This is a genomic window from Xanthomonas hortorum, from assembly GCF_040279205.1.
GTDB classification, from domain to species: Bacteria; Pseudomonadota; Gammaproteobacteria; order Xanthomonadales; family Xanthomonadaceae; genus Xanthomonas; species Xanthomonas hortorum_F.
On record NZ_JBEOLS010000042.1, the window covers coordinates 1 to 45,463 of the forward strand.

The 45,463-nt window shown below is 64.9% G+C and carries 41 protein-coding genes; 27 read left to right on the forward strand and 14 right to left on the reverse strand.

Features of this window, described 5'->3' with window-relative positions; translation table 11 throughout:
* Positions 1–157 (reverse strand): transposase (locus ABS769_RS15465; protein ID WP_233368074.1); only part of this gene is annotated, 157 nt, incomplete at its 3' end.
* A 148-nt stretch (positions 158–305) separates the two neighbouring features.
* On the opposite strand from ABS769_RS15465, the gene ABS769_RS15470 reads away from it, so the two are divergent.
* Positions 306–1,868 carry an alginate export family protein gene (locus ABS769_RS15470; protein WP_317062699.1) on the forward strand — a complete coding sequence of 521 codons (1,563 nt, stop codon included), beginning with the start codon at positions 306–308 and terminating at the stop codon, positions 1,866–1,868.
* Positions 1,869–2,377: 509 nt separating this feature from the next.
* Here ABS769_RS15470 and ABS769_RS15475 read toward each other — a convergent pair.
* Positions 2,378–3,745: a hypothetical protein gene (locus ABS769_RS15475; RefSeq protein ID WP_317062698.1), complete on the reverse strand. Its 1,368-nt coding sequence runs from the start codon at positions 3,743–3,745 to the stop codon at positions 2,378–2,380.
* Between the two features lie 155 nt (positions 3,746–3,900).
* Here ABS769_RS15475 and ABS769_RS15480 point away from each other — a divergent pair, with 155 nt between their 5' ends.
* The 3 genes from ABS769_RS15480 (at position 3,901) to ABS769_RS15490 (ending at position 6,179) form a co-directional block, all read left to right on the forward strand.
* Positions 3,901–4,575 (forward strand): DUF502 domain-containing protein, encoded by a 675-nt coding sequence (locus tag ABS769_RS15480; protein WP_205391966.1) that lies wholly within the window; start codon positions 3,901–3,903, stop codon positions 4,573–4,575.
* A 4-nt stretch (positions 4,576–4,579) separates the two neighbouring features.
* Positions 4,580–5,356 (forward strand): queuosine precursor transporter, encoded by a 777-nt coding sequence (locus ABS769_RS15485; protein WP_115038507.1) that lies wholly within the window; start codon positions 4,580–4,582, stop codon positions 5,354–5,356.
* A gap of 232 nt (positions 5,357–5,588) precedes the next feature.
* Entirely contained in the window at positions 5,589–6,179 is a 591-nt protein-coding gene (locus tag ABS769_RS15490; RefSeq protein ID WP_317062697.1) for a LysE family translocator, read from the forward strand.
* Here ABS769_RS15490 and ABS769_RS15495 read toward each other — a convergent pair.
* Positions 6,145–7,041 carry an AraC family transcriptional regulator gene (locus ABS769_RS15495; RefSeq protein WP_317062696.1) on the reverse strand — a complete coding sequence of 299 codons (897 nt, stop codon included), beginning with the start codon at positions 7,039–7,041 and terminating at the stop codon, positions 6,145–6,147. The two genes, ABS769_RS15490 and ABS769_RS15495, sit on opposite strands and share 35 nt — an antisense overlap.
* 151 nt (positions 7,042–7,192) lie before the next feature.
* Between ABS769_RS15495 and ABS769_RS15500 the strand changes: the two genes are divergently transcribed.
* The gene (locus ABS769_RS15500; protein ID WP_317062695.1) at positions 7,193–9,133 is read left to right on the forward strand and encodes a DUF885 domain-containing protein; all 1,941 of its coding nucleotides are present in this window, start codon (positions 7,193–7,195) and stop codon (positions 9,131–9,133) included.
* Positions 9,134–9,139: 6 nt separating this feature from the next.
* Here ABS769_RS15500 and mmuM read toward each other — a convergent pair whose 3' ends face one another.
* On the reverse strand, positions 9,140–10,102 hold the full coding sequence (mmuM, locus tag ABS769_RS15505) for a homocysteine S-methyltransferase (protein WP_317062694.1): 963 nt from the start codon (positions 10,100–10,102) through the stop codon (positions 9,140–9,142).
* The gene (gene mmuP / locus ABS769_RS15510) at positions 10,099–11,496 is read right to left on the reverse strand and encodes an S-methylmethionine permease (protein ID WP_043908470.1); all 1,398 of its coding nucleotides are present in this window, start codon (positions 11,494–11,496) and stop codon (positions 10,099–10,101) included. The genes mmuM and mmuP overlap by 4 nt, the downstream gene beginning before the upstream one ends.
* A gap of 411 nt (positions 11,497–11,907) precedes the next feature.
* Here mmuP and gloA2 point away from each other — a divergent pair, with 411 nt between their 5' ends.
* The 18 genes from gloA2 to ABS769_RS15600 all read left to right on the forward strand — a co-directional run bounded on the left by gloA2 (position 11,908) and on the right by ABS769_RS15600 (position 31,305).
* On the forward strand, positions 11,908–12,297 hold the full coding sequence (gene gloA2, locus ABS769_RS15515) for an SMU1112c/YaeR family gloxylase I-like metalloprotein (protein WP_115038497.1): 390 nt from the start codon (positions 11,908–11,910) through the stop codon (positions 12,295–12,297).
* Between the two features lie 206 nt (positions 12,298–12,503).
* Positions 12,504–13,397, forward strand: a complete 894-nt coding sequence (locus ABS769_RS15520) for an ABC transporter ATP-binding protein (RefSeq protein WP_317062701.1) — start codon at positions 12,504–12,506, stop codon at positions 13,395–13,397.
* Positions 13,398–13,409: 12 nt separating this feature from the next.
* Complete coding sequence (locus ABS769_RS15525; protein ID WP_317062692.1) at positions 13,410–17,000, forward strand: ABC transporter permease/M1 family aminopeptidase; 3,591 nt, start codon at positions 13,410–13,412, stop codon at positions 16,998–17,000.
* A 105-nt stretch (positions 17,001–17,105) separates the two neighbouring features.
* Positions 17,106–17,555 (forward strand): DUF2147 domain-containing protein, encoded by a 450-nt coding sequence (locus ABS769_RS15530; RefSeq protein WP_006450214.1) that lies wholly within the window; start codon positions 17,106–17,108, stop codon positions 17,553–17,555.
* Between the two features lie 255 nt (positions 17,556–17,810).
* Positions 17,811–19,901, forward strand: a complete 2,091-nt coding sequence (metG, locus tag ABS769_RS15535) for a methionine--tRNA ligase (RefSeq protein WP_317062690.1) — start codon at positions 17,811–17,813, stop codon at positions 19,899–19,901.
* 523 nt (positions 19,902–20,424) lie between these two features.
* On the forward strand, positions 20,425–21,015 hold the full coding sequence (locus tag ABS769_RS15540) for an HAD family hydrolase (RefSeq protein WP_317062689.1): 591 nt from the start codon (positions 20,425–20,427) through the stop codon (positions 21,013–21,015).
* A 1-nt stretch (position 21,016) separates the two neighbouring features.
* Positions 21,017–21,448, forward strand: coding sequence for an Rnf electron transport complex subunit RnfB (rnfB, locus tag ABS769_RS15545; protein ID WP_317062688.1), 432 nt, complete (start codon positions 21,017–21,019; stop codon positions 21,446–21,448).
* 117 nt (positions 21,449–21,565) lie between these two features.
* Positions 21,566–22,351 carry a hypothetical protein gene (locus ABS769_RS15550; RefSeq protein WP_317062687.1) on the forward strand — a complete coding sequence of 262 codons (786 nt, stop codon included), beginning with the start codon at positions 21,566–21,568 and terminating at the stop codon, positions 22,349–22,351.
* Between the two features lie 85 nt (positions 22,352–22,436).
* Positions 22,437–22,805 (forward strand): hypothetical protein, encoded by a 369-nt coding sequence (locus ABS769_RS15555; RefSeq protein ID WP_023903316.1) that lies wholly within the window; start codon positions 22,437–22,439, stop codon positions 22,803–22,805.
* 58 nt (positions 22,806–22,863) lie between these two features.
* The gene (locus ABS769_RS15560; RefSeq protein WP_317062686.1) at positions 22,864–23,427 is read left to right on the forward strand and encodes a sigma-70 family RNA polymerase sigma factor; all 564 of its coding nucleotides are present in this window, start codon (positions 22,864–22,866) and stop codon (positions 23,425–23,427) included.
* On the forward strand, positions 23,424–24,257 hold the full coding sequence (locus tag ABS769_RS15565) for an anti-sigma factor (RefSeq protein ID WP_317062685.1): 834 nt from the start codon (positions 23,424–23,426) through the stop codon (positions 24,255–24,257). Before ABS769_RS15560 ends, ABS769_RS15565 begins: the two co-directional genes overlap by 4 nt.
* Before the next feature lie 223 nt (positions 24,258–24,480).
* Complete coding sequence (locus ABS769_RS15570) at positions 24,481–25,479, forward strand: acyl-CoA desaturase (protein WP_317062684.1); 999 nt, start codon at positions 24,481–24,483, stop codon at positions 25,477–25,479.
* On the forward strand, positions 25,476–26,726 hold the full coding sequence (locus ABS769_RS15575; protein ID WP_115038443.1) for an FAD-dependent oxidoreductase: 1,251 nt from the start codon (positions 25,476–25,478) through the stop codon (positions 26,724–26,726). The genes ABS769_RS15570 and ABS769_RS15575 overlap by 4 nt, the downstream gene beginning before the upstream one ends.
* Positions 26,726–27,604, forward strand: a complete 879-nt coding sequence (locus tag ABS769_RS15580; RefSeq protein WP_317062700.1) for a DUF1365 domain-containing protein — start codon at positions 26,726–26,728, stop codon at positions 27,602–27,604. Before ABS769_RS15575 ends, ABS769_RS15580 begins: the two co-directional genes overlap by 1 nt.
* Positions 27,601–28,896, forward strand: a complete 1,296-nt coding sequence (locus ABS769_RS15585) for a cyclopropane-fatty-acyl-phospholipid synthase family protein (protein WP_317062682.1) — start codon at positions 27,601–27,603, stop codon at positions 28,894–28,896. The genes ABS769_RS15580 and ABS769_RS15585 overlap by 4 nt, the downstream gene beginning before the upstream one ends.
* On the forward strand, positions 28,893–29,438 hold the full coding sequence (locus tag ABS769_RS15590; protein WP_023903309.1) for a DUF2878 domain-containing protein: 546 nt from the start codon (positions 28,893–28,895) through the stop codon (positions 29,436–29,438). The genes ABS769_RS15585 and ABS769_RS15590 overlap by 4 nt, the downstream gene beginning before the upstream one ends.
* Entirely contained in the window at positions 29,435–30,217 is a 783-nt protein-coding gene (locus ABS769_RS15595) for a DUF1295 domain-containing protein (protein ID WP_006451780.1), read from the forward strand. Before ABS769_RS15590 ends, ABS769_RS15595 begins: the two co-directional genes overlap by 4 nt.
* A 17-nt stretch (positions 30,218–30,234) precedes the next feature.
* On the forward strand, positions 30,235–31,305 hold the full coding sequence (locus ABS769_RS15600) for an SAM-dependent methyltransferase (protein ID WP_317062681.1): 1,071 nt from the start codon (positions 30,235–30,237) through the stop codon (positions 31,303–31,305).
* Between the two features lie 245 nt (positions 31,306–31,550).
* On the opposite strand, the gene ABS769_RS15605 is transcribed toward ABS769_RS15600, so the two are convergent.
* The gene (locus tag ABS769_RS15605) at positions 31,551–31,898 is read right to left on the reverse strand and encodes a RidA family protein (protein ID WP_317062679.1); all 348 of its coding nucleotides are present in this window, start codon (positions 31,896–31,898) and stop codon (positions 31,551–31,553) included.
* 10 nt (positions 31,899–31,908) lie between these two features.
* Complete coding sequence (locus ABS769_RS15610; RefSeq protein ID WP_317062678.1) at positions 31,909–32,616, reverse strand: DUF998 domain-containing protein; 708 nt, start codon at positions 32,614–32,616, stop codon at positions 31,909–31,911.
* A gap of 258 nt (positions 32,617–32,874) precedes the next feature.
* Here ABS769_RS15610 and mprF point away from each other — a divergent pair, with 258 nt between their 5' ends.
* Positions 32,875–35,439, forward strand: coding sequence for a bifunctional lysylphosphatidylglycerol flippase/synthetase MprF (gene mprF, locus ABS769_RS15615; RefSeq protein ID WP_317062677.1), 2,565 nt, complete (start codon positions 32,875–32,877; stop codon positions 35,437–35,439).
* 753 nt (positions 35,440–36,192) lie between these two features.
* Here the strand turns inward: mprF and ABS769_RS15620 are convergent.
* The 7 genes from ABS769_RS15620 to ABS769_RS15650 form a co-directional block, all read right to left on the reverse strand.
* On the reverse strand, positions 36,193–37,566 hold the full coding sequence (locus ABS769_RS15620) for a virulence factor (protein ID WP_317063250.1): 1,374 nt from the start codon (positions 37,564–37,566) through the stop codon (positions 36,193–36,195).
* A gap of 69 nt (positions 37,567–37,635) precedes the next feature.
* Entirely contained in the window at positions 37,636–37,818 is a 183-nt protein-coding gene (locus ABS769_RS15625) for an oxidoreductase-like domain-containing protein (protein ID WP_205391991.1), read from the reverse strand.
* A gap of 62 nt (positions 37,819–37,880) precedes the next feature.
* Positions 37,881–38,486 carry an HD domain-containing protein gene (locus ABS769_RS15630; protein ID WP_317063249.1) on the reverse strand — a complete coding sequence of 202 codons (606 nt, stop codon included), beginning with the start codon at positions 38,484–38,486 and terminating at the stop codon, positions 37,881–37,883.
* Positions 38,487–38,521: 35 nt separating this feature from the next.
* On the reverse strand, positions 38,522–39,124 hold the full coding sequence (gene thpR / locus ABS769_RS15635; RefSeq protein WP_317063248.1) for an RNA 2',3'-cyclic phosphodiesterase: 603 nt from the start codon (positions 39,122–39,124) through the stop codon (positions 38,522–38,524).
* A 268-nt stretch (positions 39,125–39,392) separates the two neighbouring features.
* Positions 39,393–39,848, reverse strand: coding sequence for a PA2169 family four-helix-bundle protein (locus ABS769_RS15640; protein WP_043908767.1), 456 nt, complete (start codon positions 39,846–39,848; stop codon positions 39,393–39,395).
* A gap of 226 nt (positions 39,849–40,074) precedes the next feature.
* Positions 40,075–40,245, reverse strand: a complete 171-nt coding sequence (locus tag ABS769_RS15645) for a hypothetical protein (protein WP_104549902.1) — start codon at positions 40,243–40,245, stop codon at positions 40,075–40,077.
* Positions 40,246–40,395: 150 nt separating this feature from the next.
* Positions 40,396–41,601 (reverse strand): MFS transporter, encoded by a 1,206-nt coding sequence (locus ABS769_RS15650; protein ID WP_317063247.1) that lies wholly within the window; start codon positions 41,599–41,601, stop codon positions 40,396–40,398.
* A 246-nt stretch (positions 41,602–41,847) separates the two neighbouring features.
* Here ABS769_RS15650 and ABS769_RS15655 point away from each other — a divergent pair, with 246 nt between their 5' ends.
* From ABS769_RS15655 to ABS769_RS15665, 3 genes are all read left to right on the forward strand, one after another.
* Complete coding sequence (locus tag ABS769_RS15655) at positions 41,848–42,942, forward strand: alkene reductase (RefSeq protein ID WP_317063246.1); 1,095 nt, start codon at positions 41,848–41,850, stop codon at positions 42,940–42,942.
* Positions 42,943–43,314: 372 nt separating this feature from the next.
* Positions 43,315–44,370 carry a L,D-transpeptidase gene (locus tag ABS769_RS15660; protein WP_317063245.1) on the forward strand — a complete coding sequence of 352 codons (1,056 nt, stop codon included), beginning with the start codon at positions 43,315–43,317 and terminating at the stop codon, positions 44,368–44,370.
* Positions 44,371–44,606: 236 nt separating this feature from the next.
* Entirely contained in the window at positions 44,607–45,398 is a 792-nt protein-coding gene (locus ABS769_RS15665; RefSeq protein WP_317063244.1) for a hypothetical protein, read from the forward strand.
* The last annotated feature ends 65 nt before the right edge of the window (positions 45,399–45,463 follow it).

The window sequence follows — 45,463 nt, forward strand, 5'->3', positions numbered from 1 at the left end:
AGTTGCCAAAGCGCTTGGGTAGGCCGCGCCATTTGCAGCCATGCTCGGCAACGTAAAGGATGGCGTTGACCACTTGCAGGTTGGTCATGCTGACATTGCCGCGCTGCGCCGGCAGGCAGTGTTCGATCAGAGAAAATTGTGCTGGCGTGATCTCCATGCACGATAGTTTAATCGCTCGGGCCATTAGTGTTAACAGGCCCTAGAACCATTGGGTTACTCCCTTTGCGGCAGCGCTCCACTACAGTCATGGCCCACTGAGCCGATACAGCTCGCTCAGGCGACTCACTTTTAGATAGGGCGACACGATGCGACTTGCGCGTTTGGCACGGCCGGCCATGGCCGACACTTCCTTTGGGACCACCCGGTGCCTGTGCCTTGCGATCGGGTTATCGCTGCCGGGACTGGGGTTTGCGCAGGCGCAGACGGCGCCGGTCAATGCCGAACAGACCCAGCCCGAGCCGGCCAAGGCGCCAGCACCTGCCAAACCGGCAGCGCCTGCTGCCGCCAAGGGTTACCCGCTCGAAGCGCAGGGTTGGGGTGCCAAACAGGGCGGCAATATGTGGCAGGTGCGCTGGGTCGAAGACTGGTCGTATCTGAAAGATCCGTCCAAGCGCAAGAGCCCGTTCGATCCGCTCAAGTACATCCCGCTCAGCGAATCCGGCGATGTGTATGTGTCGCTCAGCAACGAGCTGCGCGTACGCAGCAACACCATCACCAATCCCGGCCTGATTCCGGGCAGCCATTCGCAGCAGCAGTATCTGTTCCGTGCGTTCTTCGGTGCCGACTTCCATGTGGGCGAGCACTTCCGTCTGTACACGGAACTGGCGCACGGCAGCCTGGATGGGCGCAACGAAGGCGCCAAGACCGGTACCCAGGAAAACAACGCGATCCTGCAGCAGGTGTTCTTCGACGTGAAGGGCAACATCGGCGGCGCCGACACCGGTCTGCGTGTGGGCCGTCAGGTGTTCGTCGACGGCCCGACCACATTGATGGCGCTGCGCGACAACACCGATATCTTCGTGACCTTCAACGGTGTGCGCGCCTGGGCGATCGGCGAAAAGACCCGTGTGGACGTGTTCGATTTCAACTTCAATCTGGATGGCACCGAAGGGTTGGGCGACGATCGCATCGACCGCTCGCGGCATTTCCGTGGCGTGGTTGGCGGGTATCGCCTGCCGACCGCCAAGCCGATGTATCTGGAACCGTTTTTCTACCAGTTCCGCAACGACAATCAGTTGTGGGGCCGGCAGACCGCCGAAGAAAACCGCAATTACTACGGCCTGCGCCTGTGGGGCAATGTGGGCAAGCTGCGCACCGATTCGTTCGTGACCGTGCAGCGCGGCAGTTTTGGCGGACGCGATCTGCGTGCCTACATGGCCAGCACCTCCAACGCCTGGACGTTGAGCGACAGCGGCTGGAAGCCGCGTGTGGGGTTTCATAGCGAAATCGCCTCCGGTGGCGGCGGTACCTCCGGCACCGGCACCTTGCGCAACAACAATTTTCTCTACGGCAACACGATCTACTTCAGCTGGGCGACGTTCTTCGGCCCGGTCAATCTGGTCACTGCCGCACCGACGCTGATCTTCTCGCCCACGCCCAAGCTCACCGTGAACCTGGAGTGGGAAACCTTGTGGCGCCAGACCACCAGCGATGCGATCTACAACAACCAGGCGCGCGCCTATGCACGCACGCAAAGCACCGGCGAGCGCCGCATCGGCACCATGCCGCGCATCAACGCGACCTGGAACATCGACCCGAACTGGTCGGTGACCTTCCGCGCCGAACACCTGATCGCCGGCCCTGCGCTGACCAAGGCCGGTTACGGCGATTCGACTTTCGTGATGGGGTGGTTGAATTTCCGGTTCTGAGTAAGCGGTACGCTCCGATCGTTGTTCTGCACTGATCTGCGGCACTAGGATCGGACGCGATGAATGTGTTGGTTGCATAGCGGCTGATCTGTGGCTTGGCTGCGGCTTGGCTGCAGGGCCCTTGCCCGCCCACCATCGCGGGACACGCCGCAAGTACGTCCGTGTAGGCTCTTACGCGGCATCCATGCCGCGTAAGGTCCCGCGACGGTGGGCGAGCAAGGACCAGTCGATATGGTCGGTGTGCGTGGTGCAAGCAATGCATTAGGTAAGAGGTAAGTTGTTTGGATGACGGCGTGTCCTACAGCTCCCAAATGCAACGTGATTAACAGGCAGGCTTTCAACAAAGCAACCGACTCACTTTCTGGTGCGGTGTCCTCGCCGATTGCGGGACCGTGTGGCGGCATGGATGCCGCCACCGAGCCTACATGGACGTACTTGCGGCGTGTCCCGCGAGCGGTGAGGGCACCGCGCACTCGACCGACTCAGTTTTTGACTGCATCTAAACGCCACTAACTCCGTTTGATCGATATTGCCGCCGGCTCAGGCGGCCGCTTGCTGCCGGCCAGCGGCCACTGATCTTCCACCACCTTCTCCTCGGGCCTGGCGTATTGACGCAGTTGCACGCTCCGGCCATCGGCACCGGGCTGGAGTGGTCGCGCTTGTCCGCGCAGCGCTGGCGGCAAGCCGGCAAGGCGCTGCTCAAGTATCTGCGCATCGCTGGAATGATCGCGTAACCACAGCACTGCCGACAGCGCGCGCAATGCAGCCGCGGTGTCCTGGAGCTTGTGCTGATAATGCGCATAGTCAGGGCGTGCCACACCCGCCAACAGACACCCAACCGCATTGGCAATACACCCCATCGACATAGTGTCCGGTACTGGAATCATTGCCTGCGGCACCGCTTGATCCTGCGCCAGCAAGGTCCGCACCGGCGCGCTACACGCCCAGGTATAGGTCGGCGCCATCAACGCACGGGTACGCTCGTGGTCGAGCAGACGCAGCGACAACCGCTCGTCCCAGGACAGATCGGTTGCCGGGTCCTTGCGAACCTCTGTTTCGAGCATCGACAGCACCATCTGCGATTCACCGTGCAATGCGTTGCACAGCGAGACCTCATCGACCGCAAGCGGCGCGAATGCAGCGAGGCATTGCGCGGGTAATGGATGCTGCGCCGGCAGCTCGGCCAGCATTTCAGCAAACAGATGCGCATTGGTACGCAGCATCGCCGCGCCAACCATCGGCATGATGAGGTTGTCGCCGCTGCGCAGCAGTACCCGCGCAACCCGTGCATCGGCGCAGACGCCCGCCAGCGCCTGCTCGGTGCGTCCTTGGACGAAGTCCAGCGCGTTGCCGGTCATCGACAGCTTGAACTGCGGCAGTGTCGTTAGCGGGGCGGTGGCGCTGGGCGGGAACGGGCTGCGGTAATCTGCATAGCCGGCAAGATCGCGCAACTTGATCAACTGCGGCCTCTGCGCGGCTAGCGCGCCGGCATAGGCTTGCGGCCGTTGGCGGATTCGATCCAGGCACCCGTCATAGCGCGTACACAGTTCCGGGGCCGACGCAGGCCAATTCGGCCGGCGTGGATAGCGTGTGGCGGCGCTTTGCAACAGCATGCCGGCGGGCAAGCCTTCGAACCGCTGCACATCCTGCGCAAGCAGCGCCTCACGCTGTGCATCCGGCACCGCGTACGGCAACGACCATAGCGCGACAAACATGTTGGGCCCACGCAGCGGCAGCGGCGGTTCACGCAGTTGCGCCAACGCCTGGCGTTGTGCCTCAGGAATCGGCCAGCGCGCGGAGATCGCGTACAGGGCAACCAGTAGGGCAACCAGAATGCAGAGCCCCAGCAGGGCCGACTTGAGGAATCTGGCGAGCATGCGTTTGCAACCTTCCGTGGATGAAGTGCGCCATCTTAGAGCGGCCGACACCGGCTCACGCGTGCCATAACGCGTATGCGCACTTGCCGTCTCCCGGGCGAACAAGCACCGCCTCGGGTCTGCACCGGACCCGGCCGAGTGCCTACAATGCGCGGATGTCCGAATCCCCCACTCCGCATCCCCGCCCTTCCCTGCAACGGGTCTTTCTGACCGGTTTGCTCACCCTGCTGCCGGTCTGGTTGACCTGGGTGGTGGTGAAGTTCGTGTTCTCGCTGCTCTCTGGCATCAGCAGCCCGTGGGTGGTGCCGTTGTCCGAACGCATCGCCGCCTCGTTCCCCGACTATCTGGGCTGGATCAAGGCGCTGTGGGTGCAGAACACCATCGCGCTGATCGCCACCGTGGGCGTGATCCTGTTCGTCGGCATCCTGAGCCGGCGCGTGATCGGCCAGCGCCTGTTGCGCTGGTTCGAGGCGATCATGCGGCGCATCCCGCTGGCCAGCGTGGTCTACGACAGCGCGCGCAAGTTGCTCGACATCCTGCAGACCCAGCCCGGCAGCACCCAACGCGTGGTGCTGATCGACTTCCCGCACCGGGACATGAAGTCGGTGGGCCTGGTCACGCGGGTGATCAAGGAACAGGGCACCGGCCGCGAGCTGGCGGCGGTGTACGTGCCGACCACGCCCAACCCGACCTCCGGCTATCTGGAAATCGTGCCGGTGGAGCTGCTCACGCCGACCGACTGGAGCGTTGACCAGGCCATGAGCTTCATCATCTCCGGCGGCGCAGTGGCGCCCGAATCGGTTCCCTTTACCCGTACTGCGGATCGCTAAAGCCATGACACAGGTGCGTACCCTCGACGATCGTGCGGTTCGCCTGTTCATTGCGCTGGCCGCGTTCTTCTGCGTCAACGCGGCGTTGGCCGAGTTCATCGGCGTCAAGATCTTTGCGCTGGAAGACACGCTCGGCATCGCGCCGTTGAACTGGAACCTGTTCGGCCAGACCGGCTCGCTCAGCTTCACCGCCGGCACCTTGCTGTGGCCGGTGGTGTTCATCATGACCGACACCATCAACGAGTTCTTCGGCAGCCGCGGGGTGCGTTTCATCTCGTGGGTGGCGGTGGCGCTGATCGGCTACGGCTTTGTGTTTGCGTTCGCCGCGATCGCGCTGGCGCCGGCCGGTTGGTGGGTCACTGCGGCGCAGAGCCAGGGCGTGCCCGATTATCAGGCGGCGTTCGCGGCGGTGTTCGGGCAAGGGTTGTGGACGATCGGTGGGTCGCTGGTGGCGTTTCTGTTCGGCCAATTGATCGATGTCTCGGTGTTCCACCGCATCCGCCGCGCCACCGGCGAAAAGCACGTGTGGCTGCGCGCCACCGGCTCCACGGCGGTGTCGCAGTTGGTGGACAGCTTTGTGGTGATCTACATCGCCTTCGTGCTTGGCCCGCAGCATTGGTCCACCGACCAGTTTCTGGCGGTGAGCACGCTCAACTACGTCTACAAGATGGGCTTTGCGATCGCGCTGATCCCGCTGCTGTATCTGGCCCGGCGCGCCATCGGCGCGTATCTGGGCGCTGCGCGCGCCGAGCAGTTGCGTGAGGAAGCCGCTGCCGACTGAGCGTGGCCGGCAAGACGAACGCGCTCACCGCCGGGTACGCGCAGTTGGCGCCCGCAACGGCGTGTCGCACTCGACCGCCGTGTTTCCGAGAACACGCACCCGTGCACATCACGATTGCCAGCTACGATTTGTCAGCCACTTCTAGCGGACCAAAGTCGCCCGTCGAAATTTTGTTCAATCCGTCATCGCCCTCGCTGGCCATGCTGTTGCGCCCCGCTATGGACGTCGCGCAATGGATCATCTTGTGGCAATGGCGAGCTTCGCGCTTGTGTGCTCGATTTCGCCCGGCCCGGTCAACCTGGTCGCGCTGAGCACCGGCGCCAGCGCCGGCGCGCGTGCCGGGCATACCCATGTGATCGGGGCCACCGTCGGCTTCGTGGCGCTGCTGTTGTTGGTCGGCATGGGGCTGCAGCAGGTATTGGTGCGCTGGCCGCTGCTCGGACGCGCATTGCATCTGGCCGGGGTGGCGTTTCTGCTCTACATGGCGTGGCGCCTGCTGCGCGACGATGGCGTCATCGATGCTGCCAGGCCGCGCCCGGCCGCCTCGTTCTGGAACGGCGCAGCGATGCAATGGCTCAACCCCAAAGCCTGGCTGGCGGCGACCTCCGGCGTGGCCCTGTATGCAACGGCAGGCAGCACGCAACTGGCCGGCTTTGCGGCGGTGTATGCGCTGATCTGCTATCCCTCGCTGGCGTGCTGGTTGCTGGCCGGTGCAGTGCTGCGGCGGCATGTGCAGGTACCAAAACAGCTGCGCCGGTTGAACCGGGTATTGGCCGCGCTGCTGGTGCTTAGCGCCGTCTATCTGCTGAGGGACCTCTGCTGAGGACATGGGGTCCGGCACTGCGATAGTGCCCGGGTGTCACCGCCCAGGCGCGTTTGAAGCTGCGCTGCAGATGCGCCTGGTCGGCGTACCCGTGCGCATAGGCGACCTCGGCAATGCCGCCACCGCGACGCAGGGCCTCACGCGCACGCTGAAACCGGCAGTCCAGCAGATACGCGTGCGGGGTCAGACCATGGGCCTGACGAAAACCGCGAATCAGGCGCGGCGCGGGCATCCCGGCCAGCGTGCACAGTTCGCGCAGCGACACCGCGCGCGCGTGATGGGTTTGCAGATACTCGGCCACCTGCCGCATCGGCCCGGTATCGACCGCAACCGCACGGCGCATCGGCTCCACATGCAGATGCAGCCGCGCCACGAACGCGATCAACGCGCTCTCGCGTGCAAGCGCATCGGCGTTGTCGTCGATCAGCAGCGCATGCATGCGGTCGAAAGCGGCGTAGGCTGCCGGCGTCTGGCACAACGGCGCTGCCAGCATGTGCACATCCGCATTGCCGGCCAAACCGAGTGCGCGTTGTTGTTCGCGCAGCCACGCCACGTCCAGATACAGCATGCGGAACGACCAGTCCTGCTGCGGATCCGGATTGCAGGCATGCACATCGCCGGGGTTGATCAAGGTCAGTGACTGCGCGCCCACCTGCGCCCGCATGCGTCCATTGCGGTAACGCGCAAGCCCGCGATCCACCGCACCCACCGACCATTGCTCGTGCGTATGCGCCGCATAACAGAGCGTGCGGCTGTTGATCACCTGGCGCAGTTCGACGAAGGGCAATGCCGCATCGCGCCAGAACCCCTGCCCGCCTTGCAGGGGCAACTGCGTCCCGCGTGTCGATTCATCCTGTTGCATGCGCGCAAGACTATCGCACTGCAACATGCGTGTGCGTCACCCATCTTCAGCGCGGGCTTCATGAATTCCAGGCGCGCCCCATGGGCTGGGTGGGTGGCTTGAACGGTGCGGATCGGGCAAGCTCCCCGCTCGCTTGTTCCCGGAGCCGGTAATGCCCCTCAGCTTTTCCCGCCTGCTGTCCCTGGCCATGGCCGCCATCATGAGCCTGTCGCTGGCAGCGCCCGCCGATGCGGCCAAGAAGAAAATCGGCAAGGCACAGACCTCGCAAACGCGCGCGAAGGCGAGCAAAGGCAAGAAAACCGCCAAGCCGGCGGCCAGGACCACCAAGGCTGCCAAAGGGGGCAAAGCCGCCAGGGCCAAGCCGCGCGTCGTCGCCCCGCCCGTGGTGCTGACCAAGGCGCAACAGCTCAACCTGCTTTACGACCAGTACTGGGATGCCTCGCTCAAGCTCAACCCGCTGCAGGCCACCTTCCAGGGCGAAACCCGCTACAACGACCAGTTGCCCAACTTCCTGTCGCCGGCGTTCCGCCAGCAGTCGCACGACTTCACCGTGCTGTGGCTGGGCAAGGCCGAAGCGTTGGGGCCGGACGGTTTGAGCGGGCAGGACCTGCTCAGCTACCAGATCTTCGTGCGCGACGCGCGCAGCGCGCTGGCGGCCGAGCAGTTCCCCAGCTGGATGCTGCCGATCAACCAGTTCTACAACATCGCCAGCATCGCGGTGGTGCTGGGCTCGGGCACCGGCGCGCAGCCGTTCAAGACGGTCAAGGACTACGACAACTGGTCGCGGCGTGCGGTCGGCATCCCCGAGTTGTTCGACCAGGCGATCAGCAATATGCGCGCCGGCATGCAGGCCGGCGTGGTGCAGCCGAAGGTGCTGATGCAAAAAGTGCTGCCGCAGCTGGACGCAATCATCGCGCGCAATGCCGAAGACAGCCTGTTCTGGGGCCCGGTGCGCAACCTGCCGGCAGACATGGCCGAGGCCGACAAGCAGCGCATCACCGCCGAATACAAGCGCTTGATCGAAGTACGCATCATGCCGGCCTACCGGGAGCTGCGCGGTTTTATCGCCACCGAATACCTGCCGGCCTGCCGCGACACCGACGGCCTGGCCGCGCTGCCCAATGGCGCAGCCTGGTACGCCTACGACGTGCGCCAGAGCACCACCTCGGAGCTGACCCCGGCGCAGATCCATCAGATCGGGCTGGACGAGGTGGCGCGCCTGCAGGGCGAGATCACCGCGCTGGCCAAGCAGGTCAAGTTCCGCGGCAACCTGCCCAAGTTCTACAAGTTCATGCAGACCGACAGGCGCTTCGCCTTCCGCAGCGACACCGAATTGCTGGGTTATTACCGTGGGCTGCAAGGCCGCGTACAGCTGGCGGTGCCGCGCCTGTTCAATGTCCAGGGCATGCCGGCGCTGGAAGTGCGTGTGGTGGAAGCCCAGCGCGCGCAAGCGGCCGCCAGTGGCTCGTACATGCGCCCCAACGGCGACGGCAGCACCCCGGGCATCTTCTACGTGAACACCTCCGACCTGCCCTCGCGCAAGACCTGGGAAGCGGAGAGCCTGTACCTGCACGAAGCGATTCCCGGCCATCACTACCAGCTCGGGCTGCAGCAGCAACTGACCGATCTGCCCAAGTTCCGCCGCCTCGGAGGCGAGACCGCCTACATCGAGGGCTGGGGGCTGTACGCCGAATCGCTGGGGCGCGAGCTGGGGCTGTATCAGGATCCGTACAACACCTACGGCTATCTACAGAATGCGCTGTGGCGCTCGATCCGCCTGGTGACCGATACCGGCCTGCACAGCAAGGGCTGGAGCCGCACCCAGGCGATTGATTACATGCTCGATAACTCCGGCATGAGCCGCACCGATGCGGAGGCCGAGGTGGACCGCTACCTGGCCATCCCCGGCCAGGCACTGGCCTACAAGGTCGGCGAGATGAAGATCGCGCAGCTGCGGGAGCAGGCGCAACGCGAGTTGGGGCCGCGCTTCGATGTGCGCGCCTTCCACACCGAAGTGCTCAAGGACGGCTCGGTGCCGCTGGAAATTTTGCAAGACAAGATCCAGCGCTGGATCGCCACGCAAAAGGGCTGAGGCAGCTCAACCCGCCACGCGTGCCGCCGCCAGCGCGGCGATATCGCGCGGCGTGGTGCGGCAGCAACCGCCGATCAACCGCGCACCGGCCGCCAGCCAGTGCGCGTGCTGATCGGCCAGGGTGCATGCGGTCGCGCTGCCGGCGTGCCATTGTTTTTCTCCTGCATCGTAGTGCTCGCCCGAATTGGGATACACCACCAGCGGCAGCGACGTCATTGCGGACAGCGTCTGCAATGCGGCAGTGACCTGTTCCAGCGCGATGCAGTTGATGCCCACTGCGATCACCTGCTTGCAGGCATCCAGCGCCGGGATGACCTGTGCCAACGGCGTGCCGTCGCTCAGATGCGCGGCATCGCGCAAAGTGAAGGAAAACCATGCATGCAGCTGTGGAAATTCTTCCAGCAGCAGGCGCAGCGCGACGATCTCGTTGGCCGATGGCAGCGTTTCGCACGCCAGTAGATCCCCCCCGGCGTCGGCCAACGCGGCGATGCGCGGACGATGGAAGTCCATAAGTTGCGCCAGCGGCAGAGCGTAGTCGCCGCGATATTCCGAGCCATCTGCCAGATACGCGCCATACGGCCCGACCGAGCCGGCCACCCATAACGGCGCGTCCTGTGGATGGGCAAGCAGATGATCGGTGCGCGCCTGCGCCGCCAACGCCACGCTGCGTGCGATCAGCGCTTGCGACTGTGCCAGGTCCAGCCCGCGCGCGGCAAAGCCCAACGGTGTGGCCTGGTAGCTGGCGGTGATGGCGCACTGCGCGCCGGCGGCGAAGTAGTCGCGATGCACCTGGTAGATCAGCTCCGGCTGCTCCATCAGCACGCGCGCCGACCACAGCGCATCGTTGAGATCGCAGCCACGTTGTTCCAGTTCGGTAGCGAGCGCGCCATCGAGCAGCACATAGCCGTCGTGCTGCAAGGCCTGGCTGAAAGGCGCGTCGGCACGCGGCCGGCGGGGAAGAATCGTCATGCGTGTTGTCTCCGGGTCGCAAGCCATTGGGTGAGTGCGTAGGCGCCGTAGCACAGCGCCACAAACGGGATGCCGCACCACAGCGCGATGCGTTGCTGCGGATCGAATGCCAGCCCGATACAGGCCAGCAGACACAGCGAAAACCCCAGGATCGGCGTCCACGGATACCACGGCGCGCGATACGCCAGGCTCTCCGGCGCGATGCCGTCGCGCAGCAACTGGCGCCGAAAAAAGTAGTGCGAGGCGCAGATGCTCAGCCACACCACTACCACCGCAAAACCCGATACTGCCGAGATCGCAACGAACACGGTGTCGGCCGCGTATACGCCGGTGAGCAGCGCCAACAGGCCGCCGAGCATGCTCAACGCCAATGCCGGCAACGGGATGCCGCGCCGGGTCAGGCGCGCAAGCCGCGCCGGCAGCGTGCCTTCGTTGGCCAGCGACCACAGCATGCGCGCGGCTGCGTACAGGCCGGAATTGGCCGCCGACAGGATCGCGGTGAGGATCACCGCATTCAAGATGTCGGCCGCATACGGAATGCCCAGCAACTCGAAGGCGCGCACGAACGGGCTGGTCTCCACTGCTGCCTGCTCGGCCGGTAACAGTGCGGCCAGCACCAGCACGGTGCCGACGAACAACACCACCAACCGGACCAGCGTGGTGCGGATCGCCAGCGGAATCGCACGCGCCGGCTGCGCGGTTTCGCCGGCGGCAACACCGATCAACTCGGTGCCGGAGAAGGCGAAATTCACCGCCACCATCGTCATCAAAATCGGCAAGGTGCCCTGTGCAAACCAGCCATCGGCGCGCAGGTGGCGCAGCCCGGGGGCCGGCGAACCATCTGCCAACGGCAACACGCCGACCACCGCAGCACCACCGAGCACGATGAACACCAGGATAGTGATCACCTTGATCAACGAAAACCAGAATTCGCCCTCGGCAAACCAGCGCGCCGACACCGTGTTCAAGCCGAAGATCAGTGCGCAGAACAACAGACACCACGGCCATGCCGGCGTGTGCGGGAACCAGTACTGCATGCAGAACGCAGCAGCGGTCAAGCTCGATCCCAACGCCACGGTCCAGGTCAGCCAGTACAACCACGCCACCACGTAGCCGGTGGCCGGCCCGAGATAGCGCGCGGCATACACGTGAAAGGCGCCGGTCTGCGGCATCGCCACCGCCAGCTCGCCCAGGCACTGCATCACCAGATACACCACCAATGCGCCGATCAGATACGCGATCACCGTGCCCAACGCACCGGTGCTGGCGATGATGTAACCGGTGTTGAAGAACAACCCGGTGCCGATCACACCGCCCAGCGACAGCATCACCAGATGGCGCACCTGCATGCTGCGCTGGAATTGCGGTGCGGCGTTGGAGGTGGGTTCGGGCATCGGCAGGACGGGTCGGTGGCCCAGCATCCTGCCATGCGCGCGCAGGCGAGCACAGCCACGCGTTGGCCAGCCGTGACGTGGCACCAACAATCCGGGATGCCGTGCGGCGATGCCGCGCGGCGCGTTTTACCTCGATGCGCTCCAGCGCGCGTCGCGCCCGGCCTGGTCTGGTCTGAACGACACGCTCCGGGCACCCCGGGGGGTATCCTCGCCACTGCTCATCCGGACCGCTGACATGCCACACGACTTGCACACACGCACCTACGCGCAGACGCAGCGCTGGAGTGCATCCTCGCTGCCTGCAGGTATCGCAGATGCCATCGCTCTCGCTGTTGCCGCATGTCGCGCATCCATGCTGGCCGCTAGCGACGCGGGGCAGCGCCAGCTCCCCCATCGCGTGCGAGGCGCAGCATGATGCTCGCCGGCATCCACCACGTGGCGATCATCGCCGGCGACTATGCGCGCTCCAAGCAGTTCTATTGCGACGTCCTGGGCCTGCGCGTACTCGCTGAGCATTACCGGCAGCCGCGCGATTCCTGGAAGCTGGATCTGGCGCTGCCCGACGGCGGCCAGATCGAGCTGTTTTCGTTTCCCGACGCACCGCTGCGCCCCAGCCGCCCGGAAGCGCGCGGGCTGCGTCATCTTGCCTTCCGGGTCGAAGCGCTGGACGCGGCCGTCGCGCATCTCAACGCGCACGGCGTGGTCACCGAAGATATCCGCATCGACGAGTACACCGGCCGCCGCTTCACCTTCTTCGCCGATCCGGACGACTTGCCGCTGGAGCTGTACGAAATCGGTTGAACAGCAGACCCGGCAGGTTCGGTCACATCTGCCACGGAGGCACGTCGAAGCGTCAGAGCGATCAACAAAGCTACTGCGCGGCCGCCAGGCGGGCGCTCGGTATGTTTTGTTAGCCGCTGGTAGTCGATGGTCGCTGTGACTTTCGGCGGATGCGGCGATGCGGTAACGCCATGAAGATCGAACCATACCAGGACACAGGAACCGTCATGCTGCAGATCCGTGCGTTGTCCAAGACCTATGCCAATGGCGTGCATGCGCTGCAAGGCGTCACCCTCGACATTCCTCGCGGCATGTTCGGATTGCTCGGCCCAAACGGCGCCGGCAAGTCGTCGTTGATGCGCACGCTGGCCACGCTGCAGGAGCCCGATTCGGGTAGCGTCAGCCTGACCGGCGCCGACGGCAGCAGCATCGATGTGCTCACCGACAAGGACGCCTTACGCCGCCGGCTGGGCTATCTGCCGCAGGATTTCGGCGTGTACCCGAAGGTCAGCGCGCTGGACATGCTCGATCACTTCGCCGTGCTCAAGGGGCTGAGCCATCGCGGCCAGCGCAAGGAGGTGGTCGAGCGGCTGTTGCAGCAAGTGAATCTGTGGGACGCACGCAAGCGCAAGCTCGGCACCTATTCCGGCGGCATGCGCCAACGTTTCGGCATTGCGCAGGCGCTGCTGGGCAACCCGCAATTGGTCATCGTCGACGAGCCAACCGCCGGGCTGGATCCGGAAGAGCGCAATCGGTTTCTCAATCTGCTGGCCGAAATCGGCGAGAACGTGGTGGTGATCCTGTCCACCCATATCGTCGAAGACGTCACCGACCTGTGCCCGACGATGGCCATCATGAACAAGGGCCAGGTGTTGCTGACCGGGCGCCCCGCCGATGCGATCGAGATGCTGCAGCAGCAGGTCTGGCGCAAACAGGTCGCCAAGCAGGCGTTGCCCGATTACGAGGCACGCTTCACCGTGCTGTCCACGCGCCTGATTGCCGGGCATCCGGTGATCCACGTGTTCAGTGCCGACTGCCCGGAGCCGGGTTTCGAACAGGTCGCTCCCGATCTTGAGGATGTCTATTTCCAGCGCCTGCGCAAGCAAGCGCTGGCTGCCTGACGGAGCGCTGCGATGATCCTGGCGTTCCTGCGCTTCGAGCTGCGCGAACAACTGCGCTCGCCCTTCCTGTGGCTGCTGGCTGCGCTGTATGCGTTGCTGGCGTTTGCCGCACTGTCCAGCGATGCGGTGCAGATCGGTGGCGGCATCGGCAACGTGCTGCGCAATGCGCCGACCGTGATCGCTACGCTGCTGGGGCTTTTCAGCCTGCTCGGTCTGCTGGTGATCACCCTGTTCGTCAGCAATGCCTTGCTGCGGGACTTCGACCTGGGCACTGCCGAGCTGGTGTTTTCCACACCGGTGCGGCGGCGCGACTATCTGCTTGGCCGCATCGGCGCGGCGCTGATCGCCGGTATGGTGATGTACGTGGTGATCGCGCTGGGCATGTTCGCGGCGCAATTCATGCCGTGGATCGATCAGGCACGGCTCGGCCCGGTCACAGTGCTGCCCTATCTGTGGTCGTTGCTGGTGCTGGTGCTGCCCAATCTGCTGTTCACCACCGCGCTGCTGTCGGTGCTGGCGGTGACCACGCGCAGCATCCTGTGGGTCTATATCGGGGTGATCGTGTTTTTCGTGCTGTATGGCGTGAGCCGTGCGCTGATGGCCGACCTGGACAATGTGTGGATCGCCACGCTGTCCGACCCGCTCGGCATCCGCGCGTTGTCGCAAACGCTGCGCTACTGGTCGGTGGACCAGCGCAATCACCAGTTGCCGCCACTGACCGGTTATCTGCTCGCCAATCGCGCGGTGTGGTTGGGCATGAGCGGTGTGCTGTTCGCCGCCACCTTCGCGCTGTTTCGCACCGAGCGCAGCGGCACGCGTCGGCGCCGTGGCGCTGGCGCGATTGCGCCTGCCGATACGGCGCCCACCAGCACACGCGTCACCACGCCGCGCCTGACGGTCACGCCGAGCTTCGGCGCGGCAACCGCCTGGAAGCAGCTGCTGCGGCAGATCCGCTTCGACACGCTCGGCGTGCTGCGCAGTGCGCCGTTCGTGGTGCTGCTGCTGCTGGGCTTGGCCAACTTCATCCCGACCGCCTTGTTCAATTCGCGCAATTACGGCACCGCCGTGCTGCCGGTGACCTCGTTGATGCTGGAGGCGCTGCAGAACAGCTACAGCTTTCTGCTGATCATCGTGGTGCTGTTCTATGCCGGCGAGCTGGTGTGGAAGGAGCGCAGCAACCGCATCGACGGCATCACCGACGCGATGCCGGTACCAGATTGGGTGCCGTTGCTCGGCAAGTTCGTCGCCTTGCTGGCGGTGATCGCCAGCTTCCAGCTCGCCGGTGCGCTGACCTCGATCGCGCTGCAGCTTGGCCGTGGCTACACCAGCATCGAACCGCTGCTGTATCTCAAGACCCTGGCACTGGGCTCGGTGCTGTACGTGCTGATGGGCGGCATGGCCTTGGCGCTGCAGGTGCTGAGCAACAACAAGTTCGTCGGCTATGCGCTGCTGATGCTGGTGTTGATCGGGCAATCGGTGCTGTCGATGCTCGACTACACCCAGAACCTCTACACCTTCGGCGGCTGGCCCAACGCACCGTATTCGGACATGAACGGCTACGGGCACTTCTTGCCCGGGCAGTTGTGGTTTCAGGGCTACTGGGGCGTGTTCCTGCTGGCCTTGCTGTTGCTGTCCTCGGCATTCTGGCCGCGCGGCGTGGGCCATGGGTTGCGACAGCGTGTGCGGCTGGCGTTGCGGCGCCTGCGCAGCCCGACCGGTGCGGCATTGGCGGCCACCCTGCTCGGCTTCGCGGCGGTCGGCGGCTGGCTGTACTGGAACACCAACGTCTACAACAGCTTCCTGTCGCCGGAACAGCGGCTGGATCTGCAGGCGCGCTACGAGCGCGATTACCGCAAGTACAAGGATCTCCCGCAGCCGCGTATCGTCGCGATCGACAACCATGTCGATCTGCATCCAGAAACCCAGTCGGTCGTCATCGATGCCACCTGGACAGTGCGCAACACCCACACCGCGCCGATCAGCGAGGTGCACATCGGCATGCAAGGCCGCACTGGCGACCGCAGCCTGGTAAAGGTGGATCTGGGCGGGCAGACCCTGACCACGCACGACGTCCCGGCCGGCTACCGCATCTATCGCCTGCAAAAGCCGCTGCAACCTGGCGAAGAGCGCGTGTTCCGCTTCCGCGTGGACCAGCATCCGCACGGCCTCACCGCCGAACAGGCGCAAACCGAACTGGTCGCCAACGGCAGCTTTTTCAACAATACCCTGCTGCCCTGGTTCGGCTACAACACGCAGACCGAGATCACCGACCGCAACGACCGCCGCAAGCGCGGCCTGGGCGAACCCACGCGCATGCCCAAGCTGGAAGATCAGGCCGCGCGTGCCAACAGCTACGTCAGCAACGATGCCGACTGGCTCGGTTTTGCCAGCACCGTCTGCACCGCACCGGATCAGATCGCCCTGGCACCGGGCTATCTGCAGAAAGAATTCCAACGCGATGGCAGGCGCTGCTTCCGCTACGTGATGGACCGCCCGATGCTCAACTTCTACGCCTACCTGTCGGCACGCTGGGAAGTGCGCAAGGCGCGTTACAAGAACATCCCGATCGAAATCTATTACGACCCCAAGCACCCATACAACGTGCAACGCATGATCGAGAGCGTGCAGAAATCGCTGGCCTATTACGAGGCCAATTTCAGCCCGTATCAGCACCATCAGGTGCGCATCATCGAGTTCCCCGGCTACGCGCGATTTGCACAGTCGTTCGCCAACACCATTCCCTACTCCGAATCGATCGGCTTCATTGCCGATCTGCGCGACAAGAACGATATCGACTACGTGTTCTATGTCACCGCCCACGAAGTGGCGCATCAATGGTGGGCGCATCAGGTGATCGGCGCGAACGTGCAAGGCGCCACCATGCTGTCGGAATCGCTGGCGCAGTATTCGGCGCTGATGGTGATGGAACGCGAGTACGGACGCGCCCACATGCGCCGCTTTCTCAAGTACGAACTGGACCGCTATCTGGAAGGCCGTGGCGGCGAAACCATCGAGGAATTGCCGCTGTATCGCGTGGAAGACCAGCAATACATCCACTACCGCAAGGGCTCGCTGGCGTTTTACCGGCTGCGCGAAGAGATCGGTGAGCAGGCGCTCAACCGCGCGTTGCAGCGCTTCCTGGCCGCCAAGGCGTTCGAACAACCGCCTTACACCACCTCGGCCGAGCTGCTGCAGACCATTCGGGCCGAGGCGCGCCCGGATCAGCAGGGGCTGATCACCGACCTGTTCGAGAAGATCACCTTCTACGACAACCGCGTGGTGAGCGCGCAGGCACGCAAGCGCCCCGATGGGCGCTATGAGGTCACCGTGCAGACGCATGCGGCCAAGTTGCAAGCCGACGGCAAGGGCAAGGAGCACGCAGTGCCGTTGGACGACTGGATCGAGGTAGCGATCTACGGAAAGGCCGCTGGCAAGGACGCGCAAGCACCGGTGCTGTACCTGCAGCGTCAGCACATCACCAGCGCCGCGCCGAGTTTCACGGCTACGGTCGACGGCCTGCCTGCGGAAGCCGGCTTCGACCCCGACAACAAACTGATCTACCGCGTGCCGGCGGACAACCGCAAGCAGGTGACGCTGCAATAGCCGAATGAACGCATGCCGCAGCGCGTCTTTCCGCCACCATACTCCACGGTATACATTGCGATCAGGTCGCCGACGGCGGCCACAGCAATCCCTGGGAGGGGACACATGCGCAAGACCTTCAAGACCCTGATGCTGGCCCTGCCGCTGGCTGCGGCCTCGCTGCTGGCCCAGGCCGCCGACTCGCCGGTGGGCCGCTGGAAGACCATCGACGACGAGACCGGCAAGCCCAAGTCGGTGGTGCAGATCGAACAAACCGGCAACGGCACGCTGAGCGGCAAGGTGGTGGACATCCTGCAATCGGACAAGGGCCCGAACCCGCTCTGCGACAAATGCGATGGCGCCCAGAAAGGCAAGCCGATCAAGGGCATGACCATCCTGTGGGGCCTCAAGCCCGACGGCACCGCGGTGTGGAGCGGCGGCTCGGTGCTCGACCCGGCCAAGGGCAAGACCTATAAGGCCAAGGTCACCCTGACCGACGGCGGCAAGAAGTTGCAGATGCGCGGTTACGTCGGCATCGAGGCGCTGGGCCGGACCCAGACCTGGATTCGCGAGTAAATCGGGAATCGGGATTGGGGAATCGGTAAGAGCAGGCGCCCGCAAGGGCGCCTTTTTTGTGCGTGTCCATCCGCGCGTATCTGTGCGGCGAGACCTGGCAGGCGACGATCGCCAGCCAATGACGCCCAATGGACAGCCAAATGCCTGCGCGCCTCAACAACACGGCCGCCTGACCCTGCTTTGACCGATTCCCGATTCCCGAATCCCCATTCCCGACTAATGCGATAATCGCCCGTCCCCCGCATTACGCCTGCCATGACCCGCACCGCACTCGTCACCACCGCCCTGCCCTACGCCAACGGGCCGCTGCATCTTGGCCATCTGGTCGGCTATATCCAGGCCGACATCTGGGTGCGCGCGCGCCGCCTGCGCGGCGACAAGACCTGGTTCGTCTGTGCCGACGACACCCACGGCACGCCGATCATGCTCGCCGCCGAAAAGGCCGGGGTGACCCCGGAGGCCTTCATCGCCAACATCCAGGCCAGCCATGAGCGCGATTTCGCCGCGTTCGGGGTGACCTTCGATCATTACGATTCGACCAATTCGCCGGTCAATCGCGAGCTCACCGAGGCCTTCTACAGCAAGCTGGAAGCGGCCGGTCACATCAGCCGGCGCTCGGTGGCGCAGTTCTACGACCCGGCCAAGGGCATGTTTCTGCCGGATCGCTATATCAAGGGCATCTGCCCCAACTGCGGCAGCGCCGACCAATACGGCGACAACTGCGAGGTCTGTGGCGCCACTTATGCCCCGACCGAGCTGAAGGAGCCCAAATCGGTGATCTCCGGCGCCACGCCCGAGCTGCGCGATTCGGAGCATTTCTTCTTCGAAGTGGGCCATTTCGACGGCTTTTTGCGTGAGTGGCTGGCTGGCGATGTCGCACTGCCGGGCGTCAAGGCCAAGCTCAAGGAATGGCTGGATACCGAAGGCGGCCTGCGCGCGTGGGACATCTCGCGCGATGCGCCGTACTTCGGCTTCCAGATTCCCGGCCAGCCGGGCAAGTATTTCTACGTGTGGCTGGACGCGCCGATCGGCTATCTGTGCAGCTTCAAGACGCTCTGCGCGCAGATGGGCGAAGACTTCGACGCGCATCTGGTCGCCGGCACGCAGACCGAGCTGCATCACTTCATCGGCAAGGACATCGTCAATTTCCACGGCCTGTTCTGGCCGGCGGTGCTGCACGGCACCGGCCATCGCGCGCCGACCCGTCTGCACGTCAACGGCTATCTGATGGTGGACGGCGCCAAGATGTCCAAGTCGCGCGGCACCTTTGTGATGGCGCGGACCTTTCTGGATGTGGGCCTGGAGCCGGAGGCGCTGCGCTATTACTTCGCGGCCAAGTCCTCTGGCGGTGTGGATGATCTGGATCTGAATCTGGGCGATTTCGTCACGCGCGTGAACTCCGATCTGGTCGGCAAGTTCGTCAACCTGGCCAGCCGCTGCGCCGGCTTCATCGGCAAGCGCTTCGACGGCAAGCTGGCCGAGACCCTGCCCGACCTGGCGCAATACGAGCGCTTCGTCGCCGCGTTGGCGCCGATCCGCGAGGCCTATGAGCGCAACGACGCGGCCAGCGCGATCCGCCAGACCATGGCGCTGGCCGACGAGGCCAACAAGTACATCGACGACACCAAGCCATGGGTGATCGCCAAGCAGGACGGTGCCGATGCGCAGCTGCAATCGGTATGCACGCAGGGTTTGAATCTGTTCCGCATTCTGGTCGCCGCACTCAAGCCGATCCTGCCGCGCACCTGCGCCGAGGCCGAGGCTTTCCTGTCGGCACCGATGACCAGCTGGGAAGACGTCGCGCGCCCGCTGACCGCGCACGTGATCCAGCCCTACACCGCCCTGTTCACCCGTATCGACCCCAAACTGATCGACGCCATGACCGACGCTTCAAAAGACACACTAGCCGCACCCGCAGCAGCACCCGCCGCAACCACCGCCAAACCCGCGCCGTCCAAGGCCGAGGCAAAGCCGGCAGCGCCTGCGAATCCCGAATCCCCAATCCCCAATCCCAGCCTCATCGGCATCGACGATTTCGCCAAGCTCGACCTGCGCATCGGCAAGGTGCTGGTGTGCGAATTCGTGGAAGGCTCCGACAAGCTGCTGCGCTTCGAGCTGGACGCCGGCGAGCTGGGCAAGCGCCAGATCTTCTCGGGCATCCGCGCCAGCTACGGCGAACCGGAAACGCTGGTCGGCCGCAGCGTGGTGTTCATCGCCAACCTGGCGCCGCGCAAGATGCGCTTTGGCATCAGCGAAGGCATGATTTTGTCGGCCGGCTTCGATGGCGGCGCGTTGGCGTTGCTGGATGCCGATGGTGGCGCGCAGCCGGGGATGCCGGTTCGGTGAGGCGGGATTGGGGATTTGGGAATCGGGAATCGGGAATCGGGAATCGGGAATCGGGATTCGTAAAAGCAAGACCTGATTGTTGAGGGAGACCTGACACGAGTGCTTCGCCCGTACCCTCATCCGCCCCTACGGGGCACCTTCTCCCGGTGGGAGAAGGAAGAGGCTAAGCCCCTCTCCTGCGGGAGAGGGGTTGGGGTGAGGATACGGTGCGAAGCCACGTGCTGTTCCAACTGCATGTGGCTTCGTCCGTACCCTCATCCGCCCCTGCGGGGCACCTTCTCCCGGTGGGAGAAGCGAAGAGGCTAAGCCCCTCTCCTGCGGGAGAGGGGTTGGGGTGAGGGTACGGAGGCGAAGCCCTGGTGTGGCTCCAACTGCACGTGGCTTCGCCCGTACCCTCATCCGCCCCTGCGGGGCACCTTCTCCCGGTGGGAGAAGGAAAAACACCGCGCCTTTAACCAATCTCTAATCCCAAATCCCAAATCCCCAATCCCCAATCCCAGTTCCCATCCCCACTCCCAGCCCCATGCAACTCGCCCTGTTCGACTTCGATCACACCATCACTACCTGCGACACCTATGCGCGCTTCCTGCGCAAGGTGGCAACGCCGGCGCAGTTGGCGGCGGCGAAGTTGCAGGTGGGTCCGTGGGTGTTGGGCTATCGGGTTGGGTTGATCTCTGCGCAGGCCTTGCGCGCACGCGTCACGCGCATGGTCTTCAGCGCTCGTTCGCTGGAAGAAATGACCATGCACGGGGCAGCGTACGCACGCAACGATCTGCCTGGCATGTTGCGCACGAACGTGATGCAGCGCATCGACTGGCACCAGGCGCAGGGGCATGAAGTGGTGCTGGTGTCGGCGTCGCTGGATCTGTATCTGCAGCCTTGGTGTGCGCTGCATGACCTGTCGTTGATCTGCAATCGGCTGGAACACGATGCCGGCGTGTTGAGCGGGCGCTACGCCAATGGCGATTGCGGGCCGCACAAGGCCACGCAGATCCGCCTGCGCTACGACCTGTCGCAGTACGAGTGCGTGCATGCCTATGGCGATAGCCGCGAAGACACACCGATGCTGGCACTGGCGCAGCAGCGCTGGTATCGCGGCAATCTGTTGCACTGACATGCCCATTGCAACGCCCGCCCCCACGACTGATCTGGTCGAACGCCTCGACCGCCTGCTGCCGCAGACCCAATGCGGCCAGTGCGGTTACGACGGCTGTCGCCCTTACGCGCAAGCGATGGCCGATGGGCACGCCGACGTCGATCATTGTCCGCCCGGTGGCGACGCCGGTGCCCGCGCGCTGGCGCACGCACTGCAGGTTCCTGCACGCCCGTACGACCGCACCCGTGGCACCCACACGCCGCCGCAAGTGGCGTGGATCGTGGAGGCCGACTGCATCGGTTGCACCAAATGCATCCAGGCCTGCCCGGTGGATGCCATCGTCGGCGGCGCCAAACACATGCACACGGTGATCGCGCCGCTGTGCACCGGCTGCGAGCTCTGCCTGCCAGCCTGCCCGGTGGATTGCATCGAGCTGCGCACAATCGGCTAGACGGCTCGCAAAAGGCCTCCAACTCCTACCTTCCGTCAGGAACGTCCTGACGCATCCGGCGCATCCGTGCTGCGGACGCGCTCGTATTGGTGTGTACTCCCTTCGAGGAATCCGCCGATGCGCCCATTCGCCGCCCTTGCCACACTAGCCGCACGCTGCCGGCCGATCCCGCCATTGTTGTTGCTGGTGCTGGGCTGTTCGCCGCTCAGCGCCGCAGCCGTCACACGTGTAGACGGCGATGCCTTCGATGGCGACAGCGGCGCGCTGCGTTACCGCGAGTCGCACTGGCTGCTCGACGACGGCGGCCGGGTGGTGCTGTATCGCTGCACGGACGGGCGCCCGTTCGCGCGCAAACTGGTCGATGGCGGCGGCCCCTCGCCCAACTTCAGCCTGCTCGATGGACGCGACGGCTACCGCGAAGGCGTGCGCCAACGCGATGGCGTGCGCGAGATGTTCCAGCAGGAACCCGGCAAGGCCGAACGCCGCACCGCGCTGCCGGCCAGCGAAGGCGCGCGCGTGATCGATGCCGGTTTCGATGACTATCTGCGCACCCAATGGGACGCACTCGCCAGCGCAACGCAGCGCGTCGACTTCGTGCTGCCGAGTCTGCAGCGCCAGCTGGCCTTCAAGGTCGAACGGATCGGCGACAGCGCCGGCCAGCGTCGCTATCGGCTCAGCCTGGATGCCTGGTACGGCGCCGCAGTGCCGTCGCTGGAGGTGCGCTATTCCATCGCCGACAGGCGCCTGCTCGAATTCCGCGGCGTCGGCAATCTGCGCGACGAGCGCGGCCGCTATCCGCACGTGCGCATCGTTTTCCCGGACACTGCTGCGCGCGCGGCCAGTGCAGACGAGTTGCGCCAGGCGCGCGAGCAGCCGCTGGCCAAGCGCTGCAGCGCCCCGTGAACCAGACACGCGCCGTCTTCACGTTCGACCACGCGCCATTGCGTAAAACGGCCCGGGCACCCATTCCCCACGCAGGAACATCCTCATGGCCAAGGCCTATCTCTGGATCAACGCAGTGCTCTATGTCGTCCTGGCGATCTGGTGCACGCTCTCGCCGGCCAAGACCGCAAATGCGGTCGGTTACACCCAGCTTTCGCCGGCCGGGCAGTCGGAATACCTGGTCATCTACGGCGGCCTGCAGTTGGGCATGGCGTTTTTGTTCGGTTACTTCGCCTGGATCGATCAACCCCGCACCGGGCTGTTGGTGGCACTCGCCTTCTACGTCCCGATCGTGCTGTTCCGCACTGTCGCGCTCTCGCGGCTGTGGCCGGTCTCTGCACCGACGGTTGCGCTGGCAGGCGTGGAAATCCTGTTGCTGCTCGCCGCTGTGTTGCTGTGGTTCCGGCACAAGTGAAAGACACCGTGTAGCCAGTCCGGTAGGATCGGCGCCACCTTACTCAACGCCCGACCGCATGAGTGCCATTCCTGGCCACGACGACGATGAAACCGGACGCCTGCTCACCGCAACTGCGGGTGGCGACCGGCATGCTTTCGAAGCGCTGTATCGGCAGACCTCGGCCAAGCTGTTCGGGGTGTGCTTGCGCATGATTCCGCAACGCGCCGAAGCCGAAGAAGTGCTGCAGGACGTGTTCACGCTGATCTGGCACAAGGCCGGGCAGTTCGATCCGGCGCGTGCACGCGGGCTGACGTGGCTGGCGATGATTGCGCGCAACAAGGCGATCGACCATCTGCGCGCCAATGCACCGCAGCGCCGCAACGTGACCCTGGACGATGCCGGCGACCTGCGTGCCAGCGATGCCTCACCGCTGGAGCGCACCGAGCGCGCCAGCACGCGCCACCGCATCGACCACTGTCTGGCCGAACTCGAACCGCCACGCAGCGAATTGATCCGCACCGCGTTCTTCGATGGCATCACCTACGAAGAACTGGCGTCGCGCACCGACACGCCGATCGGCACGGTCAAGAGCTGGATCCGTCGTGGCCTGGCCAAACTCAAGGCATGTCTGGAACGATGAGCACGCCATTCCCCATCGACCAGGAACCGCCGCGCGACGTGCTGGCCGGCGAATACGTGCTGGGCCTGCTGAGCGCCGACGAGCGCCTGGCGGCCGAACAACGCATCGCCACCGACAGCCAGTTCGATCAGGCCGTCCTGCAATGGCAGCAACATCTGATGCCGCTGCTGGACGAAATCGCGGCGGTGAATCCGTCCGATCAGCTCTGGCCGCGCATTCGCCAGACGCTGGGCTTTGACACGCCGCTACGCGCAGTGCCGGCAGCATCGACCACCACCACATCGGCCACGCCACTGTGGAACAGCGTGCGCTTCTGGCGTTGGGCCAGTGCCGGTGGCTTGGCGACTGCCGCAGTGTGCGTGCTGGCCTTGTTGAACGTGAACACGCCGCCCGCACCGGTGCAGCCGCCAGCCACTGGCCCGGTGGTACAGGCACCGCCGGTCACGACTCCAGCAACCCCGGCCACACCGCCTGCCACCGGCATCGCGATGACCGCCACGCTGGCGACCGAAGACGGTCGGCCGGGCTACGTGGCCTTGATGGATGCCGACAAGCACACCATCACGGTGACGCCGCTGGATCGCACCGCCACCGCCGACAAGGTGCCCGAACTGTGGTTGATCACCGCAGACGGCAAGCCGCATTCGATGGGCACCTTCGACGATCAACGCGCACGCCGCGCGCAGATCCCCGATCAGCTGATGCCCATGCTCAGCAACGAGGCTCTGTTGGCCGTCACCCTGGAACCGCTGGGCGGTGCGCCGGGTGGCATCCCGACCGGTACCGTGGTGGCCAAGGGCGGCATCAGCACGCTGGCAATGGCGCCCTGACCCGGCGGTGAGCTTGCCTGCGAGGCTCTCGCAGGCAAGCTCGTTTCACGAACGACCTCATGCGCGCCAGCGATACGGCGTATGGTCAATTGTGTGCGCGATTGCGCGAATTATCAGCGTGATCAGACGAACCTCACACACGCATGCGACGATCATGCGCGCTGGTGCATCTGTTTGCCGGCAGCGTTCGTAAAGGGTCACGACCAACGACGGAGAACCACGCGTGCCGAGTACCGGAGTCGACCCCAACGCTGCAACGCCTCAGCCCACCAGCCCACATCCCCGTGGCTGGTTGGCAATGCGTATCGGCAGCCTGCGCCGCTGGGTGGATTCGCAGACCGACGAACCGCTGGACGAAGCGCGCGCAGACCGCATCGACTGGTTGCGCGCCATCCCTTTCATCGCCCTGCACCTGGCCTGCCTGTCGGTTGTCTGGGTGGGCGCGTCCTGGTTTGCGGTGGGCATGGCGGTGGCGCTGTATGCGCTGCGCATGTTTGCGCTGACCGGTTTCTATCATCGCTATTTCTCGCACCGCGCTTTCAAGACCTCGCGCGTGTTGCAGTTCGTGTTCGCCGCGATCGGCGCTACCTGCGTGCAACGCGGGCCGCTGTGGTGGGCCGCGCATCATCGCAACCACCATCGGCATACCGACACCGGCCGCGACCCGCACTCGCCGGCACAACACGGCTTCTGGTGGAGCCATACCGGCTGGTTCCTGACCCCGCGTAATTTCCGCACCGATTGGGAGGTCATCCCGGATCTGCGCCGCTTTGCCGAGCTGCGCTTCCTGGACCGCTTCGACATCGTGATGCCGGTGCTGCTGGCGCTGGGCCTGTACCTGCTCGGCGACTGGCTGGCCACCGCCGCGCCCGCGCTGGAGACCAATGGCGCGCAGTTGCTGGTATGGGGCTTTGTGATCTCCACGGTGACCTTGTTCCATGCCACCTTCACCATCAACTCGTTGGCGCATCGCTTCGGCAGCCGGCGCTTCGATACCCGCGACGACAGCCGCAACAACTGGCTGCTGGCGCTGCTCACCTTTGGCGAAGGCTGGCACAACAACCATCATTTCTTCCCCGGCTCGGCGCGCCAGGGCTTGCGCTGGTGGGAGTACGACATGACCTGGTACGGCCTCACGGCGATGTCGTGGGTGGGCCTGGTGTGGGACCTCAAACCGATGCCGAAGATGCTCACGCAGCGCGCCGAGCGGGTGCGCCGATGAGCGAGGGCAGGATTGCCGTGGTCGGCAGTGGCATCGCCGGCCTGGGCGCGGCGTGGCTGTTGTCGCGGCGTTATGAAGTCACTCTGTTCGAGGCCGCCGATTATCTCGGCGGGCATACGCACACGCACGACATCCAGCTGGAAGGCCAGCGCTACGCGGTGGACAGCGGCTTCATCGTGTTCAACCCGCAGCACTATCCGTTGCTCACGCGCATGTTCGCCGAGCTCGACGTGGCCGCGCAGCCGACCACGATGAGCTTCTCGGTGCACGATGCGCGCAGTGGGCTCGAATACAACGCCGGCAGCCTGGGCGGGCTGTTCTGCCAGCGCCGCAATCTGCTCAGCCCGCGCTTCTGGGGCATGTTGTCCGACCTGCGCCGCTTCTATCGTCAGGCACCGGCGGTGCTGCACAGCGACGAGCAGTTCAGCACGCTGGGCGAATATCTGCAGCGGCATGGCTACTCGGCGGCGTTTCGCGACCAGCATCTGGTGCCGATGGCCTCGGCGCTGTGGTCATCGCCCTCGCAGCGCATCCTGGAATTTCCGATGGGCCAGCTGATCGGCTTCATGGCCAATCACCACATGCTGCAACTCAGCGGGCGGCCGCAGTGGCAGGTGGTGCGTGGCGGATCCAACAGCTATGTGCGCGCGCTGCGGCGACGCTGGCAGGTGCTGGAGCGGCTGTCCACCCCGGTGCATGCGATCCGGCGCGTCGGCAATGGCGTGGTGCTCAGCTCGCTGCGCGGCGAAGAACATTTCAACGACGTGGTGCTGGCTTGTCACGCCGACGATGCCTTGGCATTGCTCAGCGATTCCACACCGGCCGAGCAACAGATCCTGGGCGGCATCACCTACCAGAACAACGACACCGTGCTGCATACCGATGCGCGCGTGTTGCCGCGCGATCGCCGCGCCTGGGCGGCATGGAACGCGCATGTGCCGGCCGATCCGCAGGCGCCGTGCACGGTGAGTTACTGGATGAACGCGCTGCAGTCGATCGAAGCGCCGCAGCCGTTCATCGTCAGCCTCAATCGCGACCACGACATCGACCCGGACAAGGTGTTGCGGCGCATGCGCTATCGCCACCCGGTGCAGAACGCGGCCGCACTCGCTGCACAGACGCGCAAGGCCGATATCCAAGGCGTCCAGCACACCTGGTTTGCCGGCGCGGCATGGGGCTTCGGCTTCCATGAGGACGGCCTGCGCAGCGGTGTGGATGTGGCGCACGGCCTGGGAGTGCCGTGGTGATGCAGCTGCTGCGCGAAGCCAGCACCGATGCGGTGCCGTTGCCCCCGACCGAGGGCAGCGGCGCCGGCAGCGTGACCGCACCGTTGCGCAGCGCGATCTATATCGGTTGGGTGCGGCACCGCCGGTTTGCGCCAAAACCGCTGGATTTTCGCTACAAGCTGTTTTTGATGTATCTGGATCTGTCCGAACTGGATCGGGTCTTTGCGCAGCGTTGGCTGTGGTCGGTGGGGCGCGCCAACCTGGCGCAGTTCCGTCGCAGCGATTATCTCGGCGACCCAACTATTCCACTGGATGAGGCGGTGCGCGATTGCGTGCAGACCCACACCGGCGAGCGCCCGGACGGCGCGATCCGTCTGCTCACGCATCTGCGCTACTTCGGCCATGTGTTCAATCCGGTCAGCTTCTACTACTGTTTCGATCGTCACGACGGCCTGCGCTGGATCGTTGCGGAAATCACCAACACGCCCTGGCGGCAGCGCCACACCTACGTGCTGCCGGTGGCGCAGGCGCGCACGCATCGCGACGTGCATGCCTGGCGCTTCGACAAGCGCTTCCACGTCTCGCCCTTCATGGGCATGCAGCACCAGTACGACTGGCGTTTCAGCGTGCCGGACGCGCAATTGCGCGTGCATATGGACGTGCTGGATGCGCCCGATGTGGACACCGCAGGCAACGACAGCGGCGCTCGCCGTTTCGACGCCACCCTGGTGCTGCAGCGCCAGCCGCTGACTGCGCGCACCCTGGCGCGCACGCTGCTGGCCTACCCCTTGATGACCGTGCAGGTGGTGGTCGCCATCCACTGGCAGGCCTTGCGCCTGTGGCTGCGCGGCAACCCTGTGCACGACACCCCCCATCCGCCTGTGCGAGAACGCCGATGAACGCCACGTCCCTGCCCGACACCACTGCCCCGCGCGCGGCTTCCTGGACGGATCGCCTGTTGCGCAAGCGCCTGCTGGCAACGCTCGGCGACCTGCGCGATGGGCAATTGCAGCTGCACGAGGCCGATGGCATCACCACCCTCGGCAACGCCAGCGGCGCGGATGCCTTGCAACTGCAGTTGCGCGTCACCGATCCGGGCTTCTATCGGCAGGCCGCGCTCAATGGCAGCGTCGGTGCCGGCGAGTCGTACATGGATGGGCAATGGCAGTGCGACGACCTGGTCGGCCTGATGCGCCTGCTGTTGCGCAATCGCGACCGCCTGGATGCGATGGAAACCGGCACCGCACGGCTGGGTGGCTGGGCGATGCGCAGCCTGCACACCTTTGCGCGCAATACCCGCAGCGGCAGCCGGCGCAATATCGCCGCGCATTACGATCTGGGCAATCCGTTATTCAGCCTGTTTCTCGATGAAAACCTGATGTACTCGTCGGCGATCTTCGTCGACGGCGAAGAGGCGCAAGGCGAAGCGGCACTGGAGCGCGCCGCCACGCGCAAGCTTGAACGCATCTGCCAGAAACTGCGGCTCGGCCCGCAACACCATGTGGTGGAAATCGGCACCGGCTGGGGCGGCTTTGCGCTGCATGCCGCACGCGAGCATGGCTGCCGCGTGACCACCACCACCATCTCGCGCGAGCAGTTCGAACTTGCGACCCAGCGCATCGCCGCGGCCGGCCTGAGCGACCGGGTCACGGTGTTGCTGCGCGACTATCGCGATCTGGACGGCCGCTACGACCGGGTGGTGTCGATCGAGATGATCGAGGCGATCGGCCATCAGTATCTGGACACCTACTTCGCCAAGGTCGGCAGCCTGCTCGCCGACGATGGCGAGGCGCTGATCCAGGCCATCACCATCGAAGACCATCGCTATGCGCAGGCATTGCACTCGGTGGACTTCATCAAGCGGCATATCTTTCCCGGCAGCTTCATTCCCTCGGTGGCGGCGATGACCGGTGCCATCGCGCGCGCCAGCGATCTGCGCCTGTTCAATCTCGAAGACATCGGGCCGAGCTATGCGTTGACGCTGCGCGCCTGGCGGCAGCGCTTCATGGTGCAGCTGCCGCAGGTGCGCGCGCTGGGCTACGACGAGCGCTTCATCCGCATGTGGGAGTTCTATCTGGCCTATTGCGAAGCGGGTTTCTTGGAGCGCTCGATTGGCGATGTGCATCTGTGGCTGAGCAAGCCGGGCGCGCGTCCGCCGCAGTTCGTGCCTGGCCTGCCTGCCGACGCATGAAGCAGCTCGGCAACTATCTCGGTTTGCAGGTGCTATGGGTGGTGGCGGTCAGCGCCGCCGCGCAGGCGCGCATCTGGCCGACACTGCTGGTGTTGGCGCTATTTGCGCTGTATCAGCTGTGGCCGTCGCGGCGCGCGCCGGGCGATCTGCAATTGTTGATCGCCGCGTTGTCGCTGGGCTTGCTGCTGGATACCACGCTGGCTGCAGGCGGTTGGGTGCGTTACGCCGCACCGTGGCCGGGCACGCCGTTGGCACCGCCGTGGATTCTGGCGTTGTGGCTGGGCTTTGCGCTCACCCTCAATCATTCCTTGGCCACGGTGATGCAACGTCCATGGCTGGCGGTACTGCTGGGCGCCATCTTCGGGCCGTTCTCGTATTGGTTGGCGCAGCGCAGCTGGCAGGCGGTGGAATTCCAGCCGCCACAGCTGCACGCAGTGGTTGCGGTCGGCATCGGCTGGGGCGTGGCCTGCGGCGTGTTGTCGCTGTATGCACGCCGCCTGGCGCGACCATCGCCTGAGCACATCACTGGAGAACTGCAATGACTGTCTGGCCACTGCTGCATGTAGGCGTGTTTGCGAGCGTGGTGATGGTGATCGGCTGGCTGTGGCAACGCCGCAGCGGCAATGCCGGCCCGGTGGATGTGCTGTGGGCCGCGTGCCTGGCGGTCGCTGCACCTTATTGTGCGTGGATGTCCGATGGCGCGCTGCTACCGCGCGTGCTGGTGGCCGTGCTCGGCGGCGTGTGGGGTGCGCGCCTGGCGCTGCATCTGGGCGTGCGCGTGTTCGGCGACCCGCACGAAGATGGCCGCTATCGCGCACTGCGCGAACACTGGAATGGCGATCAGCGCAAATTCCTGGGCTTTTTCCTGGCGCAAGCGGTGGTGGTGGTGCTGTTTTCGGTGCCGTTTCTGGCCGCTGCCAGCAACCCGAATCCGGCCTGGAGCGTGTGGAGCAGCCTGGCAATTGCCGTGTGGTTGATCGCGGTCGGCGGCGAAGCGCTGGCGGACCGGCAGCTGTCTGCGCACAAGGCCAATCCGGCCAATCGCGGCGTCACCTGCCGCAGCGGGCTGTGGCGGTATTCGCGCCATCCCAATTATTTTTTCGAGTTCGTGCATTGGTTTGCCTATCTGGCGCTGGCTGTCGGCGCCGGGCCGTGGCCGGTCGCGCTGTGCGCGCTTGGGCCGGTGGTGATGTTCGTGTTTCTGTATCGCTTCACCGGCATTCCCTACACCGAGCAGCAGGCGCTGCGCTCGCGTGGTGAGGACTATGCGCAGTACCAACGCAGCACCAGCGCATTTTTTCCGTTCCCCCCTTCGTCCTGAGTCGCCTGGAGAGTCGTATGTCCACCGTTACCATCCCGCCCTCCTCGCTGCCCGAAGAATCCTTCGCCACCCGGCTGGCCGAATCCGGCCTGCTGCCCGATGCAGCGCTGCGCTACGGCATCCGCCGACTGTGCGCACAGCGCCTGCGCGATGAGCGCGGCGACGGCGCCGATGCCAGCGGCGAACGTCAACGCGCGTTTATCGACAGCCTGCGCGCCAGCGCGATCGCGATCGAAACCGATGCCGCCAATCGCCAGCACTACGAGTTGCCGCCGCAGTTCTTCACCCTGTGCCTGGGGCGCCGGCTCAAATACAGCAGCTGCTATTGGGACGCCACCACGCCGGATCTGGATGCCGCCGAAGAACGCATGCTGGCGCTGTACGGCGAGCGTGCCGAGCTGGCCGACGGCCAGCGCATTCTGGAACTGGGCTGCGGCTGGGGCTCGTTGACCCTGTGGATGGCCGAACGCTATCCCGGCGCCACCATCACTGCGGTGTCCAACTCACGCCCGCAGCGCGCGCATATTCTGGAACAGTGCCGCGTGCGCGGCTTGAGCAACGTGCAGGTGATCACTGCCGACGTCAATGCGCTGGCGCTGCCGCCGGGCAATTTCGACCGTGTGGTGTCGGTGGAAATGTTCGAGCACATGCGCAATTACCGCGAGCTGCTGGCGCGCGTCGGCAGCTGGCTGGCGCCGGGCGGCAAGCTGTTCGTGCATGTCTTCTGTCATCGCGATCTGGCCTACCCGTTCGAAGTGGCCGGCGAAGACAACTGGATGGGGCGGCACTTTTTCACCGGCGGGCTGATGCCGGCCACCGATACCTTGCTGCATTTCCAGCAGGACGTGGTGATCGAGCAGCGTTGGGTGCTATCGGGCGAGCATTACGAAAAAACCGCCAATGCCTGGCTGGAGAATCAGGACCGCCACCGCGAGCAGATCATGCCGCTGCTGAAGCAGACCTACGGCGACGATGCGCAGCGCTGGTGGCAGCGCTGGCGGATGTTCTGGCTGGCGTGTGCGGAGCTGTTCGGTTACGACCAGGGCCGCGAATGGGGCGTGGCGCACTATCGCTTCGTCAAGCGTTGATCGAAGCCAGGCTGATCGACGCAGGAGCCCGCGTCAAAACGACATCGCGGCCAGCAGATGGCCGCGATGTGTCGGCTTCCACTCGGCTCTTCAACAACGCTGGTACGCAGATCAGTGCGTTGGCTGCAATGCCAGCTCGGCACGCAAGCAGGTTTTCGTAACCGGCTGCTGAGGCAGCTGTAGTGTCTTGCAGATCGCATGGCTGCAGCGCGCGATCGCTCGGCGATCCGCGCGCCGCCAGGCGATCAGCCCGCCGCAGCGGTGATCACGATTTCCACCTTCCACTCCGGCCGCGCCAGTTTGGCTTCGACGGTGGCGCGCGCGGGCGTAAAGCCATGCGGCACCCACTCGTCCCAGGCCTTGTTCATGCCGTCGAAATCGGCGATGTCGGCCAGGAAGATTTCCGCACGCAGGATCTTGGTCTTGTCGCTGGCCGCCTGCGCCAGCAATTTGTCGATTTCGCTCAGCACCTGGCGGGTCTGCCCGGTGATGTCTTCGCTGGTGTCCTCGGCAATCTGGCCGGCCAGATAGCACACGCCGCCATGCACGGCCATTTCGGACATCCGCGGACCTGTATCGAATCGCTGCACCATTTCAGACTTCCTACGGTTGGTTGACCCGGGCATTGTCCCGCGAATGCGGCAAACATGCAGCCTGCGCACGTACGTCGCGCGCCAGCCACCGCCCAACCAGCACCATCCAGGACACGATCGCCACGATGGCACTCTTCTGGCTGATGCCCGGCGGCGCGCTGGTCACGCTGACGTGGAACAACAACAGCGCAAATGCCACCAAGCCCAGACCGAATGCCGGCACGAAATGCTGGCGCCACCAACGATCACGACGGAAATACCAGGATTGCAGCAATATCGCTGCAATTACGCACAGAAATGCGGTATTCGCCGATAACAGATGCACCATCGTCGCCGCGTCGGGTGCGAGCACCGGCATCCAGCTGTCGCCGATCGCCACCGCGCTCAGGCCTACTGCCGCCATGCAAAACAAGCCCACCACCGTGCGACTGCATGCGACCGGCGCCAGCGCCGCGTACAGGCCCAGCGCCAGCCACGCCATGGCTGCGGCCAGCAGGCAATAGGCGGTGCGCAGCAGCAAGCCGTAAGCGCCGTGCAGGTAGGCACTCAGTTGTGCATCGATCCAGTCCAGATCGCCGCGCAGCCATTGCAGCAACACCACCAGGGCGATGAAGGCCACGCCCGTCCCTGCGGTGATCGCACCGGCGTAACCGCTCCAGCGTGGCGGACATGGCTGCCGGGTTTGCGCAGCAGCGCGGTGATCGCATGCATTCCCCATCAACAGCCTGTCTCCCCTGCAACTGTCATCTGATCCATCCGGCTCCCCGACGGCACCTACGCGTGGCTTTGCCCTATGATGCGCGCGGCCGCCATGCGTGGACAAATATCGGCATGGCCGAACCTTAGCGTTCACTTCATTTCTGCATTGACGCGATCACGCTGCACGCACTTCAATCGACCGGCCCATGCAGACCCTCCGCGCGCGGCACATTCCGTGCATGCACCTTCTTTCCCTCAAGCAGATCCCGTTGCCCTCATGACGGATACCCCCGTGTCTTCCGAAACGCCCGCCAGCGGTTGGCGTCGCGCCCTGCCGGTGATCATCAGCCTGGCGATCCTGGCGATGGCGCTGCACGCGCTGTCCTCTCAGTTCACTGACCACGGCTATCGGCAGATCCGCCAGGCGTTCCGTGAACTGGGGGTCGGCCAGATCGCGCTCACCCTGCTGCTGGGCTTGAGCAGCTACGCCTGCCTGGTGGGCTTTGACTGGGTGGGGCTCAAGCGCACCGGCAAGCGCTTGCACCCGGCGCGGGTGGGCATCACCGCGTTCATGGCGCACGCGGTCGGGCAGACATTGGGCTTTGCCGCACTGACCGGCGGCGCGGTGCGCTTGCGCGGTTATGGCAGCGTGGGACTGACCCTGGCCGAGATCGGCCAGGTAGTGCTGATGAGCACGCTGGGCTTCATCTTCGGCGCCTGGGTGCTGCTTGGCCTGGCCTTGATGCTGGAACCGGAAGCGGCCGCACGCGCCCTGCCGATCGCTGCCGAAGGCATCCGCATTGCCGGCATCGCCTTGCTGGTCGGCTATGTGGCGATGCTGGTATTGGTCGGCAGACAGGGCCGCGAATTCGGCATCCGCAGCCATCGCTTCTGGCTGCCCGATCGCACCACGGTGCTCGGCGTGACCGCGCTGAGCGTGGTCGAACTGGGCCTGGCTGCGGCCGCGTTCTACGTGCTGCTGCCGCCGGATCCGGGCACCGGCTACTTCGGCTTTATCGGCATCTGGCTGGTGGCGGTGGTGGCCGGCCTGATCTCCACCGTGCCGGCCGGCTTGGGCGTGTTCGAGTGGAGCCTGCTCAAGCTGCTGCCGCATGTCACTCCCGCCGCCGTGCTGGCCGCGGCGCTGGCCTACCGGGTCACCTACTACATCGTGCCGTTGCTGATCTCGATGGCAATGGCGGCGGCTTCGGGCCTGGGTGCGCCAGTGCGCGCCAGTGCGAGCACCGCACGCACGGTATGGAAGGCGTTTCGCCCGTGGCTGCCGCAGATTCTGGCCTTGGCGGTGTTTGCGGTAGGCGCGGCGCTGATGATCGACGGCACCTTGCCCACCCCGCGCGCGCGCCAGGAAGTGGCGCCGCTGCCGCTGATCGAAACCTCGCATCTGCTGGTCAGCCTGGGCGGCATGTTGTTGTTGCTGATCGGCCAGGGTCTGCAGCGCCGCAGCCATGCGGCCTGGGCGCTGGCGCTGGGCGTGTGCGTGCTGTTGCCGCCGCTGTCGCTGCTGCGCGGCAGCCATATTTCGGTCTCGCTGTCGGCCGCATTGGCGGCTGTTGCGCTGTGGGCGGCACGCCGCGAGTTCTATCGCCAGGGCGCGCTGCTGGACGAGGCCTGGTCGTGGCGCTGGCTGAGCAATCTGGGCCTGGTGCTGGTGGCCACGTTCTGGCTGCTGTTCTTCGTCTACAGCCATGTCGAATACAGCAACGACCTGTGGTGGCAGTTCGCCACCTCGGCCAATGCGCCGCGTGCGTTGCGCGCCGCGCTGATCCTGTGCGTGGGCGTGATCGTATTCGGCATGGCGCGCCTGCTGCGTGGCGGGCGCCGCCCGATGCCGGCCGCCGATGCGCAGACGCTGCAGACGCTGGCACCGATTCTGGCCATCAGCACCGACACCCAGGCCTGCCTGGCGTTGACCGGCGACAAGGCGTTTCTGCTCGATGAGCAGGGGCGTGGGTTTGTAATGATGCAGCGCTACGGCGGCTCGCTGATCTCGATGGGCGATCCGGTCGGCCCGCCGGAGGTCGCGCGGGCGCTGATCTGGCGCTTCCGCGAAGAGGCCGACCATATGGGTCTGCGCCCGGTGTTCTACCAGGTCGGCGAAAAATACTGGCAGACCTACCTCGACATGGGGCTGACCCTGGTCAAGCTGGGCGAAGAGGCGATCGTGCCGCTGGAAGGCTTCACCCTGGAAGGCCGCGACCGCGCCGACCTGCGCCAGGCCTGGAACCGCGGCAAGCGCGGCGGCCTGACCTTCCGCATGCTGCAACCCGAGCAAGTGGAGGCGGTGCTGCCGCAGCTGGCCGAGGTCTCCGAGCAGTGGCTGGAAGAAAAAGCCGGCGAAGAGAAAGGCTTTTCGTTGGGCAGCTTCGATGCGGAGTACCTGCGCCGGTTTCCGGTGGCGGTGGCCGAGGCAGAAGGGCAGATCATGGCCTTCGCCAACGTGTGGTGGGCGCCGGCCGGCGGCGAGCTGTCGGTGGATCTGATGCGCCACAGCGCGCAGGCGCCCAAGGGCACCATGGACTTCCTGTTTATCGAGCTGTTCCTGTGGGGCCAGGCCAATGGCTACACGCGCTTCTCGCTGGGCATGGCACCACTGTCGGGCATGACCGAGCATCGCCTGGCCGGCCGCTGGAACCGCTTCGCCAGCCTGGTCGCGCGGCACGGTGAACGCTTCTACGGGTTCAGCGGCCTGCGCCGCTTCAAGTCGAAGTTCGCGCCGACCTGGCGCCCGCGCTATCTGGTCGCGCCGGGCGGCATGCACTTGCCAGCGGCGTTACTGGATGTGACCCGCTTGATCTCGGTGGATCCTGGTCGGCAGGAATAAGGCCGCGTGATGCCTGCGCCTTTGTGCGAAATGCTCGGTTTACTGAGGGGCGCTTGCGCGCGTACCGGCATGGGACACGCCGCAAGTACGTCCGTGTAGGCTCTTACGCGGCATCCATGCCGCGTAAGGTCCCACGCCGGCACGCGCGCAAGCACCTTCGGTTGGCGTCGGTAGCTGAGGGAACAGCGTTGCCTGGTTGATTGATCATGCCTTGAAGCGTGGCCTTCGCTGGCGAAGTCATGACAAAGCGATAGACAAAAGGCTGCGTCGACTATCGACAACGGAATCTGCAGGCATTACGCCTACACAAAGTCATTGCTTGCCGATCAGCAGTCGCGAAAAGTGGAAGCGTGGTGCCGCGTCCAGGGGCGGGACCGTGTGGCGGCATGGATGCCGCCACCGAGCCTACATGGACGTACTTGCGGCGTGTCCCGACACTGGATGCGGCACCGCGCGCAAGCCGAACAAGCAGACGAAGTCAGCTGGTTTCGTGGAATGCTTCGGTTTGCTGCGGGTGCTTGCACCCGTACCGGCATGGGACACGCCGCAAGTACGTCCATGTAGGCTCTTACGCGGCATCCATGCCGCGTAAGGTCTCATGCCGGCACGCGCGCAAGCACCTTCGGATATTGTCGGCGGCTGACGGAAAAGCCGCCGCTCGGTCGTTGCTGGTGGCTGAAGCAAAAGTTGCGGCTGGTTTGCTGACTGTGTGTTGGCTTGTCGGGCGATCAGCTCAAAAGATGCACCGCTCGCTTACGGCTTCGACAGCCCGTGCAACTGCTCCATGATCACCTTGGCCAAGGTGGCGTAATCGCCCTTGAAGTGATGATCGCCCGGCAGCGCAACCCGCTTGGCTGCCTGCGCCGGCAGGCTCGGGCAAAGCGCGTCCTCATCGTCCTGGCCGTAGATGCACACCGTGGTGCCGGCCGGCAGGCGCTGCACTTCCGGTGCGATCGGCAGGCCATCGTCGTCCGAACCCAGCCAGTTGCTGACATGGAACTCGTAGTCCGCCAGCTTGCCCACCGACAACAGCGCCGTCATGCGGATGTTCTGCCTGGTCTGCGCTGGTAGCTTGTTGATCGCTGCGGGCAACACGTCCGCGCCTTGCGAAAAGCCGATCAGCACCACCCGCTGACGCTGCCAGCGCTGCGCGTAGAAGCGCGCGATGCGGTCCAGATCGGTCGCGAAGCCTTGCGGCGTGCGTTCTGTCCAGAAGTAACGCAGCGAATCCAGGCCCACCACCGGAATGCCCTGCGCGGCCAGCGCGTCGGCCACTTCTTCGTCCAGACCCGCCCAGCCACCATCACCGGAGACGAAGATCACAAAGGTGTCGTCGTCGCTGTCGCCGTCGGGTTTGGCCGGCACTTCCACCACTGGCAGATCGGCCAGACCGCCCGGCGGCGGCGGCAGCGCCACGCCCTTTTGCTCGCCCAACGAGCGAGCGGCAGCGCGCAGGCCCGGCAAGATATCGCCCTGCGCAGAACGCGTGAACGTGCGTGCCTGCGGCACCTGCTTGAGGAAAGCGTTCTCGGTCGCGCCCGGGCAACGCTTGTCCTGGCTGCCGGCCAGCACCCAGGGGATCTGCAGCGGCACCGGGAGCAGCGCGTTGCTGCCCGGACGCACGCCCGGCTGGCAGATCGCCTGGTCGGAGACCGCCGCCGGGCACAGCCCATCTGTGAGCACGCCGGCCAGCACATGCGGCTTGGCTTGTGCACCGATCGCATAAGCCAGTGCCGCTCCGTCGCCGTCGCCGATCAGCAATGGCAGACGGTAGGTGGGGATGTGATAGAAGGCCTGCAGATAGCGGGAAAAGTTCTCCACATCGCCAACCGAGAACGCGCAGGTACCGCCGGCCTTGCGCAGCACCGCGTACAGATGCGCGGTGTCCACCATCGCCACCATCGCGCCATCGGCGCGCAAGCTTTCTGCCTGCGCCTGGCGCTTGGCGGCATTGCCGGCACCGCTCAACCAGATCACCACACGCTGCGGCTCGCCCTTGGGCATCAGCACCGGCACCTGTTCGAAACGGCCATGGCTTACCGGTTGCGGTGCCTGTGCGGCGACCGCGCCCGATAGCGCCAACACCGCCGCGCCGCAGAGCGCGCTCCACATCTCAAGTCGTCGCATGTCGCACCATCGGAAAAAGTGGTTCAAAGATAATCGTTCCAGGCTGCAGCGCGAAGCGCGACGCTTCGCTTACGGCGCACCCGCTTGCTGACGCGCTTCCCAGGCTGCCAGTGCTTGCCTGTAGCGCGCCAGTTCCTCGGCGTACAGATCATGCACGCACAACGGGCAACCGCTTTCGCAGCACTCATTGGGCGCAGGCGGCTCGGGGGGGTGCGGGCGTGGATCGGTGGCGGAAACGGCGCTGTCGTGCATGCGCCATTGTAGCGTGCGCTGTTGCTGTGCCTGGATGGACCGCCAGGATCATCGACACCGGATCAGCAACCCAGCCGCCGACGCAGATTGGCCCGCGCAGCCGCATCACAGCGCGCATGGAAGTCATCGCTCAAGAAGATGCGCGGGCGCTTGAGCAGGCCGGCCAGAAAACGCCGGCGGTTGAGCCGGAACAGCACGCTTGGCACATGTCCGCGGTATTCGGCGGCAATGGCACGGTCGTACGCATCGAACACCGCTGCCGGTGCGGCCAGAATCGCCATGTCGCAATCCAGAAACAACGCCGCTTCGGCGTCCACGTCCTGCGGCTGCAGTTGCCCATGACGGGCGGTCAGCAGAATCAGGCTCCGCACGCGCTCCACATCCACCTGCGCCTGCGGCCACCAGCGCGGAATGCACTGCGCCGCCCAGTTGGCAGATTCCGCCTCGTTGTCGCTACGTCCGGGCTGATACACCGCATCGTGAAACAACATCGCCAGCCAGACCTCGACCGGCTGCTGCCAGCCCGGCCCGGCGGCGACCTCGGCGTAATGCTGCAGCAGCGCGCGCACATGGCCGAAGTGATGGTAGGCGCGCGGTGGCGTGGCATAGGCCTGTTCGAGCGCGGCCAGGTGCTCGGCCTGTAATGGCAGTGGTGTGGTGGCGTCCATGCACGCAGGCTACCGCGTGTGCGCCCGCCTGCACATCAGCGCAGCGACCAGCGGCCTTCGATCTGGTAACGCGATTGGCCGAGAAAGCTGCGCACCAGCGCGAACTCGCGCACCGTCCAGGCGAGCGTATCGCAGCGCCGTTGCGGCAACGCCTGATTGCAATACAGCAGCGTCATATGCGGCGTGTACTGCGCATCGCCGGCAATGCCAACATGCGCCAGTTGCCGACCCAGTGCGCCTTGCAATTCATACAACCCGCGCACCTGTTCTTCGCCGCGCAACACGCACGGCAACTGCGAACGCCGTCCACCGAAGGTGCCCACCCGATCGAACACCACGTCGAATGCATCCAGCGCCACGCGCTCGGCCGCCTGACTGGCGCGGCTCACCAACGACGGCGGCAAACCGCCTGCGTAATCGCCCAGATGGTGCAAGGTCACATGCAGCCGCTCGCGCGCAAGCGGCTTGCCATCGACCTGACCGCTGCTAATCAAACCTTCGGCGATGGCTGCGGCATGTTCGGCAATGCGCGCATCGGCCATTACCGCAAAAAACAGTCGCTCGGTGGTCTTCTCTTCCCCCAGGCCCAGCGACAACTGCGCCTCGGCCGATGACAGGTACAGGAACTGCTGTTTCATGGGGTGAGTCCACGACCGCGCATGCGGGCCTGCCGGAGGAAGGGCGGCGGATACTAGCAGACCGGGCGGGTGTCCGATACACGCAAAAACATGGCTGGCAACGTGGAACGCGCACGGTTGCGTGGAACAGGACGCGTGCGCCGTATCTGCATGTGCGCCTGCATGCGCCACACAAAAAGAAACGGGCAGCTTGCGCTGCCCGTTTCCGCCTTTATCGGTTTACTCCGCGAGCTGCATCACCTGGATGCGCTGCGGTCACGCACGCAACTTATGCGGCGCTTTTCATCGCGTGCTTGCGGTTACGCATCACGTCGTGACATGCGCGCACTTCCGGCAGCAGGCGCAGTGCGGCATCGCGTGCAGCGGCCGGAGTATCCTGATCAGCGATGGTTTCATCGAACGCCTTCAACAGACGGTCTTCGGACTCTTCCAGCTCGGCCACGTAGCCATACTTGGTGTCGCCCAGCGTTGCACGGACCTTGCCGTAGAACTGCTGCATGCTGCCGACCATGGTGCCGCTGGTCTTCGGCTCGCCGCCGGCGGCTGCGACAACACTGCTCAGATTGCTGACGATGTCGGACTTGACGCCAGCGATGCGGCGGAACAGCGTCGCAAGTTCCGCATCGTCGACCTTGGCTGCGGCTTCATCGTAGAAGTCCTTGCCGTCGCGGGAAATGGCGATGAGGTCGTTGAGGCTATGCTCGGTCTTGCTCTGAATGCTCATGTGTCGCTCCTTGTTGCGGTGGGCCAGCGCTGCGTCGTCTGGCAGATGCGGTCGCGCCGGCTTTGGGATGAGGCAATCGATGCGTTGATTGCGCTGCAGTGATGGTGTGTACGGCCCCATAGTGGCGTTGCGCGCATAATCCGCGTGTGAGTTATGTGGGCCGCTTCCTCACGCGGTCATGCAGGCAATGAATAGCGATTCATCCATGCCAACGCGAAGTCAAAACTCACTTGGGTTGCCGGCTTGCCCACATGTTGTCGACCAGATTGGGATACGGCCGCCCGGCTTCTTCCGCACGTTGTTTGGCCGCTGCTTTCTGCGCATCGCTTAGTGGAGTGGAAGCAGATTTACGCTTGGGATTGGGGCGCTTCCACGGCGGTGGAGTGAACTCGGTCATGGCACTGTTCGGTCCGCTTGTATTCGAGCCTGCAGTCTCGGTGCGATGCCGTGAGTTGGCTGTGGATACGCGATGCGTCTGTGCTGCATCGCGTTACCGATTGCCGTTGAAGCCCCAGAAAAAACGAGCTACCGAACGCGGAAATGCGGATCAGCTCGCCACCAACACACGTTGCCGACGCTCCTGCCACACCGCCAGCGCGTACACCAACAAACCGCCCAGCGCGGTTGCTGCGCCCACATACCCGGTGGACGTCCAGCCCCAGCCTGCGGTGATCGCCATGCCACCCAGCCATGGGCCCAAAGCATTGGCGGTATTGAACGCCGCATGGTTGGATGCCGCCGCCAGGGTCTGCGCTTCGGCTGCCACATCCATCAAACGGGTCTGCAATGCGGGGGCCAATGCGCCCATGGTGCCCACGGCCACGATGGAGACGAACACCCACAGGCCCGATTGCGCGGCCAACGGAAACGTCAGCATCACCACCACCGACCACACCAACAGCACCGGCACCGCGCGGAACTGCATGCGATCGAACAACCAGCCGCCCAGGATGCTTCCGAGCACGCCGCCAACACCGAACGCCACCATGGCCAACGGAATCCGCGCCGGCTCCACGCCGGTCACGGCAGTCAAGGTCGGCGCCAGATAACTGAAGACGCAGAACATGCCGGAAAAACCCACTGCGCCGATCGCCAATGCCAGCCATACCTGCGGCTGATTGAACGCGCGCAGCTCGCGCAACGGCTGTTGACGTGGCTCGTCCGGTGCAGGCGGCAAGCGCGCTGCCACTGCGGCAACCGTGCACAGCGCAAGCACCGACACCGCCGCGTACGCCCAACGCCAGCTCACGATCTGGCCCAGCCAGGTCGCCAGCGGATTGCCTATCAGCAAGGCAATGCTCAGGCCCATCAACACGCGGCCCACCGCAGTGGCGCGCTGATTGGGCGGGCTGATCGATGCGGCTACCAACGAGGCCACGCCGAAGTACGCACCATGCGGCAAACCCGCAATAAAACGGCACAGCAACATCGTGTGATAGCTCGGCGCCAACGCACTGGCCAGGTTGCCCAACGCGTAAAACACCATCAGCAGCAGCAACAAGGTGCGCCGTGGCCAGCGCGCGCCAAGAATCGCCAGCAACGGCGCACCGACCACCACACCTAACGCATAGGCACTGATGATGTGACCGACCTGCGGCTCGCTGATCTGCAGCCCCTGCGCGATCTGCGTCATCAACCCCATGGTCGAGAATTCGCTGATGCCGATCGCAAAGCCGCCCATCGCCAATGCAAACAGGATCAACACGTAGTCGCGCCGCGAAACGGGCGGCGGTGAGAGATCGGTATCGGACATGCCCGACTCCAGAATGACGGGGCGGCTTATTATTGTGCAATGCAGCATCGAGCGAAAGGATGCCGCTTGCAGCGATTCAGCGCCAAGCCCCAACACGTCACAGTTCAGCGCCTTCCACTGCAATGAAAGACGCTGTGTCCTATCGGCATCGCTCGAATCCGCTTGGGTCCGCCACCATCGCTAGGGGGCACTCGCGATCGGCGCGGTGTCGCGCCTGGCGCGTGATCCACACCCAACTGGTTGCTGATGTCCAAATCCACTGAATCTCCGTTGTTCCCCCCGGTGCGCCTGGGCGCGCTGGATCTTGCCAACCGCGTGATCATGGCGCCGCTGACGCGCAACCGCGCCGTCGCCGGTCAGGTGCCCTCGCCGCTCGCTGCCGAGTATTACGGCCAGCGTGCCAGTGCCGGACTGATCGTGGCCGAAGGCACTCAGATCAGCCCGCTTGGTCAGGGCTATCTCGACACGCCCGGTATCTATACCGCCGAGCAGGTAAAAGGCTGGCGTGCGGTCACCGATGAAGTGCATCGCCGCGGCGGCAAGATCGTGCTGCAGCTGTGGCATGTGGGCCGCGTATCGCACACCAGCGTGCTGCCGCCGGGCGAATCGCCGGTTGCGCCCAGCGCCATCCGCGCCGAAGGCAAGACCTTCACCAAGAACGGCTTTGAAGATGTGTCCGAGCCGCGCGCACTGGCGCTGGACGAAATCCCCGCCCTGATCGAGGACTACCGCATCGCCGCGCGCAACGCCATCGATGCGGGCTTTGACGGCGTGGAAGTGCATGCAGCCAACGGCTACCTGCTCGACCAGTTCCTGCGTGACGGTTCCAACAAGCGCACCGATGCGTACGGCGGTGATATCGAAAACCGCACTCGCCTGCTGGCCGAAGTGGTGCAGGCCATTGCCGACGAGATTGGCCCCGAGCGCACCGGTGTGCGCCTTTCGCCGGTCACACCGGTGTACGGCATGCACGACTCCGATCCGCAGCCGTTGTTCGAGCGTGCGGTCGAGCGTCTCAACCTGATCGGCGGGCTGGCCTTCGTGCACGTGATCGAAGGTGCAACCGGCGGTCCGCGCAACAACGTGGCCTTCGACTACGCCGCGCTGCGCGCAAAGTTCGACGGTGCCTGGATCGCCAACAACAGCTACGACAAGGCGCTGTCCGAAAAGGCCATCGACAGCGGCTATGCCGATGCGATCGCCTATGGCCACCCCTACATCGCCAACCCGGATCTGGTGCGTCGCCTGCGCGAAAACGCTCCGCTGGCCGACTTCGACCAGGCCACCATGTACGGCGGCGGTGCCGAAGGCTATACCGACTACCCAGCATTGCCGAACTAGGCCCGGCTGGCACACCGGCTGCGCTCAGCATCAAGCGAGCGCAGTCGATGCTTCGGATCAGCCAGTACACGCGTGCACTGTGGTTCTGAGCACATCGCCTGCCGACTGTTTCAGGTGAGCACAACACGCACCTCTTCCCCGATTGCCATCGCGATTGGGCGACCGTCTTGCGTCTGCAAGTCAATCGTTGACCCAGCGCGCAAGGCCGAACGCTTATGCGTTGGTTGCGCAACAGGCTCGTTGGATACCCAACTACGGACACATCGCGCCCATCGCAACGCCGGCACCTTCGCATCGCGCGCCGACACCAACACCAACCACATGACGCGCACACCCTGCCCCGCTAGGATCGTGCCGACACTGCTTTCTGGAATGCCGATGCGGCCCCTGCTCACTTCTCTTCTTTTCTGCACGCTGCTGATCTGCGGGCACGCGCTTGCCGTGCCGTTCTGGGGCGCGCGCCAATCCAGCCCCGCCGAAACCGCGCCTGCACAGCTCAAACCGGGCGAATGGATCTGGGGCGGCGTCAGCAAGGGCTGGGGGCCGATGGCGGTGATCGTCAGCCTCACCGAACAACGCGCCTATGCGTATCGCAACGGCATCCTGATCGGTGTCTCCACCATCAGTTCCGGCAAGCCCGGGCACGAGACGCCTACCGGTGTGTTCACCATCCTGCAGAAGGACAAGGACCACCGCTCCAACATCTACAACGCCGCGCCGATGCCGTATCAGCAACGGCTGACCTGGGACGGTGTGGCCTTGCATGCCGGCGGCTTGCCCGGTTATCCGGAATCGCATGGCTGCGTGCATCTGCCATCGGAATTCGCGCGGCTGCTGTTCGACAACTCCAATATGGGCATGGTGGTAGTGGTCGCGCAGGCGGGCGTGGATGCCGACGCAGTGGTGCATCCACGCGCACTCAGCCCGATCGACTCGACCACCGGCGCGCAGCGTGCCTTGCTGCCGCTGCCTAACGGCCAGGCATTTGCATGGCGACCGGAGCTGGCGCCCACCGGTCCGATCTCGATGCTGGTCAGCAGCAGCGACCAGCAACTGGTGGTGTATCGCAATGGTGTGGAAATCGGACGTGCGCAAGTCGCGCTACACGCGCAACCGGGCGCCGCACCGCTGGGCACGCAGGCCTTTATCGTCGGCCAGGGATTCTTGCCTGGCGAGGTGCCCGGCCTGCCCGGTCAACGCATGCCCAACTGGATGCGCATCGGTATCCCCGGCAGCAGTGCTGCGGCAGGACAGGCGCTGGACGCCGACACCATCGCGCGGCTGCAGGTTCCACCGGCATTTCTGGCTGGATTGCTGCCGCTACTGACGCCTGGCGTGGTGTTGGTGGCCACCGATCAGCGCATTCTTTCCGAGACCACCGGCGGCAAGTTGCAGGTGCTGAATTCGGATCCGCCCGAAGCGCCTTGAGTGCAAGCTGCGCAGCGTTATCGCAGTAGCAAGGTGCAAGGTGCAAGGTGCGCGTGAGGTTGCGCGCGCACATGGTCGCTGATCAGCATCGGCAATGCGCTCATGTGCGCTGGCGATGCCCAGCGCAGGCCGCCCGCACGGTTTTGTCGAACGCGCGACGCGTCGCACGTTGCGATTGTCAGCGCAGCCTGCTTGGCAGATGATGCAGCCATACCTCATTGCCAAGGATGTGCGTGATGCGTGTACTCACTGCGGTTCTGCTCGGCAGCACGTTTTTCAGTTGCGCGTTATCTACTGCATCGGCAGAGCCGGTGCGCCCGGCCGCACCAAACGCCGAGTGTCTGGATGCACGCCAGCTGGCCGAGCTGCATCAAGCAGATGCGCGCACGCTGGCCGTGGCCGAACACGGCGGACGATTGTTCCGCCTTACCCTGGCGCAGGACTGCCCGAAGCTTGCCGCGCAAGCGGATGCGAACCTGCTGGCCGCGCATGGTTGGGTCTGCAATGGTGCGCAAGCGTACGTGAGCACCGCTCAGCAACGCTGCGCGATCAGCCAGGTCGCCACGCTCAGTGCGCGCGAGTACGCCAGCGCAGCCAGGCAACGCAACCACAGCGGCGTACCGACCCTGGAAGGCATCAGCGTGCGCGAGTCGCGTCGGCGCAATTTCGCCGGCTCATCCAGCTATTGCTTCAATCCCAGCATGCTGCGCTCCTGGTCGGAAGATGGCCAAGGTTTGGTGGTGGAAGTCTCGCCACGTCATCCCGGCACGCACCGCCACTACCGTGTGGAACTGATGGACAGCTGCCGCGAACTCAGCGGCGCGCCGCCGATCCGCTTCGTGTCCGGCATGGGCTTGAATGCCATCTGCGGCAATCCCGGCGACAAGGTCGACGTGCTCGACGAGATGGCGCTTGCCGGCGCGGCTGCCGGATCCGGCCAGCAGGGCGACCTCAGTGCAACGCGCGGCGGTCTGGCTGCGCGGATGCGCCAGAGCTGCACGGTTGCAGCGGTGTATCCGCGCGATTGAAAGTGCCGCGTCGTAGGAGCGCGCTTGCGCGCGATGAAGCGTTATCGATAACGCCTCATCGCGCG

Bases quoted from the DNA above. Each gene is read 5' to 3' on its own strand.
- ABS769_RS15470 (WP_317062699.1), top strand. From the start codon at position 306: ATGCGACTTGCGCGTTTGGCACGGCCGGCCATGGCCGACACTTCCTTT.
- ABS769_RS15475 (WP_317062698.1), bottom strand. From the start codon at position 3,745: ATGCTCGCCAGATTCCTCAAGTCGGCCCTGCTGGGGCTCTGCATTCTG.
- ABS769_RS15480 (WP_205391966.1), top strand. From the start codon at position 3,901: ATGTCCGAATCCCCCACTCCGCATCCCCGCCCTTCCCTGCAACGGGTC.
- ABS769_RS15485 (WP_115038507.1), top strand. From the start codon at position 4,580: ATGACACAGGTGCGTACCCTCGACGATCGTGCGGTTCGCCTGTTCATT.
- ABS769_RS15490 (WP_317062697.1), top strand. From the start codon at position 5,589: ATGGATCATCTTGTGGCAATGGCGAGCTTCGCGCTTGTGTGCTCGATT.
- ABS769_RS15495 (WP_317062696.1), bottom strand. From the start codon at position 7,041: ATGCAACAGGATGAATCGACACGCGGGACGCAGTTGCCCCTGCAAGGC.
- ABS769_RS15500 (WP_317062695.1), top strand. From the start codon at position 7,193: ATGCCCCTCAGCTTTTCCCGCCTGCTGTCCCTGGCCATGGCCGCCATC.
- mmuM (WP_317062694.1), bottom strand. From the start codon at position 10,102: ATGACGATTCTTCCCCGCCGGCCGCGTGCCGACGCGCCTTTCAGCCAG.
- mmuP (WP_043908470.1), bottom strand. From the start codon at position 11,496: ATGCCCGAACCCACCTCCAACGCCGCACCGCAATTCCAGCGCAGCATG.
- gloA2 (WP_115038497.1), top strand. From the start codon at position 11,908: ATGATGCTCGCCGGCATCCACCACGTGGCGATCATCGCCGGCGACTAT.
- ABS769_RS15520 (WP_317062701.1), top strand. From the start codon at position 12,504: ATGCTGCAGATCCGTGCGTTGTCCAAGACCTATGCCAATGGCGTGCAT.
- ABS769_RS15525 (WP_317062692.1), top strand. From the start codon at position 13,410: ATGATCCTGGCGTTCCTGCGCTTCGAGCTGCGCGAACAACTGCGCTCG.
- ABS769_RS15530 (WP_006450214.1), top strand. From the start codon at position 17,106: ATGCGCAAGACCTTCAAGACCCTGATGCTGGCCCTGCCGCTGGCTGCG.
- metG (WP_317062690.1), top strand. From the start codon at position 17,811: ATGACCCGCACCGCACTCGTCACCACCGCCCTGCCCTACGCCAACGGG.
- ABS769_RS15540 (WP_317062689.1), top strand. From the start codon at position 20,425: ATGCAACTCGCCCTGTTCGACTTCGATCACACCATCACTACCTGCGAC.
- rnfB (WP_317062688.1), top strand. From the start codon at position 21,017: ATGCCCATTGCAACGCCCGCCCCCACGACTGATCTGGTCGAACGCCTC.
- ABS769_RS15550 (WP_317062687.1), top strand. From the start codon at position 21,566: ATGCGCCCATTCGCCGCCCTTGCCACACTAGCCGCACGCTGCCGGCCG.
- ABS769_RS15555 (WP_023903316.1), top strand. From the start codon at position 22,437: ATGGCCAAGGCCTATCTCTGGATCAACGCAGTGCTCTATGTCGTCCTG.
- ABS769_RS15560 (WP_317062686.1), top strand. From the start codon at position 22,864: ATGAGTGCCATTCCTGGCCACGACGACGATGAAACCGGACGCCTGCTC.
- ABS769_RS15565 (WP_317062685.1), top strand. From the start codon at position 23,424: ATGAGCACGCCATTCCCCATCGACCAGGAACCGCCGCGCGACGTGCTG.
- ABS769_RS15575 (WP_115038443.1), top strand. From the start codon at position 25,476: ATGAGCGAGGGCAGGATTGCCGTGGTCGGCAGTGGCATCGCCGGCCTG.
- ABS769_RS15580 (WP_317062700.1), top strand. From the start codon at position 26,726: ATGCAGCTGCTGCGCGAAGCCAGCACCGATGCGGTGCCGTTGCCCCCG.
- ABS769_RS15585 (WP_317062682.1), top strand. From the start codon at position 27,601: ATGAACGCCACGTCCCTGCCCGACACCACTGCCCCGCGCGCGGCTTCC.
- ABS769_RS15590 (WP_023903309.1), top strand. From the start codon at position 28,893: ATGAAGCAGCTCGGCAACTATCTCGGTTTGCAGGTGCTATGGGTGGTG.
- ABS769_RS15595 (WP_006451780.1), top strand. From the start codon at position 29,435: ATGACTGTCTGGCCACTGCTGCATGTAGGCGTGTTTGCGAGCGTGGTG.
- ABS769_RS15600 (WP_317062681.1), top strand. From the start codon at position 30,235: ATGTCCACCGTTACCATCCCGCCCTCCTCGCTGCCCGAAGAATCCTTC.
- ABS769_RS15605 (WP_317062679.1), bottom strand. From the start codon at position 31,898: ATGGTGCAGCGATTCGATACAGGTCCGCGGATGTCCGAAATGGCCGTG.
- ABS769_RS15610 (WP_317062678.1), bottom strand. From the start codon at position 32,616: ATGGGGAATGCATGCGATCACCGCGCTGCTGCGCAAACCCGGCAGCCA.
- mprF (WP_317062677.1), top strand. From the start codon at position 32,875: ATGACGGATACCCCCGTGTCTTCCGAAACGCCCGCCAGCGGTTGGCGT.
- ABS769_RS15620 (WP_317063250.1), bottom strand. From the start codon at position 37,566: ATGCGACGACTTGAGATGTGGAGCGCGCTCTGCGGCGCGGCGGTGTTG.
- ABS769_RS15625 (WP_205391991.1), bottom strand. From the start codon at position 37,818: ATGCACGACAGCGCCGTTTCCGCCACCGATCCACGCCCGCACCCCCCC.
- ABS769_RS15630 (WP_317063249.1), bottom strand. From the start codon at position 38,486: ATGGACGCCACCACACCACTGCCATTACAGGCCGAGCACCTGGCCGCG.
- thpR (WP_317063248.1), bottom strand. From the start codon at position 39,124: ATGAAACAGCAGTTCCTGTACCTGTCATCGGCCGAGGCGCAGTTGTCG.
- ABS769_RS15640 (WP_043908767.1), bottom strand. From the start codon at position 39,848: ATGAGCATTCAGAGCAAGACCGAGCATAGCCTCAACGACCTCATCGCC.
- ABS769_RS15645 (WP_104549902.1), bottom strand. From the start codon at position 40,245: ATGACCGAGTTCACTCCACCGCCGTGGAAGCGCCCCAATCCCAAGCGT.
- ABS769_RS15650 (WP_317063247.1), bottom strand. From the start codon at position 41,601: ATGTCCGATACCGATCTCTCACCGCCGCCCGTTTCGCGGCGCGACTAC.
- ABS769_RS15655 (WP_317063246.1), top strand. From the start codon at position 41,848: ATGTCCAAATCCACTGAATCTCCGTTGTTCCCCCCGGTGCGCCTGGGC.
- ABS769_RS15660 (WP_317063245.1), top strand. From the start codon at position 43,315: ATGCCGATGCGGCCCCTGCTCACTTCTCTTCTTTTCTGCACGCTGCTG.
- ABS769_RS15665 (WP_317063244.1), top strand. From the start codon at position 44,607: ATGCGTGTACTCACTGCGGTTCTGCTCGGCAGCACGTTTTTCAGTTGC.